The organism is Mycolicibacterium hodleri, assembly GCF_025822245.1.
Lineage (GTDB): Bacteria > Actinomycetota > Actinomycetes > Mycobacteriales > Mycobacteriaceae > Mycobacterium > Mycobacterium hodleri.
Genome location: NZ_JACKTL010000078.1, coordinates 1 through 57671, shown reverse-complemented (window position 1 = coordinate 57671; position 57671 = coordinate 1). Strand labels below are relative to the sequence as shown.

Annotated in this window: 47 protein-coding genes and 1 tRNA gene (1 of these 48 running past the window's edge); 17 read left to right on the top strand and 31 right to left on the bottom strand. The window is 69.9% G+C overall.

Features of this window, described 5'->3' with window-relative positions; all coding sequences use genetic code 11:
* The 5 genes in view from folK to ftsH are tightly spaced (at most 20 nt apart) and all read right to left on the bottom strand, a layout consistent with a single transcriptional unit that may run on beyond the window.
* Nucleotides 1-265, bottom strand: partial view of a 2-amino-4-hydroxy-6-hydroxymethyldihydropteridine diphosphokinase gene (gene folK, locus H7J06_RS31930; protein WP_264044034.1) — the 5' portion only. It extends 251 nt beyond the left edge of the window; the window shows 265 of its 516 coding nt (coding positions 1-265); the start codon lies at nt 263-265; its stop codon lies beyond the left edge, outside the window.
* Entirely contained in the window at nt 262-648 is a 387-nt protein-coding gene (folB, locus tag H7J06_RS31925; protein ID WP_264044032.1) for a dihydroneopterin aldolase, read from the bottom strand. The genes folK and folB overlap by 4 nt, the downstream gene beginning before the upstream one ends.
* Entirely contained in the window at nt 641-1468 is an 828-nt protein-coding gene (gene folP / locus H7J06_RS31920) for a dihydropteroate synthase (protein ID WP_275080170.1), read from the bottom strand. Before folP ends, folB begins: the two co-directional genes overlap by 8 nt.
* 20 nt (nt 1469-1488) lie before the next feature.
* Nucleotides 1489-2097, bottom strand: a complete 609-nt coding sequence (folE, locus tag H7J06_RS31915; protein ID WP_264044028.1) for a GTP cyclohydrolase I FolE — start codon at nt 2095-2097, stop codon at nt 1489-1491.
* A 15-nt stretch (nt 2098-2112) separates the two neighbouring features.
* Complete coding sequence (ftsH, locus tag H7J06_RS31910; RefSeq protein ID WP_264044026.1) at nt 2113-4461, bottom strand: ATP-dependent zinc metalloprotease FtsH; 2349 nt, start codon at nt 4459-4461, stop codon at nt 2113-2115.
* A 138-nt stretch (nt 4462-4599) separates the two neighbouring features.
* Between ftsH and H7J06_RS31905 the strand changes: the two genes are divergently transcribed.
* Together H7J06_RS31905 and H7J06_RS31900 are read left to right on the top strand one after the other, a co-directional pair.
* Entirely contained in the window at nt 4600-5559 is a 960-nt protein-coding gene (locus H7J06_RS31905; RefSeq protein ID WP_264044024.1) for an alpha/beta fold hydrolase, read from the top strand.
* A gap of 21 nt (nt 5560-5580) precedes the next feature.
* Nucleotides 5581-6306, top strand: a complete 726-nt coding sequence (locus tag H7J06_RS31900) for an SIMPL domain-containing protein (RefSeq protein ID WP_264044023.1) — start codon at nt 5581-5583, stop codon at nt 6304-6306.
* A gap of 4 nt (nt 6307-6310) precedes the next feature.
* On the opposite strand, the gene H7J06_RS31895 is transcribed toward H7J06_RS31900, so the two are convergent.
* The 5 genes from H7J06_RS31895 to dacB are packed head-to-tail and all read right to left on the bottom strand — an operon-like array spanning nt 6311 to nt 12654.
* Complete coding sequence (locus H7J06_RS31895; RefSeq protein WP_264044022.1) at nt 6311-8554, bottom strand: molybdopterin-dependent oxidoreductase; 2244 nt, start codon at nt 8552-8554, stop codon at nt 6311-6313.
* 40 nt (nt 8555-8594) lie between these two features.
* Nucleotides 8595-9182 (bottom strand): hypoxanthine phosphoribosyltransferase, encoded by a 588-nt coding sequence (gene hpt / locus H7J06_RS31890; RefSeq protein WP_264044021.1) that lies wholly within the window; start codon nt 9180-9182, stop codon nt 8595-8597.
* Between the two features lie 36 nt (nt 9183-9218).
* On the bottom strand, nt 9219-10202 hold the full coding sequence (tilS, locus tag H7J06_RS31885; RefSeq protein WP_264044019.1) for a tRNA lysidine(34) synthetase TilS: 984 nt from the start codon (nt 10200-10202) through the stop codon (nt 9219-9221).
* A gap of 2 nt (nt 10203-10204) precedes the next feature.
* Nucleotides 10205-11254 (bottom strand): Rv3626c family coenzyme F420 biosynthesis-associated protein, encoded by a 1050-nt coding sequence (locus H7J06_RS31880; protein ID WP_264044018.1) that lies wholly within the window; start codon nt 11252-11254, stop codon nt 10205-10207.
* Entirely contained in the window at nt 11251-12654 is a 1404-nt protein-coding gene (gene dacB, locus H7J06_RS31875) for a D-alanyl-D-alanine carboxypeptidase/D-alanyl-D-alanine endopeptidase (protein ID WP_264044016.1), read from the bottom strand. The genes H7J06_RS31880 and dacB overlap by 4 nt, the downstream gene beginning before the upstream one ends.
* 135 nt (nt 12655-12789) lie before the next feature.
* On the opposite strand from dacB, the gene H7J06_RS31870 reads away from it, so the two are divergent.
* The 3 genes from H7J06_RS31870 to alc all read left to right on the top strand — a co-directional run bounded on the left by H7J06_RS31870 (nt 12790) and on the right by alc (nt 14921).
* Nucleotides 12790-13272 (top strand): inorganic diphosphatase, encoded by a 483-nt coding sequence (locus tag H7J06_RS31870; RefSeq protein ID WP_264044014.1) that lies wholly within the window; start codon nt 12790-12792, stop codon nt 13270-13272.
* 67 nt (nt 13273-13339) lie between these two features.
* The gene (locus H7J06_RS31865; protein ID WP_264044012.1) at nt 13340-13861 is read left to right on the top strand and encodes a 2-oxo-4-hydroxy-4-carboxy-5-ureidoimidazoline decarboxylase; all 522 of its coding nucleotides are present in this window, start codon (nt 13340-13342) and stop codon (nt 13859-13861) included.
* Nucleotides 13862-13886: 25 nt separating this feature from the next.
* Nucleotides 13887-14921 (top strand): allantoicase, encoded by a 1035-nt coding sequence (gene alc, locus H7J06_RS31860; RefSeq protein ID WP_372515453.1) that lies wholly within the window; start codon nt 13887-13889, stop codon nt 14919-14921.
* A gap of 32 nt (nt 14922-14953) precedes the next feature.
* Here the strand turns inward: alc and lhgD are convergent, their stop codons facing one another.
* The 11 genes from lhgD to H7J06_RS31805 all read right to left on the bottom strand — a co-directional run bounded on the left by lhgD (nt 14954) and on the right by H7J06_RS31805 (nt 27332).
* Nucleotides 14954-16168 carry an L-2-hydroxyglutarate dehydrogenase gene (lhgD, locus tag H7J06_RS31855; protein WP_264044010.1) on the bottom strand — a complete coding sequence of 405 codons (1215 nt, stop codon included), beginning with the start codon at nt 16166-16168 and terminating at the stop codon, nt 14954-14956.
* 24 nt (nt 16169-16192) lie between these two features.
* Nucleotides 16193-17479 (bottom strand): acyltransferase family protein, encoded by a 1287-nt coding sequence (locus H7J06_RS31850; RefSeq protein WP_264044008.1) that lies wholly within the window; start codon nt 17477-17479, stop codon nt 16193-16195.
* Nucleotides 17480-17891: 412 nt separating this feature from the next.
* Nucleotides 17892-18869 (bottom strand): 2-hydroxyacid dehydrogenase, encoded by a 978-nt coding sequence (locus tag H7J06_RS31845; RefSeq protein ID WP_264044006.1) that lies wholly within the window; start codon nt 18867-18869, stop codon nt 17892-17894.
* 3 nt (nt 18870-18872) lie between these two features.
* Nucleotides 18873-20219, bottom strand: coding sequence for an enolase C-terminal domain-like protein (locus tag H7J06_RS31840; RefSeq protein WP_264044004.1), 1347 nt, complete (start codon nt 20217-20219; stop codon nt 18873-18875).
* An 82-nt stretch (nt 20220-20301) separates the two neighbouring features.
* Nucleotides 20302-21111 (bottom strand): IclR family transcriptional regulator, encoded by an 810-nt coding sequence (locus tag H7J06_RS31835; RefSeq protein WP_264044003.1) that lies wholly within the window; start codon nt 21109-21111, stop codon nt 20302-20304.
* Nucleotides 21108-21830 carry a sulfite exporter TauE/SafE family protein gene (locus H7J06_RS31830; protein ID WP_264044000.1) on the bottom strand — a complete coding sequence of 241 codons (723 nt, stop codon included), beginning with the start codon at nt 21828-21830 and terminating at the stop codon, nt 21108-21110. The genes H7J06_RS31835 and H7J06_RS31830 overlap by 4 nt, the downstream gene beginning before the upstream one ends.
* The gene (locus tag H7J06_RS31825; RefSeq protein WP_264043998.1) at nt 21827-22822 is read right to left on the bottom strand and encodes an ABC transporter ATP-binding protein; all 996 of its coding nucleotides are present in this window, start codon (nt 22820-22822) and stop codon (nt 21827-21829) included. The genes H7J06_RS31830 and H7J06_RS31825 overlap by 4 nt, the downstream gene beginning before the upstream one ends.
* Nucleotides 22815-23846 carry an ABC transporter ATP-binding protein gene (locus tag H7J06_RS31820; protein ID WP_372515452.1) on the bottom strand — a complete coding sequence of 344 codons (1032 nt, stop codon included), beginning with the start codon at nt 23844-23846 and terminating at the stop codon, nt 22815-22817. Before H7J06_RS31820 ends, H7J06_RS31825 begins: the two co-directional genes overlap by 8 nt.
* Nucleotides 23843-24826, bottom strand: coding sequence for an ABC transporter permease (locus H7J06_RS31815; RefSeq protein ID WP_264043996.1), 984 nt, complete (start codon nt 24824-24826; stop codon nt 23843-23845). Before H7J06_RS31815 ends, H7J06_RS31820 begins: the two co-directional genes overlap by 4 nt.
* Nucleotides 24827-24835: 9 nt before the next feature.
* Nucleotides 24836-25762 (bottom strand): ABC transporter permease, encoded by a 927-nt coding sequence (locus H7J06_RS31810; RefSeq protein WP_264043994.1) that lies wholly within the window; start codon nt 25760-25762, stop codon nt 24836-24838.
* 16 nt (nt 25763-25778) lie between these two features.
* Nucleotides 25779-27332: an ABC transporter substrate-binding protein gene (locus H7J06_RS31805; protein ID WP_264043992.1), complete on the bottom strand. Its 1554-nt coding sequence runs from the start codon at nt 27330-27332 to the stop codon at nt 25779-25781.
* 309 nt (nt 27333-27641) lie between these two features.
* On the opposite strand from H7J06_RS31805, the gene H7J06_RS31800 reads away from it, so the two are divergent.
* A complete protein-coding gene (locus H7J06_RS31800; protein WP_264043989.1) occupies nt 27642-28628 on the top strand; it encodes a 2-hydroxyacid dehydrogenase in 987 nt (328 codons plus the stop codon).
* Nucleotides 28629-28709: 81 nt separating this feature from the next.
* On the opposite strand, the gene H7J06_RS31795 is transcribed toward H7J06_RS31800, so the two are convergent.
* The 5 genes from H7J06_RS31795 to H7J06_RS31775 all read right to left on the bottom strand — a co-directional run bounded on the left by H7J06_RS31795 (nt 28710) and on the right by H7J06_RS31775 (nt 33983).
* Nucleotides 28710-29636, bottom strand: a complete 927-nt coding sequence (locus H7J06_RS31795) for a LysR family transcriptional regulator (protein WP_264043988.1) — start codon at nt 29634-29636, stop codon at nt 28710-28712.
* Between the two features lie 57 nt (nt 29637-29693).
* Nucleotides 29694-30947 (bottom strand): glucarate dehydratase family protein, encoded by a 1254-nt coding sequence (locus H7J06_RS31790; RefSeq protein ID WP_264043984.1) that lies wholly within the window; start codon nt 30945-30947, stop codon nt 29694-29696.
* The gene (locus H7J06_RS31785; protein ID WP_264043983.1) at nt 30947-31873 is read right to left on the bottom strand and encodes a 5-dehydro-4-deoxyglucarate dehydratase; all 927 of its coding nucleotides are present in this window, start codon (nt 31871-31873) and stop codon (nt 30947-30949) included. The genes H7J06_RS31790 and H7J06_RS31785 overlap by 1 nt, the downstream gene beginning before the upstream one ends.
* Before the next feature lie 33 nt (nt 31874-31906).
* Complete coding sequence (locus H7J06_RS31780; RefSeq protein ID WP_264044041.1) at nt 31907-33463, bottom strand: aldehyde dehydrogenase (NADP(+)); 1557 nt, start codon at nt 33461-33463, stop codon at nt 31907-31909.
* A 136-nt stretch (nt 33464-33599) separates the two neighbouring features.
* Nucleotides 33600-33983 carry a hypothetical protein gene (locus tag H7J06_RS31775; protein ID WP_264043981.1) on the bottom strand — a complete coding sequence of 128 codons (384 nt, stop codon included), beginning with the start codon at nt 33981-33983 and terminating at the stop codon, nt 33600-33602.
* A gap of 137 nt (nt 33984-34120) precedes the next feature.
* Between H7J06_RS31775 and H7J06_RS31770 the strand changes: the two genes are divergently transcribed.
* From H7J06_RS31770 to H7J06_RS31750, 5 genes are read left to right on the top strand one after another with little or no spacing between them, the layout of a single operon-like run.
* Nucleotides 34121-38035 (top strand): Pls/PosA family non-ribosomal peptide synthetase, encoded by a 3915-nt coding sequence (locus tag H7J06_RS31770; RefSeq protein WP_264043978.1) that lies wholly within the window; start codon nt 34121-34123, stop codon nt 38033-38035.
* The gene (locus tag H7J06_RS31765; RefSeq protein WP_264043976.1) at nt 38032-39366 is read left to right on the top strand and encodes a M1 family metallopeptidase; all 1335 of its coding nucleotides are present in this window, start codon (nt 38032-38034) and stop codon (nt 39364-39366) included. Before H7J06_RS31770 ends, H7J06_RS31765 begins: the two co-directional genes overlap by 4 nt.
* The gene (locus H7J06_RS31760) at nt 39363-40613 is read left to right on the top strand and encodes a hypothetical protein (RefSeq protein ID WP_264043974.1); all 1251 of its coding nucleotides are present in this window, start codon (nt 39363-39365) and stop codon (nt 40611-40613) included. The genes H7J06_RS31765 and H7J06_RS31760 overlap by 4 nt, the downstream gene beginning before the upstream one ends.
* A 22-nt stretch (nt 40614-40635) precedes the next feature.
* On the top strand, nt 40636-41334 hold the full coding sequence (gene ppgS, locus H7J06_RS31755) for a polyprenyl-phospho-N-acetylgalactosaminyl synthase PpgS (protein WP_264043973.1): 699 nt from the start codon (nt 40636-40638) through the stop codon (nt 41332-41334).
* Complete coding sequence (locus H7J06_RS31750) at nt 41331-41672, top strand: DUF2304 domain-containing protein (RefSeq protein WP_264043970.1); 342 nt, start codon at nt 41331-41333, stop codon at nt 41670-41672. The genes ppgS and H7J06_RS31750 overlap by 4 nt, the downstream gene beginning before the upstream one ends.
* Here the strand turns inward: H7J06_RS31750 and H7J06_RS31745 are convergent.
* Nucleotides 41669-42607 (bottom strand): NAD-dependent epimerase/dehydratase family protein, encoded by a 939-nt coding sequence (locus tag H7J06_RS31745; protein ID WP_264043968.1) that lies wholly within the window; start codon nt 42605-42607, stop codon nt 41669-41671. The genes H7J06_RS31750 and H7J06_RS31745 overlap by 4 nt on opposite strands.
* Nucleotides 42608-42724: 117 nt before the next feature.
* Between H7J06_RS31745 and H7J06_RS31740 the strand changes: the two genes are divergently transcribed.
* The 3 genes from H7J06_RS31740 (at nt 42725) to H7J06_RS31730 (ending at nt 47367) form a co-directional block, all read left to right on the top strand.
* Nucleotides 42725-44440, top strand: coding sequence for a hypothetical protein (locus H7J06_RS31740; protein WP_264044038.1), 1716 nt, complete (start codon nt 42725-42727; stop codon nt 44438-44440).
* A 90-nt stretch (nt 44441-44530) separates the two neighbouring features.
* Nucleotides 44531-45994, top strand: coding sequence for an APC family permease (locus H7J06_RS31735; protein WP_264043966.1), 1464 nt, complete (start codon nt 44531-44533; stop codon nt 45992-45994).
* Nucleotides 45994-47367 (top strand): FAD-binding oxidoreductase, encoded by a 1374-nt coding sequence (locus tag H7J06_RS31730; RefSeq protein ID WP_264043964.1) that lies wholly within the window; start codon nt 45994-45996, stop codon nt 47365-47367. The genes H7J06_RS31735 and H7J06_RS31730 overlap by 1 nt, the downstream gene beginning before the upstream one ends.
* A gap of 6 nt (nt 47368-47373) precedes the next feature.
* On the opposite strand, the gene H7J06_RS31725 is transcribed toward H7J06_RS31730, so the two are convergent.
* Nucleotides 47374-47449: transfer RNA gene (locus H7J06_RS31725), tRNA-Thr, on the bottom strand.
* Nucleotides 47450-47516: 67 nt separating this feature from the next.
* Entirely contained in the window at nt 47517-48737 is a 1221-nt protein-coding gene (locus H7J06_RS31720; RefSeq protein ID WP_264043962.1) for a DNA polymerase III subunit delta', read from the bottom strand.
* 93 nt (nt 48738-48830) lie between these two features.
* Between H7J06_RS31720 and H7J06_RS31715 the strand changes: the two genes are divergently transcribed.
* Nucleotides 48831-50420 (top strand): adenylate/guanylate cyclase domain-containing protein, encoded by a 1590-nt coding sequence (locus H7J06_RS31715; RefSeq protein ID WP_264043960.1) that lies wholly within the window; start codon nt 48831-48833, stop codon nt 50418-50420.
* Here H7J06_RS31715 and topA read toward each other — a convergent pair.
* Nucleotides 50417-53233: a type I DNA topoisomerase gene (topA, locus tag H7J06_RS31710; protein ID WP_264043958.1), complete on the bottom strand. Its 2817-nt coding sequence runs from the start codon at nt 53231-53233 to the stop codon at nt 50417-50419. The two genes, H7J06_RS31715 and topA, sit on opposite strands and share 4 nt — an antisense overlap.
* Before the next feature lie 129 nt (nt 53234-53362).
* Nucleotides 53363-53956, bottom strand: coding sequence for a hypothetical protein (locus tag H7J06_RS31705; RefSeq protein WP_264043956.1), 594 nt, complete (start codon nt 53954-53956; stop codon nt 53363-53365).
* A gap of 110 nt (nt 53957-54066) precedes the next feature.
* On the opposite strand from H7J06_RS31705, the gene sftH reads away from it, so the two are divergent.
* Complete coding sequence (sftH, locus tag H7J06_RS31700) at nt 54067-56394, top strand: DNA 3'-5' helicase SftH (RefSeq protein WP_372515455.1); 2328 nt, start codon at nt 54067-54069, stop codon at nt 56392-56394.
* A gap of 160 nt (nt 56395-56554) precedes the next feature.
* Complete coding sequence (locus tag H7J06_RS31695) at nt 56555-57610, top strand: PAS domain-containing protein (protein WP_264043952.1); 1056 nt, start codon at nt 56555-56557, stop codon at nt 57608-57610.
* Nucleotides 57611-57671: the final 61 nt, after the last annotated feature.

Below are 57671 nucleotides of genomic sequence, written 5' to 3'. Positions count from 1 at the left end.
TTGGGCCCCAATGGACTTCGCGGGTTCGGTCGGCCGCCCGTTCCAGTTCCTGGCCGCGACGCAGCCAGGCGCGGCAGTCCAGCGCCGGATCATCGGCGATCAGAACGGCGTTGAGGAACGGCCCCTGCTCGACGCCGCCCCACGCGTCGGTCTCGTACACCGGTGACACCGCGCGGACGGCGGACCCGAACCCGTCGACCACGGACTGCAGGTGCGCGAGGCGGTCACCGACGTTCGAGCCGATCGACACGACGACGCGGGTCACGGCGCCGAACCGGCCCGACCACCCCGTCGCGATCGCCGCGCCACCACCGCCACGTCGGCGAACGTCAACGGAATGGGCGCGTCGGGCTTGTGCACCACGACCTCGACGGCGTGCAGACGTTCGTCGGACATCACCGAGTCGGCGATCTCGGCGGCGACCGTCTCGATCAGGTTGCGGGGTGGCCCCGCCACGACGTCGGCGGCCAGCTGGGCCAGCGCCCCGTAGTCGACGGTGTCGGCCAGGTCGTCACTCGCCGCGGCGGCGGCGAGGTCGATCCACACGGTGACGTCGACGACGAAGTCCTGACCGTCGCGGCGCTCGTGGTCGAACACGCCGTGATGGCCGCGAACGGTCAAGCCGCGCAACTCGATTCGGTCAGCCACGGCCTACCTCACCCGCCCAGGTGGGTGCCGTCTCCCACGCCTCGACGACCTTCAGCGCGTCGACGGTCGCCGCGACGTCGTGGACGCGCACCCCCCAGGCGCCGTGCATCATCGCCAGCGCCGAGATCACCGCCGTCGCGGTCTCCCTGCCGTCGGGCGGCCGCAGTTCACCGTCGTCGTCGGCGAGCAGCGCACCGAGAAACCGCTTCCTGGAGGCGCCGACGAGCACGGGCAGGCCCAGGTCGACGATGTCCGGCAACGCCGCCAGCAACGTCCAGTTGTGCTCGGCGGACTTGGCGAAGCCCAGTCCCGGATCGATGATCAGCTTTCCGGGATCCACCCCGGCGGCGACCGCGGCGTCCACCGCGGCGGCCAGTTCGTCGCGCACCTCGGCCACCACGTCGCCGTAGGGCGGGACGTCGTGCGGGCGGGCGGCGTCCACCGCTCGCCAGTGCATCAGAATCCACGGCACGCCGGCCTCGGCGAGCAGCGGCGCCATGTGGGGATCGGCCCGCCCACCGGAGACGTCGTTGACGATGGTGGCGCCGTTCTCCAACGCCGCCCGCGCGACGGCCGCGTGCATCGTGTCGATGCTGACCGCGACGCCCTGGTCGCTGAGCGCCTTGATCACCGGAAGCACCCTGGCGTTCTCGACGGCCGCGTCGACTCGGGTCGCGCCCGGCCGGGTCGACTCACCGCCGACGTCGACGATCGCCGCACCCGCGGCGGCAAGAGCCAGGCCGTGTTCGACCGCGCGGTCCCGGTCGAGGTACAGACCGCCGTCGGAGAAGGAATCGTCGGTGACGTTGACGACGCCCATCACCTTCACACGGGTGGCAGTCACTTGCGAAGGATGAGATCCAGCGCCTCGGACCGCGACGCGCTGTCGGTCTTGAACTGCCCGCGGACCGCCGAGGTGGTGGTGGAGGCCCCCGGCTTGCGAATGCCGCGCATCGCCATGCAGAGGTGTTCGGCCTCGATCACGACGATGACGCCGCGCGGGTCGAGCTTGCGCATCAGTGCGTCGGCGACCTGCCCGGTCAGCCGCTCCTGGACCTGGGGCCGCTTCGCGTAGAGGTCTACCACCCTGGCCAGCTTGGACAGCCCCGTCACCCGGCCGTCGACGCCGGGGATGTAGCCGACGTGCGCGACGCCGTGGAAGGACACCAGGTGATGTTCACACGTCGAGTACATCGGGATGTCCTTGACCAGCACCAGCTCGTCGTGCTGCTCGTCGAACGTCGTGTTGAGCACGTCGTCCGGGTTCGAGTACAGCCCGTCGAACATCTCCCGGTAGGCGCGCGCCACCCGTGCCGGCGTGTCGATCAGACCGTGCCGTTCGGGGTCCTCACCGATCGCGTACAGCAGCTCGCGCACGGCGTTCTCGGCGCGCTCCTGGTCGAACGTCGCCGGCACGAAGGCAGGCGGGTTGGACGTGACTGCAGTCATCGACGCTCCGTTCGGTCAGCCGGCCGAAGGCTTCGCGGGTCCGCCGTCACCGTCGACGACGTCGTCCGGCTGGCGAGGACCAGGCGCACCTGGCGGGGGATACGGCTGATAGGGAGGATAGGGCTGCGGATACGGCTGTTGGTAACCACCCTGCTGCGGCGGCCCCCAGGCCGGCGGCGGAGGCGGCGGCGGGTACTGACCGGGACCCTGCGGCGGCCAACCCGGGGCATGCCAACCCGCGGGCGCACCGTAGTTGGGTTGCGTCGAGCCGGGTCCGCCGTTTCCGCCGGGACCGGACGAGCCGTTCTGTCCGCCGTGCGATCCGTTGCCGTTGGCCCCGTTGTTTCCGTTGCCATTCGTGCCATTTTGGGCGTCGGCCGCCCTGCTGGCGGCGGCGATCGCCGCCTTGAAGGCGGGTTCCTTCACCGGCGGCGGCCACGGCTCGCCGCGTTCGATCGCCAGCTCGCCCGGGGTCTTGATCGGGGGCTTCTCCGAGGGCACGCGACCGCCGAAGTCGTCGAACATGGTGAGGCGCGGACGCTTTTTCACGTCGGCGAAGATGGCGGCGAGCTCGGCGCGGTGCAGCGTCTCCTTCTCCAGGAGTTCGCCGGCCAGGACGTCGAGGACGTCGCGGTACTCGGTGAGGATCTCCCACGCCTCGGTGTGGGCCGCTTCGATCAGCTTGCGCACCTCGTCGTCGATGATCTGGGCCACCTCGTGGCTGTAGTCCGCCTGCGTACCCATCGAACGACCGAGGAACGGGTCGCCGTGTTCGGTGCCGTAGCGAACGGCACCCAGCTTGGAGCTCATGCCGTACTCGGTGACCATCGCGCGGGCGATCTTGGTGGCCTGTTCGATGTCGGACGAGGCGCCGGTGGTGGGCTCGCGGAAGATCAGCTCCTCGGCCGCGCGGCCACCCATCGCGAACACCAGGCGGGCGATCATCTCCGAGCGGGTCATCAGGCCCTTGTCGTCCTCGGGTACGGCGACGGCGTGACCGCCGGTGCGCCCGCGGGCCAGGATCGTGACCTTGTAGATCGGCTCGATGTCGGGCATCGCCCAGGCGGCGAGAGTGTGGCCGCCTTCGTGGTAGGCGGTGATCTTCTTCTCGTGCTCGCTGATGATGCGGCCCTTGCGACGCGGGCCGCCGACGACGCGGTCGACCGCTTCCTCCAGTGCGGCGGCGGCGATGACGGTGCCGTTCTCGCGCGCGGTCAGGAGGGCGGCCTCGTTGATGACGTTGGCGAGATCGGCGCCCGACATGCCGACCGTGCGCTTGGCCAACCCGTCCAGGTCGGCGTCCTCGGCGATCGGCTTGCCCGCCGAATGCACCCGCAGCACCGCGCGTCGGCCCGCGATGTCGGGGTTGGACACCGGGATCTGCCGGTCGAAGCGGCCGGGCCGCAGCAGCGCCGGGTCCAGGATGTCGGGGCGGTTGGTCGCGGCGATGAGGATGACCCCCTGACGCTCGCCGAAGCCGTCCATCTCGACCAGCAGCTGGTTGAGCGTCTGCTCGCGCTCGTCGTGTCCGCCGCCAAGTCCCGCGCCACGCTGACGGCCGACGGCGTCGATCTCGTCGACGAAGATGATGCAGGGGCTGTTCTGCTTGGCCTGCTCGAACATGTCCCGGACGCGGGAGGCGCCGACGCCGACGAACATCTCGACGAAGTCCGAACCGGAGATCGTGAAGAACGGCACCCCGGCCTCGCCGGCGACCGCGCGGGCCAGCAGCGTCTTCCCGGTTCCGGGCGGACCGTAGAGCAGCACGCCCTTGGGGATCTTGGCGCCGAGCGCCTGATACCGCGTCGGGTTCTGCAGGAAGTCCTTGATCTCGTAGAGCTCCTCGACCGCCTCGTCGACGCCGGCGACGTCGGCGAACGTGGTCTTGGGGAGGTCCTTGTTCAGCTGCTTGGCCTTGGACTTGCCGAAGCCGAAGCCCATCCGGCCGCCGCCGCCCTGCATGCGGGAGAACATCACGAACAAGCCGACGAGCAGCAGCAGGGGCAGCAGGTAGATCAGCAGCGAGCCGAGGATGCTGCCCTGGTTGACCATGGTGTTGGTCTTGGCGTTCTTCGCGTTGAGCGCGTTGAACAGGTCGACCCCGTACCCCGTGGGGTACTTGGTGATGATCTTGTCCTTGCCCTCGGTGTCGCCGTTGCCGCTCTTCAGGTCGAGGCGGACCTGCTGTTCGCGGTCGTCGATCTGGGCGGAGTTGACGTTGTCGCCGTTGATCTGGCTGATCGCCACCGACGTGTCGACCGGCGTGTAGCCACGCGTGTCGTCACTGAAGTAGTAGAAGGACCAACCGAGCAGCAGGACGACCGCTATGGCGGTCAGGGTGCGGATGACGTTCTTACGGTTCATTCGTTGTCTTAGGCCAGCGAGACTCTCGAGCCGAGTCGGGTCGGGCCACGTCCTTCCGATAAGCACAGGTTGGGTTCATCAAGGCTACCGCTTGACCAACGATCGACGGTTCCCGACGCCTCGTGCTTGGCTCAGCTGGTGATCACCCCGACCCAGCGGCTAGTGCAGACCAACGGCGTGACGTTGCGCGTGACCGAGGCCGGCGACCGCGGGGCCCCCGTCGTCGTGCTCGCGCACGGCTTCCCGGAACTGGCCTTCTCGTGGCGTCACCAGATCCCGGCACTGGCCGCCGCCGGGTACCACGTGCTGGCCCCGGATCAGCGCGGCTACGGCGGTTCGTCGGCTCCGCCGGCGGTCGAGGACTACGACGTGGTGCAGCTGACCGGCGACGTCGCCGGCTTGCTCGACGACGTGGGCGCCGAGACGGCCGTCGTCGTCGGGCACGACTGGGGTTCGGTGGTGGCGACCAACTTTCCGCTGCTCCACCCGGATCGGGTCTCGGCGTGCGTGGCCGTCAGCGTGCCGCCGATTCCCCGCCCGCACGTGCGGCCGACGGAGGCGTGGCGCAGCGCCTTCGGCGAGAACTTCTTCTACATCCTCTACTTCCAGGAGCCGGGGCCCGCCGACGCCGAACTGTCCGCCGACCCGGCCCGCACCATGCGCAGGCTGATGGGCGGCATGCGGTCGACCGACGACACGAACGTCTTCCTGCAGATGGCCACGCCCGGCCCGGCGGGCTTCATCGATCGGTTGCCGGAGCCCGACGGCCGGCCGGACTGGATCACCGCCGACGAGGTCGACCACTACGTCGCGGAATTCACCAGGACCGGATTCAGCGGACCGCTGAACTGGTACCGCAACTTCGACAGGAACTGGGAGCTGACGGAGACCACCCCGTCGCCGACGATCGACGTGCCCACGCTGTTCATCGGGGGCACCGCGGATCCGGCATTGGCGATGACGCCGCGCGACCGGGTGCGCGAGGTGGTGTCGGGACCGTACCGGGAGGTGCTCGTCGACGGCGCGGGTCATTGGCTGCAGCAGGAACGCCCGGCCGAGGTCAACGCCGCGCTTCTGGAGTTCCTGGCGACTGTCTGAGTGACCGGTAGGGTGCGTGCCATGCCGAAGCCGCTGACCCGACTGTTCCTGCTCGCCGGGGCGGCGCTGGCCGCCGTCGCCGTGGTGGGCTGCGACGCCACCGCGGCTCCGTCGGCCGTGCCGGGGACCGCGGCGCCGCGTCAGGTCACCGTCATCGGCGAGGGCAAGGTCGACGGCACGCCGGACACGCTGGTGATCAGCCTGTCGATCGCCGCGACCGCACCTGATGCGATCGGCGCCTCCAACCAGACCAGCAGCCGGGCCGGCGCGGTGACCGATGCGATCACCGGCCAGGGCGTCGACCGCAAGGACATAAGCACCACGACGGTGACGCTGCAGCCCCAGTACGGCGGCCCGGACAACACCACCATCGTCGGGTACCAGTCGAGCAACTCGATCGACGTCAAGGTCCGCAAGATCGAGACCGGGCCGCAGGTCCTCGGCGTCATCACCACCACCGGCGGGGACGCCACCCGGATCAACTCGGTGTCGTACTCGATCGAGGACGACTCCCAGCTGGTCAAGGACGCCCGCAGCCGGGCCTTCGACGACGCCAAGAACCGGGCGCAGCAGTATGCCCAGCTGTCCGGCATGGACCTCGGCAAGGTGCTGTCCATCTCGGAGACCGGCGGCGTGACTCCCCCGCCGCCGTCCCCGGTCCGCTACGACGTGGCGGCCGCGGCACCGATGTCGCCCGGCCAGCAGACCGTCGGCTTCGCCGTCACGGTCGTCTGGGAACTGGGCTGAGCCCTCAGACCACCGCCGCGATCTGGACGGGGATCCCGTTGAGCACCGCGGTGCCCGACAGCGGGTCGACGGTCCGCCCGTCGTTGAGCTGGTTGACGTTGACCCCGGGTTGCCCGGTCGCCACCGATTGCGCGGTGCCACCGACGTCGTGACCCCAGCCGTGCGGCAGCGACACCACCCCGCGGCGGATGCGATCGGTTAGCTCGACCGGCACCACCAGCTCGCCGCCGGGACCCTTGACCCGGGCGTCCGAGGTGAGCCCGAGGTCGGCGGCGTCGTCCGGGTGGATCTGCAGCGTGCAGCGGTTGGTGCCGCCGGCCAACGCGGGCAGGTTGTGCATCCAGCTGTTGTTGGAGCGCAGATGCCGTCGGCCGATCAACACGTACCCGCCCGAGGCGGCCGGGTCCGCCGACACCGACGCCCGTAGGCGGGCGGCGTCGGCCACCAGCAGCGCCGGGGCCAGATCCACCTTGCCCGACGGCGTACGCAGCACCTCGGAGAGGCGCGGACGCAGGGGCCCGAGGTCGACCCCGTGGGGCGCGTCCTTGAGCGCCTGCAGCGTCAGACCGTCGGGGGTGGCGCCGAAGCCGTCGCCGTACGGGCCCAGCCGCAACATCATGTCGAGCCGGCGCTCGTAGCCCGGTCCCGGCGGGAGCATCGCCGTCAGCTCCTCGACCGAGCGTCCCGCCACCGGTGAGGTGGGGTCGGCGACCTCCTTGCCCAGCGTCGCGGCGATCACCTGTTCGTCCACCAGGGCCGGGTCGGCGTCGGGGCCGACGCCGGCGATCGCCAACGCCAGCCGGGACAGGATCGTCGGCTCGTCGGGCTGGCCGTCGTCGAGCGGCAGCACCGGCGGCGAGTAGCGGGCGTTGTTGCGCACCGCGGCGTTGGCCAGGGCGATGTCGTAGTGCGCGCTGCGCGATGGGGGCGGCGGCGGCAAGATCACGTCGGCGTGCCGCGTCGTCTCGTTGAGGTACGGGTCGACGCTGAGCATGAAGTCCACCCCCTCGAGCGCCCGGCTCAGCCGGGCTCCGTCCGGAGCCGAGAGCACCGGGTTGCCCGCGACGGTGATCACGGCCTTGACCTGCCCCTCCCCCGGTGTCTCCAGCTCCTCCGACAGCGCCGTCACCGGCAGCTCGGAGAGCACCTCGGGGAATCCGGACACCCGGCTGTGCCACCGGCCCACCCGGAAGCCGCGACCAGGCCGCGGCGGTCGGGGCGCCGCGCCGACCGCGGACTGGGGGAACATCACCCCGCCGGGCCGGTCCAGGTTGCCCGTCAGCACGTTGAGCACGTCCACCAGCCAGCTTCCGACGGTGCCGAACTCCACGGTGGAGGTGCCCATCCGGCCGTAGACGGCGGCCACCGGCGCCGCGGCGATCTCCCTGGCGACCGCTCGAATCTCCTCCGCGGCGACACCGCAGTGGTCGGCGACGTGCTCGGGCGCGAATTCCCGTGCCAGCGCGTGCACCTCGTCGACGCCGTCGACGAGCCCGTCGAGGTGACCGAGGTCGACGAGGTCTTCGTCGAACAGCGTGTGCACCATGGCGAACAGGAGCACGGCGTCGGTCCCGGGCCGCGGTGCGAGGTGGCGGTCGGCCAGCTCGGCGGTGCGCGTGCGGGCCGGGTCGACCACGGTCAGACGGCCGCCGCGCTTCTTCAGCGCCTTGAGCTTGCCGCCGAAGTCGGCGGCCGTGGCGAGGCTGCCGTTGGACACCAGTGGGTTGGCGCCGATGACGACGAGGTGCTCGGCGCGGTCGAGGTCGGGCACGGTGAACGCCATCGGATTGCCGAACAGCAGACCGAGCGCGACGTGCTTGGGCATCTGGTCGAGGGTGCTGGCCGAGTAGACCTGCCGGGTGCCGAGACCACGGATGATCAACGGCACGTAGAGCGCCCCGGCGATGGTGTGGGCGTTCGGATTGCCCGCGTACACCGCGACCGACGACCCGCCGTGCTCGGCCAGCACGGCGCCCAGCCCCGCCGCGGCCGCCGCGAAGGCCTCGTCCCAGCCGACCTCCACCAAGTCGCCGCCGCGGCGGACCAGCGGACGCGTCAGCCGGTCGGGGTCGCCGTCGAGTTCGCCGAAGCTCGCACCCTTGGGGCAGACGTAGCCGGCGCTGAACACGTCGTCGCGGTCACCGCGCGCGCCGACGACCGTTCCGGCGACGTCGTCGACTTCCAGGGTCAGCCCACAGGTGGCCTCGCAGAACGGGCAGATCCTCAACGCGGTGCGGGTGTCGACCATGCCTGCATTGTGCGCCGGACGGGTGCTCCCGCGTCAACGGTCAGGGGTTCTCGTAGACCTTGGGGTCCAGGAGGCCGATGTAGGGCAGGTCGCGGTAGCGCTCCGCGTAGTCCAGGCCGTAGCCGACGACGAACTCGTTGGGAATGTCGAAGCCACACCAGGAGATGTCGACGTCGGTGCGGACCGCGTCGGGCTTGCGCAGCAGCGTGCACACCCGCAGTGACCGCGGGTGGCGGGTCGCGAGATTTCGCAACAGCCAGGACAGCGTCAGTCCCGAGTCGACGATGTCCTCGACGATGAGCACGTCGCGGTCGTGGATGTCGCGGTCGAGGTCCTTGAGGATGCGGACCACGCCCGAGGACGAGGTGGACGAGCCGTACGAGCTGACCGCCATGAACTCCAGCTGCGTGGGCAGGGGGATCGCGCGGGCCAGGTCTGTGACGAACATGACGGCGCCCTTGAGGACCGTCACGAGCAGCAGGTCCTGGCCGCCCTCGCCGATGGTCTCGCGGTAGTGCGCGCCCACCGTCGCGCCCAGTTCGGTCACCCGCGCCTGAACTTCGGCCTCGGACAGGAGAACCGACTCGATGTCGCCTGGATACGGGTCCGCGGCAGTTGGCTCGGGCACGGCAACAGCGTGCCACGTCACGGCAGCGACGACCAACTAGGCGCCGTAGACCGGCTCGGTACGCAGCAGCAGCGCGCCGCCGGCCCGGTCGGCGAACAGCCGCTGCCGGCGCAGCGACGATCCCACCGCAACGCCGCCGCGGCCGCGCCAGTCGACGACGAGGCGGTCCACGCCTCGGATCTGAGCATCGGTGAGGCCACTGCCACCGCCGTCGAGGAGCCACCGCCGGATGACGCGGCGGCGCAGCGCGGCCGGCAGCGCCGACAGCCGACCGACGTGCAGCCGGGAGTCGACGCCCTCCCCCGAGCCGACGGTCGCCAGTGCGTCGGCGGCCAGCTCGTCCAGGGTCTCGGTGTCCTCGCGGAGGCTGGTGGCGGTGCGCGCCAACGCCTCGGCCACGCCGCCACCGAGAACCTGCTCCAGCAGCGGCAGCACCTCGTTGCGCAGGCGGACTCGGGTGAACCTGGGGTCGTCGTTGTGCGGGTCGTGCCAGGGGGCGAGCCCCAGCTCCTCGCAGGCGCCGTGGGTGACCGAACGCCGGACTCCCAACAGCGGCCGGCCCCACGGTGGGTCGTACGGGAGCATGCCGGCGATCGACCGCGCACCCGAACCCCTGCCGAGCCCGAGCAACACGGTCTCGGCCTGGTCGTCCAGCGTGTGGGCGATCAGCACGGGCGCGCCGTCGCGGGCCTCCTCGAGTGCGGCGTAGCGCGCCGCGCGGGCCGCCGACTCCGGCCCACCGGCACTGCCGACGTCGACTCGAATCACCTGGGCGTCAACGCATTCCAGGCCGAGCGCCTGGTCTCGGGCCGCGTTGGCCACGGCGTCGGAGCCGGCCTGCAGGCCGTGGTCGACGATCAGCGCGACCGTCGGGCGCACCCGGGCGGCGACGGCGGCCAGCGCCAGCGAGTCGGCGCCCCCAGACAGCGCCACGCACCATCGCTCGTCGGTGGCGCAGTGCGCTCGGGCGAAGTCGTCGACCGCCCTGCGAACCGTCGCCAGAGGACTACGGTGATCCATCCCTACAGGACTCTGGCGATCCATCGCTGCGGTTCGTCGACTTCCGTTGGCAGCGGCAGTGTCTCGGGGCTCGTCCAGACGGTGTTGAAGGCCGCCATGCCGACCTCGCCGACCACGTGGTCGACGAAGGCCTTGCCGCGGGTGTACTGGTTCATCTTCGCGTCGAATCCCATGAGCGTGCGCAGGATGCGTTGCAGCGGAGGCTGTTTGCGTTGACGCCGTTCGTTGAAGCGCCGCCGGATGACCGTCACCGAGGGCACCACCTTGGGCCCGACGGCGTCCATCACGTGGTCGGCGTGGCCCTCCAGCAGCGTGCCGAGGACCAGCAGCTGGTCGAGCGCCTTGCGCTGCGGCTCGGACTGGATCGCACGCAGGAAGCCGACCATTCCCTCCGAATTGGGTTCCGCCGCTTGCCCTTCGGCGGCTCGCTTGCTCCTGACGAACTCGCCGAGCCGGCCGACGACCTGCGTCAGCTCCTGACCGCTTTCGTCGGTGATGACCGCCAGCGACGCCGACATGTGTTCGGCCAGCCACGGATTGGCGCGGAACTGGACCCGGTGGGTGACCTCGTGCAGACACACCCACAGCCGGAAGTCCGCGGGCGACACCCGAAGCTGACGCTCGACGGCGATCACGTTCGGATACACGAGCAGCAGCTCACCGCCGTCGGAGGCGAAGGGGTCGTACTGTCCCAGGATCCCCGACGACACGAATGCCAGGACCGCGCCCGTCTGCGCACCGGTGATCCGGCGGGCCAGCATCCCGCCGGACTTTCCGCCCTGTGCGCCGCCGGTCATGACGCGCATGGACTCCGTTGCGGCGCGGACCCATTCGGCCCTGTCGACGATGCGGGCGTCGGTGACGGCGGCGCCTTCGTTGAGTCCCGTCACGTCGCGCACGGGACCCTCCGCTGCCCGCGCGGAGGCCGAGAGCTGCTCGATCGCCTGACCCTTGGTGTAGTCGGTGACCGGGGGCGCGGGCCTGACCAGCTTGGCACCGACGGTGGCGGCGAACTCCCAGTCGACGGTGTGGCCGACGTTGACCGCGCTCATCGGTCGCACCCGCAGGTCCGCAGTGCGGAGGCCACGGCGTCGATGGCGGTACGCCCCGTCGGGCCGGCATCGTTGGAGAGCAGCGAGAACGTCAACACCCTGCCACTGTCGTCGGTCACGAAGCCCGCCAACGCATTGGTGCCGGTCAGGGATCCCGTCTTGGCTCGCAGAAGTCCCAGCGCGTCCCTGCCCGCATCGGTGTCGGTGAAGCGGTTGGACAGCGTGCCGCTGCCGCCGGCGATGGGGAGCAAGTCGACCAGGGGGCGAAGGTCGTGGTCGTCGAGGGTCGCATTCTTCGCCGCCGCGGTGACCACCTCGTCGAGCGTCTCGGCGGTCAGCCGGTCCTCGACCGACAGCCCGCTCGAGTCCCTCAGCGTCGCACCGCCGGTGTCGACGCCCGCCTTGGCGAGCTGGCCGAGCACCGCCGCCACGCCACCGTCGAAGCTCTGCGGCTTGCCGACCGCGGCGGCGACCTCACGGCCGGTCGACTCGGCCATCACGTTGTCGGACTCGAGCATCATCTGGCGCAACCGTTCGATCAGCGGCGGGGACTGCACGGAGGCGACCTGGGTCCCCGTGACCGGGGTCGGGCGCATCGTGACCGCCGCCGGGTTCAGGCCGAGGGCGACCGCGAGGGCGCGGCCGGCGTCGAGCGCCGGGGTGGTCGAGCGGGCCGAGTCGACGCTCACCGGTTGAGTGCGACCGCCGTCGAGCATGACCGCCTCCATCGGGGCGATGTCGCCACCGTCGATGTCGAGCGGGTCCCAGCCCGGCGCCAGCGTCGGCCCGGAGTAGGCGGTCGCGTCGACCTGAACGGCCTTCGGCACGATGCCGGAACTGCGGATCTGGTCGGCAAGGTCGACGATGCGCGCCGCGCCGCGGTACCACGGGTCGACGTTCTTCGGGGCGGCCGACAGCGTCGGGTCACCGCCGCCCTTGAGCACGACCAGTCCGGGGGACGTGGTCTGGTCGGGGGCGATCACCTCCGTCGTCAAGCGGGCGTCCCTGTCCAGCGTCAGCAGGGCCGCTGCCACCGTCAGCACCTTGTTGGTCGACGCGGGTTGCATCGGCACGCCCGCACCCCGGGCCCACAGCTCCCGACCGGTCGCCGCGTCGGTGACGCGGCCGGTGAACGCGCCGAGGTCGGGGTTGGCGACGAACGGGGCCAGGAGGGCGGCGAGACCCGCGGGCGTCGGGACGGGAGCCGCGTCGGCGAGGGCGGTGACGGCGGGTGTGGCGGTCACGAGTGCGGGCCGGGGGGCCACGGCGACCTTCGGCTCGGCGGGTGCACTGCCGCTGGAGGTGGCCACCGCGGCGACGGCCGCCACCACGGCGACCACGAGCAGCACCAAGACGCCGACCCACACGTGGGTGGATCGTCGCCACCGCGTGGGCGCCATGAGTCCGATGATCGCTCTCCTGATCGGTGGGGCTGCCGCGCAGACCCCGCAAGTGCAGGGTATCGCTCGTCTATGGTTGACCCGCGTCGTCACCTGACGACCCCATGACGCTTTGCAGACGAGAAGGAGCCGGCGGTGCAGTTCGACGTCGTCATCGAGATCCCGAAGGGGTCGCGCAACAAGTACGAGGTGGACCACGAGACCGGCCGGGTCAAGCTCGACCGCTACCTCTACACGGCGTTCGGCTACCCCGCCGACTACGGGTTCTTCGAGAACACCCTCGGCGAGGACGGCGATCCGCTGGACGCGCTCGTCCTGCTGCCCGAGTCCGTCTTCCCCGGCTGCGTCGTCGAGGCGCGACCGGTGGCCATGTTCAAGATGACCGACGAGGCCGGCGGCGACGACAAGCTGCTGTGCGTGCCCGCGGGCGACCCGCGGTGGGACCACATCCAAGACTTGGCCGACGTGCCGCCGTTCGAACTCGAGGCCATCAAGCACTTCTTCGTGCACTACAAGGACCTCGAGCCGGGCAAGTTCGTCAAGGCCGCCGACTGGGCGGGCCGCGACGAGGCCGAGGCCGAGCTGCAGCGTTCGGTGGAGCGGTTCAAGGCTCACTAGACCGTGAATTAGCACTGCCGTAACACTCGGTAACGCGCCCGTGTCTTGAGGCTCCCATCCTGGTGGGGTGCTGCTACACCAGGGAATCGGCCTCGACGCGTTCAACGCGTTGCCCGAGCGCAAGGCCGTCCACGCGCTCTACGAGTGCTGTAACAGCATGACCATGGCCCGGCACCTGACCTACGGTCGGCCCTACTCGAACCACGACGGTCTCTTCCGGCGGGCCGACGCCCTGTTGTTCGCCCTGCCGGAGTCGGCGGTCGACCAGATCCTCGACGCGTGTCCCGAGCTGGGCCGTCGACCGCGCAGCGAGAAGAGCCAGGCCGAGCAGTGCGCCCTCTGGCACGACGACGCCGCCGTGATGGCCGAACTGGCGGAATCGGCGCGGGCATATGCGTCGAGGTTCGGGTTCGGGTTCGTGATGTACGTCGGTGGCCTCGATGCGCAGGCGGTCCTGTCCGCCATGACCGACCGGTTGCACAACGAGGCCGACACCGAACGCAAGGTCGTCCGCAACGAGCTGGCGAAGATCAACCGGTCGCGGCTGGAGCGCATGCTCGGGCCAGAGGGCGGCTACCAGAACTGGTAGCGACGGCGCTCATTAGGGTTGTCCCGTGAGCACCCCGCCTGAGAACACCCGGACGCATTCGCACTTCCTGTCCCTGCCGGATCTCGCCGCCCGCCCAGCAGGCGGTGCCGTGCTGTGGGCCAACGACGACCTGTTCGCCGAGAAGGAGAACCTGATCAAGCCGAAGGCGGCCGACTTCCGGGCCGCCACGTTCGGGCACAAGGGCCAGGTCTACGACGGCTGGGAGACGCGCAGACGTCGTGACCTGCAACCGGATTCGCACGACGCGGCGATCGTGCGACTGGGGGTCCCCGGAATCGTCCGGGGCGTGGTCGTCGACACCTCCTGGTTCACCGGTAACTACCCACCGCAGATTTCGGTCGAGGGCGCGTACGTGACGGGGTACCCGTCGGTCGACGAGCTGGTCGAGCAGACCGAGTGGACGACGCTGGTCGACCGCGCAGACGTCAACGGCGACACCAGGAACCCCTTCGAAATCCGGTCGTCTCGACGCTGGTCGCACGTGCGGCTCTCGATCTACCCCGACGGGGGCGTCGCCCGGTTCCGGGTGCACGGCGAGGGCCTGCTGAACCCCGACTTCGCCGAGAACATGACGTTCGACCTGGCGGCGCTGGAAAACGGAGGGCGAATCACGGCCTGCTCCAACATGTTCTACGGCTCACCCAACAACCTCCTGCTTCCCGGCACCGCCCGGACGATGGGCGACGGCTGGGAGACCTCCCGCCGCAGGGATTCCGGAAACGACTGGGTGCAGGTGCGGCTGGCCGGCCGCGGCACGATCAACGCCGCCGAACTCGACACGTCGTATTTCCTCGGCAACGCCCCGGGGGTGGGCAGGTTGTCCGGGCGCGACGGGGACGGCGACTGGTTCGAGATCCTGCCGGCCACCGACCTGCGGCCCGACACCCGGCACCGCTTCCTGATCGCCGACGACCGGCCCGTCACCGAGGCCCGGCTGGACGTCTACCCCGACGGCGGCATGGCCCGGCTGCGCCTGTTCGGCGCCCTGACCGCCGACGGTCTGCAGCGGATTCGGCAGGGCTGGGAGGCCAGCGCCTGAGCTTCGGGGCTCAGAACGCCCAGGCGCCCAGGTCAGGAGTGGCGAGCCGCGTCGTCGAGCCCGGAGGCCATCTCCGCGAGATGCCGGCCGATCGGTAGCGCGGCGGTGGCCGCAGGCGACGGCGAGTTCAGCACGTGGATCATCCGGTCGGTCCGCTCGACGACGAAGTCGTGAACCAACGCGCCGCTGCGCCGCACGGCCTGGGCGCGGATGCCCGCCTCGTGCGGCAGCAGATCGGTGACCGCCAAACTCGGTGCGTACTTCCGGCATTCGCGGAGATACCTCCGCTTGAACATCGAGTTGCCGACCTCCCTGACCCCTAGGCGTGCGTTGGCCTTGGCCACGCGCCACAGGCCGGGGAACGCCGCCATCCGGGCGACGTCGCGCAGGTCGACCGAGAACTTCGGATACCGCTCACGGGCCAGCCCGAGGACGGCACTAGGCCCGACGGTGATGTCGCCGGAGATGGTGGGGCTGAGGTGCACGCCGAGAAACGGCAGATCCGGGTCGGGCACCGGGTAGATCAGCCGGCGCACGAAACCCGCTCGCGTCGACGGCAATTGGAAGTACTCGCCGCGGAAGGGCACGATCTGCACGTCGACCGCCACCCCGGCCAACTCGGCCAGCCGATCGGCTTGCAGACCCGCGCACACCACCAGCCGGTCACAGGTCACCGTCGTCGACCGCGTCGAAACCGTCACCCCCCGAGCGTCTTCGGCGATCGCGACGACGCGCTGGTCGGTGAGCACGGCGCCACCCGCACCGCGGACCAGCTCGGCCAGGGTCGTCGACACCCGCCGATAGTCGACGATCCCGGTCCGCGGCAGATGCAGGGCGCCGAGACCGGTGACGTTGGGCTCGAGTTCGGTCAGCTCGTCACGGCCGATCCGCCGGCAGGTGATGCCGTTGACCTCGGCCCGGTCCTGCAGGGCCGTCATGCGCGCGAGTTCGGCGTCGGTGGTCGCGACGATCAGCTTTCCGCATTCGTCGAACGGGATGCCGTGCTCGGCGCAGAACTCCTTGGTCGCCCGCTCCCCCGCCTTGCAGAATCTGGCCTTCAAGCTGCCGGGTTCGTAGTAGATGCCCGAGTGGATGACCCCGCTGTTGTGACCGGTCTGATGGGCGGCCACCGACGGCGCGGCCTCGAGCACGACGACGGTGGCGTCGGGCTCGGCCTCGAGGAGGTGATGCGCAGTCGACAGGCCGACGATGCCGGCACCGACGACGCAGTAGCGGAACCGTTGCATTGCCGAACCGTACTCGACGGCCCGTCAGGCGAGCGCGGGCTTCTTCTTCGCTCGAATGCGCTTGGCGTAGTTCATCGCCGGCTTCTCGATCAGGTAGTAGGTGACCGAGCCGGCGAGGATGGTGACGGCCAGCGCAAGGACGATGTTGAGCAGCATCCCCGGCAGCGTGTCACCGGACATCCACCCAATACGGCCCAGCATCAGCAGCACCGGGAAGTGCCACAGGTAGGCCGACAGCGAGATCTCACCGACGAAGCGGATCGGCCGGAAGTCCAATGCCGTTGCCAATCGCGACTTCTGGTGACGCGCCAGCGGCGCCACGATGATGAGGATCATCAGGGCGGCGACGATGCCGACGCCGGCCGTCACGAACTCGCTGGCGAACACCAGCAGCACCCCGCACCCGAGCAGCACCGGCAGGATGGCGACGGTGCTGAGCATCCGGACCCGGCGACTCAGCCGCTCGGGCAGCTCGCCACGCTCCATGGCGACGAAGACGATGGCGGCCAGCATGCCCAGGGCGAAGTTGTCGGCGTTGGTCAGGAAGCTCTTGGTGAACACCGCAGCCCAGTTGGGCCCCCAGTTCAGCAGCATCAAGTCGGTGGTGCCGGAATGGGCGAAGACCACCGGGATGAACGCCCGTCCGACCAGCCCGAGCACGAGCAGGAACGCGGGCACCGCGGTGGCCAGCACCAGCGGGTTGACCGAGAGCCGCTTGCGGAGTCTGAAGACGACCAAGAACAGCACGGGCAGCGATGCGTAGAACGCGTACTCCAGGGTCAGCGACCACGACGGGTTGATGCCGGTCTGGATGTAGGCCGGGAAGTAGGACTGCGTCAGGGTCAGATTCGCGATGAGCATGCCGGGATCGGTGATCATCCCGGTCCCGTCGTCGGTGCCCAGTGGCTGCAGCGCCGGATTCGCCACGTAGGACACCTGCAGCACGAAGTTCACGAACAGGAAGATCAGCACGTACGCGGGCATGATCCTGGCCAGCCGGTGCACCGTGTAGTCGGTGACGTTCGGCAGGGTCGCCGCGGCGCGGTCCTTGATGAGGTTGCGCACGAACGGCAGCGACAGCAGGAAACCGCTGAGGACGAAGAAGTAGACCAACGAGAACCCGAAGACGTTGGTCTGCCAGGTGGCGGCGGTCTTCGGCGAGTAGTGACCGGTGATGTGGGTGACCGCGATGCTCAGGCACAGCAGCCCCCGGACGCCGTCGAGGCCGATGATGCGGGCGCGCCGGGGTCGGGTCGACGCTGGCTCCGGGGAGCCTGAAGTCGGCGTGGCGCTGGTCACGTCCTGCGACATTCGATCTCCAAACCTCACCGCTCGGTCCCGCTTGGTCCCGCCATTGTCTACCGTCGGGACTGCCGTGGCGCCGCCCATAATGGGAACCGTCGCGAGATGGCGTCCTCGACGGCTCCCATTCGATAGCTGGGACGACCCGGAAAGGATAGCTTGCGACTGCCGATCGTGCACATTACGTGCCGTTACGCAACGAACGAGGATTGCTGGCAACGCACGAGTCGGGCGAGCCGTCGCGGACTGGCTACCGAGGTCGGGTCGCCGAATTCCGCGCGGAGCACTGCAATCGCCAGATCGCCGCGCACGAGGGCTACCGTTGCCGCGCCCGCGGCGCCGTCGGTCGCGAATTAGTCGGGCCCGGGGTCAATACGACCCGTGGCGAACGCCGCGACCGTCGGTGAACGTTTGCCGGCGGCTACCGTTCGACGACGTTGGCCAGCGGCTCGCCGCGAGCCAGCCTCCCGACGTTGGCGGCGACGTCGTCCGCCCGCCCCCGGAACGTGTCCGCCGTGACACCGGAGGAGTGCGGCGTCATCAGCACGTTGGCCAACTCGTGGAAGGGCAGTGCGCTCGGCGCCGACTGACCACCTGGCGACGGGTAGCGGTACCAGACGTCCACGGCGGCCGCGCGGAGAACGCCGTTGCGCAAGGCCTCGTAGAGGGCCCGCTCGTCGACCAGGGGGCCGCGGCCGACGTTGACGAGCACGCCGTCGGAACCGATCAGCTGCAACTCGCGACCGCCGATCATGCCCTCGGTGGCCGGCGTCAGCGGCGCGGAGAGCACCACGACGTCGGACTCGGCGAGCAGCGTGTCGAGAGTCGAGGTGTCGCCCACCCAGGACAGCCCGTGGGCGGCGGCGTCCACGCGACCGGATCCCGTGACGGCTGCACCCGTGGCTCCGAGCCCGCGGAAGGCCTCCCAGGCGCGCTGCCCGATGTGTCCGAAGCCGACGAATCCGATCCGGGTGTCACGCAGCGTCGGCAGTTGGCGGATCGAGTCGTCGTACACCGACGTCGCCCACACGCCGCGGCGCAGCGCGCGATCCTGGGCGAGGAAGTCGCGGCGCAACATGATCGCCGCGGACAGCACGTACTCCGCGATCGACCGCTCGTGATGAAAGGTGTTGGCCACCAGCACACCCGGGGGCAGCGCGTCGAACTCGACCTTGTCGACGCCCGCGCCCGCGACGTGAATGAGCCGCAGCTTCTCGGTCATGTCGGCCATCGCCGCGGTGAACCTGCTGCCGACGTAGACCTCGGCGTCTCGCAGCTCGTCCCGCAGCGTCAGGGGGTCGCGCCCGGCGCGCCACACGACCTCGACACCCGCCGGCAGTGCGGACTCGAACCGGCCCCGGTGGGGGGCCAGGTTGGCGTCGGCCAGCAGTATCTTCATCCCTCAGCTCCGCTGCAACGCCGGTCGTTTCGGGTCGAACGTCCACCCGGGAATCAAGTACTGCATCGCCACCGCGTCGTCCCGCGCGCCCAGCCCCTCGGTGAGATACAGCTCGTGCGCCGCGGCCACTGCGTCCTCGTCGAGCTCGACTCCGAGTCCCGGCGCGTCGGGCACGTCGAGGTAACCGTCCACGATCTGATAGGGGCGCTTGGTGATTCGTTGGCCGTCCTGCCAGATCCAGTGGGTGTCGATCGCCGTGACCTCACCGGGCGCCGCAGCGGCGACGTGGGTGAACATCGCCAGTGACACGTCGAAGTGGTTGTTGGAGTGCGATCCCCACGTCAAACCCCACGCGTCGCAGAGCTGCGCGACGCGCACCGAGCCGGCCATCGTCCAGAAGTGCGGGTCGGCCAGCGGAACGTCGACGGCGCCGGCCCGGATCGCGTGCCCGAGCTCGCGCCAGTCGGTCGCGATCATGTTGGTGGCGGTGCGCAGTCCCGTCGCACGCTTGAACTCGGCCATCACCTCGCGGCCGGAGAAGACGCCCTCGGGACCGACCGGATCCTCGGCGTAGGCGAGCACCCCGTCGAGTTCCCGGCAGGTCCGCACGGCGTCGTCGAGCAGCCATCCACCGTTGGGGTCCAACGTTATTCGCGCATCCGGAAAGCGATCGGCCAACGCGATCACGGCCTTGGCCTCGTCCGGTGCGGGGAGCACCCCGCCCTTGAGCTTGAAGTCGCGGAAGCCGTATCGCTCCCGCGCCGCCTCGGCCAGCCGGACGACCGCATCCGGCGTCATCGCCTCGTCGTGACGGATGCGCTGCCACTCGTCGGCGCCGTCAAATTCGTCGGCGGCAGACCGGTAGGGCAGGTCCGTCTTGGTGCGATCGCCCACGAAGAACAGGTAGCCCAGTGCCTGCACGCGCCGACGCTGCTGCCCCTCCCCCAGGAGCGCCGCTACGGGCACCTCGAGATGCCGGCCCAGGAGGTCGAGCAGCGCCGACTCGACGGCCGTCACCGCGTGCACGGTGACCCGCAGGTCGAAGGTTTGCTTGCCGCGGCCGGCGGCGTCACGGTCGGCAAACGTGCTGCGGATGTCGGCCAGGATCGCGTGGTGGTCGCCGATGCCGCGGCCCTCGACGATGCGGCGGGCCTCCTCGAGCGTGCGCCGGATGGGTTCGCCGCCGGGTACCTCGCCCACCCCGACGTTGCCGTCGGAGTCGTTGAGGATCACCAGGTTTCGGGTGAAGAACGGTCCGTGCGCGCCGCTGAGGTTCAGCAGCATGCCGTCGTGGCCGGCGATGGGCACCACCCTCATGGTGGTGACGACGGGGGTACGGGACGGCGTCATGCCGTCAGCCTACAAACGCTCTTTGATGCTCGTCCAACACTCTTATCGCATGAATTCATGCCCGGATTGCATGCCGATGCCGTTACTGCGCGAACCACTTGTCTCCGTTCGCCACGGGTCGCAACACCCGCGTCACCTTGTCGCCGACGGCGCGCAACGCCTCGACGATCACCCGTTCGCGGTCCGGCGTCAACCGGGCCAGCGGCACCGACGCGCTGATTGCGTCCTGCGCGGGCCGCGTGTAGCCCAGCGCTACCGCGAAACACCGCACCCCCTCGGTGTTCTCCTCGTCGTCGGTGGCGTAACCCCGAATCCTGGCCGTCTCCAACTGCTCCTCGAGCAGCCCGCGATCGGTGGTGGTGTGGGGAGTGATCGCCGTCAGCCGGTCCGGCACGTGCCGGTCCCGCTCGACGCCGAATCGATCCGCCAGCAACGCCTTTCCCAGTGCGGTGGCGTGCGCGGGCAACCGTCGTCCCACCCGGCTCGCCGTCCGGCGGTACTGCCGGGACTCCCTGGTGGCGAGGTAGACGACGTCGAGTCCGTCCAGCCGACCGAGATGGAACGTCTCGTCGAGTTCCTGGCGCAGGTCGTCGAGGTAGGGGGCGATCGTCGGCAAGTACGGGTCGCCGTCCAGATAGCTGGTGCCGACGAGCAGCGCGCGGACTCCGATGCCGTAGAGCGTGCCGGACTCGTCGGACCGCACCCAACCCTGCGCCATCAAGGTCCGAAGCAGGGCGTGCGCGCTGCTTCGCGGCATGCCAAGGTCCTCACTGATCTCGCGGATGCGGGCCGGCTGATCCGGCCTGGCGGCGAGGTACTCGAGCAGCTCGACGGTGCGGACCGCCGACTTCACCTTGCGCACGGCGACGTCGGATTCTTCGCTGTTGGTCACAACACTCCTACCTCGTGGGCGATCAGCGCGGCGGCACCGGCAAGCGACATCGCGATCGCCGTCCACCTCTGGCGTACGGGATTCAGCCAGCCGTTGACGTACCTGGACAGGAGGTAGCCGCCGACGACCGCGGGCATCAGCGAACCGAACGTCCGGAACGTGTCGGCGTGGACGGCACCGGTCGCGGCGAGCACGCCGATCGACAGTGTCGACCCGACGAGGAAGAACCCGCTCATCGTGCCTCGCAAGGTGGGACCCGAATTGCCCTGCCAGACAAGCGCCATCGGCGGCCCGCCGATCGCGGTGGCCGTCCCGAGCACGCCCGACGTCGCGCCCGCGAGCATCAGGTTGCGTGGTCGCGGCACCGGTACCCACCCGACGCTGGTCAGCGCGACGCCGGACAACACCACGCAGCCGATCAGGATCGCCAGTGCGCGTTCGGGTATCGCCAGCAGCAGCAGGCCACCCAGGACGGTGCCCGGCACCCGGCCCACCAGCGCCCACCCGGTGCCGGAGAAGTCGATCGCGGCGCGCTCCCGCACCGCGACGGCCAGCGTCACCGCGGCGGCGAGCATGATCAGCGTGCCCGGGATCAGACTCGGGTCGACGATGGCGACGATCGGTGCGGCCAGCATTCCCATGCCGAAGCCGATCGACGCCTGCAGACACGACGCGAACATGATCGCGACGGTCACGACCGCGAAGCCGGCACCACTCACGCGCTGGCCGACAGCGCGGGTTCACCCACCAACGGATGGTGGCACTCGGCGCCGTGGGCCGCCGTGTGCGGGTCGAGGGCCAGCGGCGGCCGCTCCGTCGCGCACACGTCGGTTGCCTTCCAACAACGGGTTCGGAAGCGGCAGCCCGACGGCGGGTTCAGCGGCGAGGGCACTTCGCCCTTCAACAGGATCCGCTCGCCGCGATGGGCCGCGTCGAGCTTGGGCGCCGCCGACATCAGGGCCGCGGTGTACGGATGACTCGGCGAGTCGAACACCGCTTCGGTGGGACCGGATTCGACGATGCGCCCCAGGTACATCACGGCGACGCGGTCGGCCACGTGGCGGACCACCGAAAGGTCGTGGGAGATGAAGACGTAGGCGATGCCCAGTTCCTTCTGCAGATCGTTGAGCAGGTTGAGCACCTGCGCCTGCACCGAGAGGTCGAGCGCCGAGACCGGCTCGTCACAGATGACGACGTCGGGACCGAGCGCCAGTGCGCGAGCGATGCCGATGCGCTGACGCTGCCCACCGGAGAACTCCTGCGGATACTTGTCCGCGGCCTTGGCGCCCAGCCCGACGAGCTCGAGCAGCTCACGCACCCTGGCGTCGCGCTCGGCCCTGGTCGCGAACATCGACTTGTGGGTGCGCCACGGCTCGGAGACGATGTCGCCAGCGCTCATCCGCGAGTTCAGCGACGCGTACGGGTCCTGGAACACCATCTGCACGCGGCGCCGGAACTTCAGCAGGTCCTTGCCGCGGAGGGTGAACGGGTCGGTGCCGTCGAACGAGACACTGCCCGAGTCGGGCCGTTCGAGCATCATCAGCGTCCTGGCCAACGTCGACTTGCCGCAACCGGATTCGCCGACCAGACCGAGTGTCTCGCCCCGCTCGAGGTCCAGGGTGATGCCGTCCAGCGCCGTCAGCCCCGTCTTGCTGCCCGGCACCCGAAAGGACTTGCGGAGGTCACGAACCCGAAGCAGTTGACTAGACATTGACGACCTCCTGGGGAAAGTGGCACGCGGACCCGTGCCGTGCGCCGACGGGGTTCAACGTGGGCCGGCTGGTCCGGCAGACGTCCGCGACGAGCGGGCAGCGGGCCTGGTAGGCGCAGCCCTGCGGGATGGAGTGCAGATCGGGTGGGGAGCCGCCGATCGACCTGAGCTCGTCGCCGCGCACCGCGTTGACCGGCACCGAGTCCAGCAGACCCTTGGTGTAGGGGTGCCGGGGGTTGGCGAACACCTCTGAGACCAGGCCGGTTTCGACGATGTTGCCGGCATACATGACCGCGACGCGGTCGGCTTCCTCGGCCACCAGCGCAAGGTCGTGGGTGATCAACACGACCGCCATGTCGAACTCGCTGCGCAGGCTGCGCAGCAACGCCATGATCTGTGCCTGCACCGTCACGTCGAGCGCCGTGGTGGGTTCGTCGGCGATCAGCACCCGCGGATTCAGCGCCACCGCCATCGCGATCAGCAGACGCTGCCGCATGCCGCCGGAGAACTGGTGCGGGTAGGAGTTCAGCCGCGTCTCGGGCTGCGGAATACCCACGCGCGCCATGAGTTCCACGGCCTTGGCCTTGGCCTCCTTGGACTTCATCCCGCGGTGAATCCGAAACGGCTCGGCGAGTTGGGTGCCGACGGTGTACAGCGGGTTGAGTGCGGTCAGCGCGTCCTGGAACACGATCGCCAACTCGGTGCCCGCCAACTTGCGGCGCACCTTGCGGTCGACGGACAACAGGTCGGCGACGCCGTCGCGGCCGGTCAGCGTGGCCGTTCCCGCGGTCACCTCGGCGACGGGTTCGAGGAGGCCCACCAACGCCGTGGCCGTCATCGACTTGCCGCATCCGGATTCGCCGAGCAGTGCCAGCGTCTCGCCGCGACGGGCGTCGAAGGTCACCTCGTTGACGGCCCGCACGGTGCCGGTGATGGTGCGGATGTCGACGGTGAGTCCCTCGACCCGAAGGGCGGGATCGGCGTCGACGACGTCGGCATGCGGGTGTTCTGCGATTGCGGTCACGAGAGTGCCTTCGTGGTCTTGGCGAAGCGGGACAGGCGTTTCTGCGGAACGGTGAGCCGCCACCGCTGGCCCGGGTCGGTGGCGATTCGGGCCCAAGCGGCGAGGATCGTGGCCGACACCGTGGTGATCACGATGGCCAGACCGGGGAAGAACGACAGCCACCACGCCGTGTTCAGATAGGTGCGGCCCTGGGCGACCATCAGGCCCCAACTCACGTCGGGCGGTTGGATGCCGATGCCGAGGAAGCTCAGGGAGCTCTCCGCCAGCATGACGTAACAGAAGTCCAGGGTCGCAACGGTCAACAGCGTCGGGAGGACGATCGGCAGCACGTGCCGGGTGATGATCGACGTGGCGCTGGCGCCGAACGTGCGGGCCGCGTCGACGAACAGCCGGCTCTGCAGCTCGGCGGATTCGGCGCGGGCGGTGCGCAGGTACACCGGGATCCGAGTGAGGGCAAGGACGGCGACGATGTTCGCCGCACTCGGGGAGAACACGTAGAGCACGACGACGGCGAGAAGCAGCGACGGGAAGCTCATGATGACGTCGGCGACGCGCATCGCGACGGTCTCCCGCCAGCCGCGGTAGAAGCCGGCCCACATCCCGACCAGGGAACCGATCACCGCCGAGATCACCACGGCGGGGATGGCGACCGACAGGGTGGTCCGACTGGCCACGATCAGCCGGGCGAGCATGCTGCGGCCCAGCGGGTCGGTACCGAGCACGTTGGCCCAGCCGTGCGCCAGCGTGAACGGCGCCTGATTGGAGTTGTCCAGGTCGATGCTGGTGGCGACGTGCCCCAACAGCATCGGGCCGAACAGCGCGGTCAGCAGCACCAGCGCGAGCACGGCCGCCGCGCACGCGGCGACCCGGTCGTTGACCAGCAGCCGAAACCACATGGCGCGGCTGGACTTTCGCGTGCTGGCCTCTCCGACGATCGCCGTGGTCGGCTTGACGGGGACGAGATCGAGTTGAGTACTCATGTGCTTCTCCTAGACCCGGGCCGGTTCCCGCACGCGCGCGTCGAGCAGCGCGTAACAGGCGTCGATGGCGATGTTGAGGACGAAGATGCTGACCGCGGTGAGGAGAACCGCCGCCTGCAGGACCGCGAAGTCGCGTTGCAGGATCGCGTCGATCATGAGCTTGCCGATGCCGGGCCATCCGAAGATCGCCTCGACCACGACGGCGCCGTTGATCAGACCGACCGCGAGGTCGCCCGCCACCGTCAGCGCCGGGGCGGCCGCGTTGCGCAGGGCGTGGTGGGTGACCACCCTCAGATCACCCGCGCCCTTGCTGCGGGCCAACCGGACGTACGGGGCCGACAGCGCGGAAACCATTGCGCCGCGGACCACTTGGGTCAACACCCCGAGCGGCCGGATCATCAGCGTCGCGATGGGGAGGATCCAGGCGAGCAGTCCGTCGGTGCCGGAAGTCGGCAGCACACCCAGCAGCACCGCGAAGAGCCAGACGCCGGTGATGGCGAACCAGAAATCCGGGATGCTGGCCGCGGTCATCGACAGCAGGCTGGAGAAGCGGTCGGCCAGGGAGTTGGGCCGGTAGGCCGCCCAGCATCCGATCACGATGGCGCCGACGATCGCGAGCAGCATCGTCGTGACGGCCAGTTGCAGCGTCGCGGGGAAGGCCCGAAACGCCATCGCGGAGGCCGATTCCCCGGTGCGCAGTGACGTTCCGAAGTCGAGGTGCAACACCCCGGTGAAGTAGTCGCCGAGTTGGGTGGTGATCGGCTGGTCGAAGCCGTTCTTCTGGGCGAACGCCTCGCGCTGCGCCTCGGTGGCCGACTCGGGCAGGTAGAGGCTGGTGGGATCGCCGGTGAGCCGCGCGAGGAGGAACACGCCGAGCAGGACGATGATCAACGGCAGTGCACTGGTGTACATCCGGCGCCGTACGAATGAAAACACTTGGTGGCCTTCCTGACTACTGGGCGTCGGTGCGGTCGGAGCCGGCAGCCGTCATCTCTGACAGCCGCATCTCGTCACCGGTCGCCGAATTCGGGGTGTAGTCGACGCGTGGGGACTTTCCGAGGATGCCCTTCATGTGCGCGAGGTAGGCCATCTGCATGATCTCCTGCGGTTCCTCGGCGAACAGCTTCGCGAATGCGTCTTGGCGGGCCTGGCCGGTGAGGGCTTCCGCGGCACGAATCTTCTCGTCGAATTCCTTGGTGCCGTAGGCGGCCTGGGGACCGTCGCTCAGCATGTACTGATCCATGGTGAAGGCCGCGTCACCGGCTTGATTACCGTGCTGGATCATCAACAGGTACGGCCCGGTATTTGCGGGGAACGGACGCAGCTGGTACTGCAATTGTCCTGCGGTGTCCATCATCTCGATCTTGACGTTGAGGCCGATCTCCGCGAGCTCGCTTTGGATGACCTCGATGGTCTCGGCGATCTTGGGGAATTGGGCCGTGCGACCGATCAACCGGATCTGCGTGTCGACCGGAACGCCGTCGGCCTTGGCCTCGGCGACGAGTGCCTTCGCCTTGTCGGTGTCGTGCGGCCACAGCGCCAGTTGGTCGTTGTAACCCACGACGCCCGAGGGGATCAGCTGTGACGCGGGGTCCCCAAGCCCACGGAACAGCGCCTTGACGATGCCGGTCCGGTTGATTGCGTAGTTGATCGCCTGCCGAACGCGCATGTCGTTCAGTGGCGCTTCGGTGGCCTGCATGCGCAGGGCGGTGGTCTCGTTGTTCTGGAAGGGGACGCCCAAAGCTCCGGCCCCATCTTCGGGACCCAGGCTCGTGGCGATGTCGGTCTCGTCGTTCGTGATCATCGCAGCGCGGACGCTGCCCTCGCTGCGCCACTGGTACTCGGCGCGGGCGAAGGCGGGCGCCGTGCCCCAGTAGCGGGGGTTGCGGGCGAGGGTGAGCTTCTGACCGAAGTCCCAGTTCTCGATGGCGTAGGGCCCGGTGCCGATGGGCTCGCGCACCTTCTCGGTCGTGCTGGTCGACCGCGGTACGATCTCGACGAACGAAATACGTAGCGGCAGAATGGGATCCGGCTTCTCGGTGGTGACCGTCAGGGTGGTGTCGTCCGGCGCCGCAAGCTTGAGCTTCTCGTCGCCGAACACGTACCCGTCGACGTTGCACTGCAGATCCGAGTTCACGGCGCGGTCGACGGCGAACGCTGCGTCGGCGGCAGTGAAGGGGGCGCCGTTGGAGAACGTCACGCCAGTGCGGATGTCGAACGTCCACTCGGTGGGCGAGGTCTGGCGCCACCCGGTGGACAGCAGCGGCTGGAGGTCGCCGGAGTTCGGGTCACGCTCGACCAGCGGCTCGGTGATGTTGGAGCGCACGACGATTCCAGTGGAGGTCAGCGAGCTCTCGCACGGCTCCAGCGTCGGAGGCTCCTGCGAGAGGACGATGCGCAGGGTGTTGGGGTCGTAGCCGCCGCGGCCGGAGTTGGCGACGGTGCAGCCGCTCGCGGCGACGGTGAGCACCGCGACGCCGGCGGCAAGAACCGCTCTCGAACTCATGTGTCCTCCAGGGGCTGCTGGTGTGACGTCCACGTATGTGGATGCGATCTGTGATCGCAGACACACCGTAGGGACGGGGTTTCAACAGCGTCAACCCCGGTCGACGGCCTCGAATCGGCCCCTGACGGCCCCGTTCGGCCGCCTGTCAGGCGGGCCAAAAGCACCCCTGAGGTGCGTCGACGGCCTGCCCGCGGGCTGGGCGATACCGTGACGGTGCAGCCAAACGCCCGATCATGCCGGTTGGGCATTAGTCCATGCTATTTCGGGGTTGGACGGGTATCCGCAGGTAGTCGTACCGTTGTTCTCAACATGAGCACACCACTCCCCACGCCCTCCCACCGCACCGTGCTGCAGGTCGGCCCGCTGAAAGCCTCGCTGGAGCAGACCCTGTCCGAGACCTACGGCGCGTACGTGCTCCCGGACGAGGCCTCCGGACGCAGCGAGTTCCTCTCCTCGCACGGCGGCGAGATCACCGCGGTGGTCACCTCGGGTCGCTCCGGCGTCGACGCGGACTTGATGCGAGCGCTTCCCAAGCTCGGCGCGATCGTCAACTTCGGCGTCGGATACGACACCACCGACGTCGACGCCGCCGCCGAGCGGGGTGTCGGCGTGAGCAACACCCCCGACGTCCTCACCGATTGCGTCGCCGACACCGCCGTCGGCCTGATGATCGACGTGATGCGGCAGTTCTCGGCCGCAGACCGCTACGTGCGTGCCGGGAAGTGGCCGGCCACGGGCAACTTCCCGCTGACCCACCAGGTCAGCAACCGGCGCGTCGGCATCATCGGCCTCGGCCGCATCGGATCGGCAATTGCCAAGCGCCTCAGCGCATTCGGGTGCACGATCTCCTACCACAACCGCAACCCGAAGGCGGACTCGCCGTACGCCTACGTCGACTCACCCGTCGCCCTCGCGGCCGGCGTCGACGTGCTCGTCGTGGCCGCCGCCGGGGGCAGCGGCACCCGGAAGCTGGTCGACTCGGACGTCATCGACGCCCTCGGCTCCGCCGGCTACCTGGTCAACATCGCGCGCGGCAGCGTCGTCGACGAGGGTGCGCTCGTCGACGCCCTGACCACCGGCCGCCTCGCGGGCGCGGGCCTCGACGTCTTCGCCGACGAGCCCAACGTTCCCACCGAACTCCTGGCCCTGGACAACGTGGTGCTGCTGCCACACGTCGGAAGCGGCACCGTCGAGACCCGGGCGGCAATGGAACAGCTCACCCTCGACAACCTGGACGAATTCCTGCGCAGCGGTCGCCTGGTGACGCCCGTCGTCGAGCCTGCGATGGCGGTCTAGTAATGCGTCGTGGCGTCAGCGGCTGGTTCGCGGGAGCGAGGACCCACCCGCTCTGAAAGTGGATCCGAGCCGGGACGTCAGCTAGCCGACGAACTCGTCCGCCAGATCGTCGGTGGTCCACTCCCGCTGCGGCAGCACGTCGCGCAGCAGGCGTAGGAGCGCGGGGTTGGTGCTGTCGCTGCGCCACGCGGCGTCCAGTTCGACCGGTCGCTCGCGGAACGCCCCGATCGACCGGAACACCACCCCCTCGGGATGCAGCGTCGCCGCGGAGGCGGGTACCAGCGCAATGCCGATGCCCGAGCGCACCAGCACCAGCATCGTGTGCACCTGGGTCACGTACTGGACATACCGCGGCGTGGCGCCGGCGATGGTGAAGGTGCTGATCAGCAGGTCGTTGAAGTACCGCGCCTGCACCGGCGAGTACATGATGACGTCCTGGCCGTCGAGATCGTTGAGGGTCAGCTGCCGGGGCAGGCTCGCCAGCGGGTGCCCGCCGGGCAGGGCCGCGACGAGCTGTTCGTGCAGCAGCGGCCGTGACACGATGCCCGGCCGCTTCACCGGCGGCCGGACCATCCCCAGATCGATCTCTCCCGACATCAGACCCTCGAGCTGGACGGCCGAGACCATCTCGCGGAGTTCCAGTTTGACGTCGGGCAGCTCCGCGCGGGCACGCTCGAGCAGACGCGGCAGCACGGCGTGCGCCGAGGCGGCGGTGAAGCCGACGACCACCGTGCCGAGATCCCCGGCGGGAACCCGCCGGACGGTCATCGCCGCACCCTCGGCCAGTTGCAGGATCCGCCGCGCGTCCGGGAGGAACGCCACTCCGGCCGGGGTGAGGGTCACCGACCGGGTGGTGCGGTCGATCAGCTGCACGCCCAGCTCGGATTCGAGCTGCTGGATCTGCCTACTCAGCGGCGGCTGCGTCATGTGCAGGCGTTCGGCGGCACGCCCGAAATGGAGCTCCTCGGCGACGGCGATGAAGCAGGACAGCCTCGCCAGTGAGAACATCGATGCATACTCCGTATCGACCGACACCGCGGATGGGCCGATCGGGCATGAGTGTAGCTACCAGCGCGGGCTGGCGGTCTCGAATTCGGGGTGGATGCTCCGCATGTACCCGGTGTCGTCGCGGTCGCGGATCCCGCACCGCAGGTACTGCTCGTGCAGGGCACCGAGGGCGTCGTCGTCGATCTCGACGCCAAGGCCCGGCGACGTCGGCACTGCCACCGCACCGTCGCGGATCTCGAGCACGCCGGCCTTCACGACCTCCTCGGTCTTCCACGGCCAGTGGGTGTCGCAGGCGTAGCTCAGGTTCGGCGTGGCACCCGCGAGGTGCACCATCGCCGCAAGGCTGATGCCCAGATGCGAGTTGGAGTGCATCGACAAACCGAGGCCGAAGGTGTCGCAGATGCCGGCCAGCAGCCGGGACCGCTGCAGACCACCCCAGTAGTGGTGGTCCGAGAGCACCACCTTGACGGAGTCCTTCGCGACGGCGGGGGCGAGCTGGTCGAACGCGACCACGCACATGTTGGTGGCCAACGGCATTGGCGATTGTGCCGCGACCTCGGCCATGCCGTCGAGGCCCGGCGTCGGGTCCTCGAGGTACTCCAGGATGCCCGCGAGCCCGGCGGCCACCTTGACCGACGTCTGTGGCGTCCACGCCGCGTTGGGATCAAGCCGCAGCGGGTGCTCGGGGAATGCCTCGCGCAGCGCCTCGATCGCCTTCATCTCCTCGTCGGGTGGAAACACCCCGCCCTTGAGTTTGATTGCCGTGAAGCCGTATTCGTCGATCATGCGCTTCGCTTGCGCGACGATCCCGGCGGGGTCGAGCGCCTCGCCCCAGGCGTCGGGTTCACCGCCGGGGTGCGCCGCCCACTTGTAGAAGAGGTATGCGCTGAACGGAACCTCGTCGCGGACCTTGCCGCCCAGCAGATCGGACACCGGCCTGCCGGTGACGTGGCCCTGCACGTCGAGGCAGGCCACCTCGAACGGGGAGAACACCTGGTCGACGGCACTCGCCGAGGTGATCATGCCCGCCGTGCCGACGGCGGCGTCGTCGCCCGCCAACCGGCGAGCGATGCACGCCCGAATCGCGTTGAGCGCGAACACGTCCAACCCGGTGATCGCGTCGGCCGCGGCTTCGAGCCGGGCCAGGTGCCGGGTGTCGGCGTAGGTTTCCCCCAACCCGACCACGCCGGCGTCGGTGTCCAGCTGGATGATGGCACGCAGGGCGAACGGCTGGTGGACCCCGACGGTGTTGAGCAGGGGCGGGTCGACGAACGCGACCGGCGTGATGCGGGCACCGGTGATGCGGATCATCAGACGGCCGCGAGCTCGTCGGCGATCACCGCGCGTCCCGCGGCGATGATGCCCGCCAACGCGTCCACGTCCTCTGCCGACGGCATGATCAGCGGCGGCCGAACCGGTCCTGCCGCAATGCCTTCCATGCTGACGCCCGCCTTGATCAGCGACACCGCATACCCGGGGACGGTGTCGCGCAGCCGGACCAGGGGGTGGAAGAAGTCCCGCAGCAGCGCGGCGACCAGGGCCTCGTCACCGCGCTCCAGCGCCTGGTAGAACGCCAGCGCGAGTTCGGGGGCGAAGGCAAAGGTGGCCGACGAGTACAGCGTGACGCCGATGGCGCGGTACGCCTGCTGCGACACCTCGGCGGTCGGCAGACCGTTGAAGAACTGGAACGGCTTCCGCGACGGCGCCAACGCGTCGGTGACGGCGCGCACGATGCGGGCGACCAGGTCGACGTCACCCGTTCCGTCCTTGAAGCCGACCACGTTCGGGAATTGCGCGACCTCGATCGCGGACGCCTCCGTGTAGCGGGCGTTGCCGCGGTTGTAGACGATCAACGGGAGGTCGGTGGCGCCGGCGACCTCGCGGGTGTACTCGACGAGGCCTCGCTGGGGCATGGTGACGAGGTAGGGCGGCAACAGCAACAGCCCGTCGGCGCCGGCGTCGGCGGCCGTGCGCGCGAAGATCTTGGCGTGGGCCACCGAACCGCCCGTGCCGGCGTAGACCGGCACGCGCCCACCGGCCGCCTCGACCGCGGTGCGGACGATGCCGGCGAACTCGACGGGTTCGAGGGCGTGGAATTCTCCTGTGCCGCAGGCGATGAACACGCCTCCCGGGCCCGCGTCCACGCCCTTGGCGACGTGTTCGGCGAGCCGGCCGAGGTCGACGTCACCGCTCTCGGTGAAGGGGGTGACGGGAAAGAACAGTACGCCGTCCAGCATGGCGTGACTCCTAGGTCGCAGTGAGGGGTTCAGTCAGTCTTGGGTGAGTTGGCCGTCGACGCGGCGCCACAGTCCGTCGGGGTTGCCGTCGGCAATGGCACTGGGCAGCAACGACTTCGGTACGTTCTGGTAGCACACGGGCCGAAGGAACCGCTCGATCGCCCGACCACCGACGGAGGTCGTACGGGAGTCGGAGGTGGCGGGAGAGGGCCCACCGTGGATCATGGCGTGGCACACCTCCACACCCGTCGGCCAGCCGTTGAACAGAATGCGCCCGACCTTCAGCTCCAGCAGCGGCAGCAGTTCGGCGGCCTGCTCGTGGTCGGAGTCGTCGACGTGCAGGGTCGCCGTCAGCTGACCCTCGAGATCGGTGATGACCGAGGCCATCTCGGCGGCGTCGGCGCACCGGACGACGACGCTGGAGGCGCCGAAGACCTCCGCCTGCAGCGCTTCGGAGTCCCGGAAGGTGGCGGCGTCGGTGCTGAACAGGGCGGCCCGGCAGGTGGTGCGGTCGTCGCCGGGTACTCCGCGCACGACGAGGTCGGCATCGGAGTCGAGTGCGGCGACGCCGCGGGCGTAGTTCGTGGCGATGTTCGGCGTCAGCATCGGGGTGGCCGGTGCCTGCTCCACGGCGTCCTTGGCGGCGGCGAGGAACGTGTCCAGGTGGGGGCCGTCGACGGCGATGACCAGACCCGGGTTGGTGCAGAACTGCCCCGACCCCATCGTCAGAGACGCGACGAAGGCGCGGCCGAGATCGGCGGCGCGACTGGCCAACGCACCGTCGAGGAGGAACACCGGGTTGACGGAGCTCATCTCGGCGTAGACGGGGATGGGCTCCCGGCGGCCGGCCGCGGCGGCGACGAGAGCCATTCCCGCCGAACGTGATCCGGTAAAGCCGACTGCCTTGATCCGCGGATCGGTGACGAGCGCCGTCCCGAGCCCCGGTCCGGAACCGAACAGCATCGAGAAGGTGCCCGCGGGCAGCCCGGACTGAGCGACGGCGTCGGTGATGGCGCGGCCGACGAGTTCGGAGGTACCCGGGTGGGCGTCGTGCGCCTTGACCACGACGGGGCACCCGGCGGCCAAGGCCGACGCGGTGTCGCCGCCGGCGACGGAGAAGGCGAGCGGGAAGTTGCTGGCGCCGAACACCGCGACGGGACCGAGCGGGACGGCACGCTGGCGGATGTCGGGGCGTGGCAACGGGGCGCGATCCGGCTGGGCGGGATCGATGCGGGCGCCGTTCCAGCTGCCCTCGCGCAGCACGTCGGCGAACAGCCGGAGTTGTCCGGTGGTGCGGCCGACCTCGCCGGTGATGCGCGCCTGGGGCAGGCCCGTCTCGGCCGACGCCCTGGCGACCAGGGTGTCGCGCAGCGCCTCGACGTTGTCGGCGACGAGCTCGAGGAACGCCGCCCGACGCTCGGAGGTGGTGGCACGGTACTCGCCGAAGGCCGCGGCCGCCGCCGCACAGGCCCGCTCGACGTCGACGTCGTCGCCGTAGCGGTAGGCCGGCGGCAGCTCGGCGCTCGCGACGGGGTCGAAGCCGCGGATCTCGGTGCCGTCGCCCTGGACGAGCTCGCCGGCGATGATCATGCGTCCGGTCAGGGTGCTGGTGGTCGGTGCGGTGTCGAAGGTCGTCACGCGTCCCACGCTAAGTCCCGGATCAATACATGTCCAAGACCGATATGACACCGACTAATGCAGTACCTGCATCAGCGGTGGCCTGGCCTCAGGCGGACTTGCGGCCCCGCAGCGCCAGCCGCTGCAGCACGTCCCGGCCCAACTCCCGCAGGTCGACGCGCGGCGAGGCGGCGATGAGGGTGACCCCGTCGGCGACGCCGGCCACCTCGATGTCGGCGATCAACCCGGCCAGCCCGTCGACCGTGCCGGCGTACCGCAGCGTTCCGTCGTCGACGACCGCCAGGTCACGGACCGAGCGGAAGTCGGACGCCACCGCGACCGTGAGGTCGAGGATCACCTCCACGTCACCGCGGTCGGATTGGATCCGCGCGCGACCGCGCTGAGCCCGCTGCAGGTCAGGGGCAGCCAACCGCACGGTGGGCTCACCGCCGGCCGTCAATTCGCTCCAGTCGTCGCCCGCTCCGTCTACCACGAATAGCCGCACCTCCGCGAGGGTAGACGCGCCGCCGACGTCGGGCGATGGTTGCAATCACGCGGAATCCATCGGTATGACCTCGCGATGGCGCGGCGTGGCGCGAACCACGCGGGTGGGCTTAGTAGTTTGTAGTCGTGACAACGGAGGCTCGGCCGGACATCCCCGCGCAATACCTGTTGTCGGACGCAGCGCCGCAGTCCCGGACGCTGATCGACATCCTGCATGCGACCGCCGAGCGCCACCCCGACGCGCCCGCGCTCGACGACGGCGACGTGCAGCTGACGTACGCCGAGCTGATCGCCGACGTCGAGGAGAGCGTGGCGTGGCTGGCTGCGCGCGGAATCGGTCGCGGCGACCGCATCGGCATCCGGATGCCCTCGGGCAGCTACGCGCTCTACGTCGCGATCCTGTCGGCCCTGGCCGCCGGCGCGGCCTACGTGCCGGTCGACGCCGACGACCCGCAGGAGCGGGCCGACCTGGTGTTCGGCGAGGCCGGGGTCGTCGCCATCATCACCGACCTCGGACTGGTGCGCGGCCCCGGTTCGTCCCGCGGGTGGCGGGCCGGACCCCCCATGCCCCGCGACGACGCCTGGATCATCTTCACCTCGGGTTCCACCGGAACGCCCAAGGGCGTGGCGGTCACGCACCGCAACGCCGCCGCGTTCGTCGACGCCGAGGCGCAAGTCTTCCTCGCGGACAACCCGATCGGGCCGGGCGACCGGGTGCTGGCCGGTCTGTCCGTGGCGTTCGACGCGTCGTGCGAGGAGATGTGGCTGGCGTGGCGGTACGGCGCGTGCCTGGTGCCGGCCCCTCGCTCGCTAGTGCGAAGCGGCATGGACCTGGGCCCGTGGCTGGTGTCGCGGGACATCACCGTGGTCTCGACGGTGCCGACGCTGGCCGCACTGTGGCCCGCCGAGGCGCTGGAGGCGGTGCGGCTGCTGATCTTCGGCGGCGAGGCCTGCCCTCCCGAACTCGCCGACCGGCTCGCCGTCGAGGGCCGCGAGGTGTGGAACACCTACGGCCCCACCGAGGCGACGGTGGTGGCGTGCCTGGCCAAGCTCGAGGGCACCGGTCCCGTCAGCATCGGCCTGCCGCTGCCGGGCTGGGACCTGGCGGTCGTCGACTCCGAAGGCAACCCGGTCCCCCTCGGCGCGGTCGGCGAGCTGGTGATCGGCGGCGTCGGCCTGGCCCGTTACCTCGACCCCGACAAGGACGCCGAGAAGTACGCCCCGATGCCCACCCTGGGGTGGTCGCGCGCCTACCGCAGCGGCGACCTGGTTCGGCTGGAGTCCGACGGGCTGTACTTCCAGGGCCGCGCCGACGACCAGGTCAAGGTCGGCGGCCGGCGCATCGAGCTCGGCGAGGTCGACACCGCCCTGGTGAACCTGCCCGGCGTCAGCGGCGGCGCCGCCGCCGTCCGGCGCACCGCCAGTGGCACTCCCCTGCTGGTCGGCTACGTCGCGAGCGCCGACCCCGACTTCGACCTGGCCGCCGCCCGGGTGGCGCTGGCCGAGTCGCTGCCCGCGGCCCTGGTGCCCAGACTCGTTCTGCTCGACGAGCTTCCGACGCGGACGTCGGGCAAGGTCGACCGCAATGCCCTCCCCTGGCCGGTCGGCGACGCAGGCGACGACGCCGACAACCCCGACCTCGGCGGCACCACCGGCTGGCTGGCGGGGCTGTGGCGCGACGTGCTCGCCGCCCCGGTCGCCGGGCCGGAGGAGGACTTCTTCGCCCTGGGCGGCGGTTCGCTGTCGGCGGCCCAACTGGTGGCCGCGTTGCGCGCCAAGTATCCGGAGGTGACGGTCGCCGACCTGTACGACCATCCCCGCCTCGGCTCACTCGCCGGGTACCTCGACGAGCTCGACCCCGCGGCCGCCGTCGAAACCCGGGTCGTCGCACCGGTTTCCCGCGTCACCGAGCTGGCGCAGCTCGCGGCGTCGGTGCCGCTGTCCACGCTGGCGGGCATGCAGTGGGTGGTGTGGCTGGCGCTGCTGAACGACATTGCCGCCAGGTGGCAGCTGCTGCCGTGGGCCGTCACCGTGAACTGGTGGCTGCTGCTGATCGGCTTCGTCGTCTTCGTCACCCCGGTGGGCCGGATGACCATCGCGGTCCTCGGCGCGCGCATCCTGATCGGCAGCCTGGAGCCCGGCACCTACCGCCGGGGCGGCTCGGTGCACCTGCGGGTCTGGCTCGCCGAACGGCTCGGTGAGGCCAGCGGTGCCGAAAACCTCGCGGGCGCACCGTGGTTGACGTACTACGCCCGCGCGCTCGGCAACAGGGTGGGCAAGGGCGTCGACCTGCACTCCGCTCCGCCGGTCACCGGCATGCTGAGCTTGGGCCACCGGTGCTCCATCGAGCCCGAGGTGGACCTCACCGGACACTGGATCGACGGCGACCTGTTCCACGTCGGGGAGATCGTCGTCGGCAACGACGCGACCGTCGGCGCCAGGACCACGCTGCTGCCGGGCGCCGTGGTCGGCAAGAACGCCGACGTCGCACCCGGATCCGGCGTGGTCGGCAAGGTCAAGGCCGGCCAGTACTGGAAGGGCTCGCCTGCCATGAAGTCCGGCAAGGCACGCCATCCGTGGCCCGACGAACGACCCCCGCGCGCACCGCTCTGGGTGGCGATGTTCGGCCTGACGTCGATCCTGCTCGGCGCCGTCCCGCTGCTCGCCCTCGGCGCCGGTCTCGCGGTGGTGGGCTGGGCGATTCGCGACACCGCGTCACTGGGTGAGGCGATCTGGCCCGCCCTGGCGTGGACGCCCGTCGCGACCGCCGTCGCGGTGTTCCTCTACGCCCTGCTGACGGTGCTCGGCGTGCGCCTGATGTCGCTCGGTCTGCGCGAGGGCTACCACCCCGTGCGCAGCCGGGTGGGCTGGCAGCTGTGGACCACCGAGCGGCTGATGGACGCCGCGCGCAACTACCTGTTCCCCGTCTACGCGAGCCTGCTGACACCGGCCTGGATGCGGTTGCTCGGCGCGAAGATCGGCACGGGCACCGAGATCTCGACCACGCTGATGACGCCGAAGTTCACCGTCGTGGAGGACGGTGCCTTCCTCGCCGACGACACCATGGTCGCGTCCTACGAACTCGGCGGCGGGTGGATCCACGTCGCCACCGCGACCATCGGCAAGCGCGCGTTCCTTGGCAACTCCGGCATCACCCAACCGGGCCGGCGGGTGCCCGACGACGGGCTCGTCGCCGTCCTCAGCGCCACGCCCCACAAGGCCAAGGCGGGGTCGTCGTGGCTCGGCAGTCCCCCCGTCCGGTTGCGCAGGCAAACCACCGCAGCCGATGCGCTCCGCACGTTCCATCCGTCGCGCAAGCTGAAGGTCATGCGCGGCATGGTCGAGACCTGCCGGTTGCTGCCGATGATCGTCACGTTCGCGATCGGCGTCGGCATGCTCGCCGCGCTGCAAGCCCTGGCCGTCGAGTTCGGCTGGGTGTGGGCGTCGCTCGCGTGCGGGTTGGTCCTCATCGTCACCGGTGCCGTGGCGGGCGCGATCGCCGTGCTGGCCAAGTGGCTGTGGGTGGGACGGATCGAAGCCAAGGAACACCCGCTGTGGTCGTCGTTCGTGTGGCGCAACGAGGTGTCGGACACGTTCGTCGAAACCGTTGCCGCGCCGTGGTTCGCCAGGGCCGCCAGCGGAACGCCGGTGATGAACGTGTGGCTGCGGGGCCTGGGCGCCACGATCGGTCGGGGTGTCTGGTGTGAGACGTACTGGCTGCCGGAGGCCGACCTCGTCACCGTCGGCGACGGGGCGACGGTGAGCCGCGGCTGCGTCGTGCAGACCCATCTCTTCCACGATCGGATCATGCGGTTGGACACCGTCGTCCTCGAGGCGGGTGCGACGCTCGGCCCGCACTGCGTGGCCCTGCCCGCCGCGAAGATCGGGGCCGGCGCCACGGTCGGTCCCGCCTCGCTGGTCATGCGCGGCGACGAGGTGCCGCCGTCGACGCGGTGGCAGGGCAACCCGATCGCACCGTGGGGCCAGAAGCGCAAGAAGCGGGGCGGCTCGGCCACGAAGTCCCCGAAGAGCGCCGCGTGACACGGGGATTCAAGAAGGGCGCCAAGGGAACTCCACCCGTCATCGACCCCTATCTGCCCGGCAACGGCAACTTCGGCTACCGGGTGTCCCGGTACGAACTCGACGTCGAGTACAAGGTCAACATCAACCGGCTTGCCGGTACCGCGACCATCACCGCGGTGACGCTGGCCTCCCTGCGAACCTTCAGCCTGGACCTGTCCGACGCGCTCGCGGTGTCGAAGGTGTCGGTGAACGGCCGCCGGCCCGCGAACTTCTCGCGTTCGCGCAACAAACTCGACGTCACGCTCGCCACCCCCCTGGCCGCCGGTGCGGCACTGTCGGTCACCGTGCGCTACTCCGGCACGCCCAAGCCCATCCGATCCCTGTGGGGCGACGTGGGATTCGAGGAACTCACCAGCGGCGCGCTGGTCGCCGGCCAACCCAACGGCGCGGCGTCCTGGTTCCCGTGCGACGACCACCCGAGCAGCAAGGCGAGCTACCGCATCGCGATCTCGTGCGAGAACCCGTACTACGCGTTGGCCAACGGCAAGTTGGAGTCGCGAAAGACGCGGGCCGCCATGACGACGTGGACCTACGAGCAGCCGGAGCCGACGTCGACCTACCTCGTCACGCTGCAGATCGGCCAGTACGAACACCACCGCCTCACCAAGCAGCCGGTCGCGATGAATGCCGTTCGGCCGCAACGGTTGCACGCGGAGTTCAACCACGACTTCGGGCGCCAGCCGCAGATGATGAAGCTCTTCGTCAAGCTGTTCGGTCCGTATCCCCTGTCGAACGGTTACACCGTCGTGGTCACCGACGACGATCTCGAGATTCCACTTGAGGCACAGGGCATTTCCATCTTCGGAGCCAATCATTGCGACGGCAAGCGCGGGGCCGAACGCCTGATCGCCCACGAAATGGCCCACCAGTGGTTCGGCAACTCCGTGACCGCGCGGCGCTGGCGCGACATCTGGCTGCACGAGGGCTTCGCCTGTTACGCCGAGTGGCTCTGGTCGGAGGAGTCCGGCGGCCGCACCGCCGACGAGCTGGCCCGTCACTACCATCATCGGCTGCGCCACTCGCCGCAGAACCTGCTGCTCTCCGACCCCGGTCCGCGCGACATGTTCGACGACCGGGTCTACAAGCGCGGCGCCCTCGTGCTGCACGCGCTGCGGGGCGCGATCGGCGACCAGAACTTCTTCACGCTGTTGCAGGACTGGACGACTCGGCACCGTCACGGCACCGCCGTCACCGACGACTTCACCGGTCTGGCCGCCAACTACGCGGACGAGTCGCTGCGTCCGCTGTGGCAGGCGTGGCTCTACTCGACGGACGTCCCCGACCTGTGACCGACGGCGCGGCCGTCCCCACTCAGGGGCCCGTCACCAGGAGCAGCGTCGTCCGCGTCGGGGCGGCCACCGTCGTCAGCGCGCTGTGCGGGTACGCGGTGCTCTACCTCGCCGCCCGCGACCTCGAACCGGCCGGCTTCTCGGTGTTCGCCGTGTTCTGGGGTGCGTTCGGGCTCTTCGCGGGCGCCGCCAACGGCCTGCTGCAGGAATCCACCCGCGAGGTGCGCCAGGCCAGGACGCTGACGCACGTGCCGGAGCCGCGGTCGAGCCCCATGCGGGTGGCAGCGGTCGTCGGCGTGGTGTCGGCGGCGGCGATCGCAGGCACGTCGCCGCTGTGGTCTTGGCACGTGTTCACCGAGTCGCAGGCGTTGAGCGTCGTCCTGCTGGCGGCGGGCGTGGCCGGGTTCTGCGTACACGCCACGCTGCTCGGCATGCTGGCCGGGGTGGACCGATGGTCGCAGTACGGGGCGCTCATCGTCGGCGACGCCGCCATGCGCGTGACGGTCGCGGCAACGGCGTTCCTCATCGGCTGGGGTCTCGTCGGCTACCTCTGGGCGACGGTGGCCGGCGCGATCGCGTGGCTCGTGCTGCTGCTTGCCTCGCCGTCGGCCCGCGCCGCCGCCCGACTCGTCACCCCCGGCACCACGGCGGTGTTCCTGCGCGGCGCCTCGCACTCCATCGCGGCGGCCGGCGCCAGCGCAATCCTGATCATGGGCTTCCCCGTCCTGCTGAAGGCGACCTCGGCGGACCTCGGCGCCGCGGGCGGCGTCGTCATCCTCGCGGTGACGCTGACCCGAGCTCCACTGCTGGTGCCCCTGACCGCGATGCAGGGAAACCTGATCGCGCATTTCGTCGACCAGCGCGACCGACGCCTGCGGTCGTTGATCGCGCCGGTGGCGGCGCTGGCGGTGCTCGGCGGTGCCGCCGTCCTGGTCGCCGGGCTGCTGGGGCCCTGGCTGCTGCGCACCGCGTTCGGCCCGGACTACCAGTTGGGCGGCGCACTGCTGGCCTGGTTCACCGCGGCGGCGGTGATGATCGCGGCACTGACTCTGACCGGGGCGGCGACCGTCGCGGCGGCGCTGCACCGGGCCTATGCCGTCGGATGGATCAGCGCGACGTTGACGTCGACTCTGCTGCTGCTGGTGCCGTGGCCACTGGAGACCCGCACCGTGGTGGCGCTGCTGTGCGGCCCCCTGGCTGGAATCGCGGTGCACCTGATCGCGCTTGCCAGAGTTCCGCCACCGTGAGCGTGTAATTTGATGCACTGACATGCGAGGCAACCCCCATGGCGACACCTGGATCGTCATACCCGCGTTCAACGAGGCGACCGTGATCTCCGAGGTCGTCACCGACGTTCGCTCGGTCTTCGACAACGTGGTCTGCGTCGACGACGGCAGCCGCGACGACACCGCCGAGCAGGCCTGGCGGGCCGGGGCCCACGTCGTGCGCCACCCCGTCAACCTCGGTCAGGGCGCCGCCATCCAGACCGGCGTCGAATACGCCCGCAGCCGGCCGGGGGCCGCCGTCTTCGCGACGTTCGACGCCGACGGCCAGCACCGCATCGCCGACGTCGTCCGGATGATCGACCGCCTCCGCACCGAGGACCTCGACATCGTGGTGGGAACGCGCTTCGCCGACGGCACGCCGAACAACATGCCCCTGCTGCGGCGTCTGGTCTTCCCCGTGATCGCCAAGGTCAGCCCCACCAGTCGCAAGCTCGGGCTGACCGACGCACACAACGGGCTGCGGGTCTTCGACAAGACCGTCGCCGACGGGTTGAACCTGACGATGAGCGGCATGGCGCACGCCAGTGAGATCGTCGCCCTGATCGTCGAAAACGGTTGGCGGGTGGCCGAGGAGCCCGTCGAAATCCTGTACACCGACTATTCGATGTCGAAGGGTCAGCCGTTGGTCAACGGCGTCAACATCGTCTTCGACGGGTTGCTGCGAAAGAGGATGCGCCGATGAACTGGATTCAGGTTCTGCTGATCGCGGCCGTGCTCGTGCTGCTGGTCTACCTGCTGCGCTCCCGGCGCAGCGCGCAGGCCAAGGCGTGGGTGAAGATCGGCTACGTGCTGTTCGTCCTCGCGGGGGTGTACGCGATCGTCCGCCCCGACGACACCACCGTGGTGGCGAACTGGCTCGGCGTCGCCCGGGGCGCCGACCTGCTGGAGTACGCGCTGATCGTCGCGTTCCTGTTCACCACCATCAGCACCTACCTGCGCTTCAAGGACCTGGAGCTGCGGTACGCCCAACTGGCGCGGGCCGTCGCGCTGGAGGGCGCGCGCGCCCCCGATCCCCGCTAGGCCTGGTCGCGGAAGAACGCGACCGTGCGGTCGATGCCCTCGGCCAGCGGCACCTTGGGCGTCCAGCCGAGCACGTCGACGGCCCGGCCGATGTCCAGACAGGACCTCCGCAGATCCCCAAGCCGGGGCGGATGCAGCTCCGGCTCGTCGGGCGCGCCCGCGGCGGCGGCGACCGCGCTGTGCAGCGCGCGCGTCGAGGTCTCGACTCCCGTGCCCGCGTTGAACCGCTGCCCGCTGCCTGCCTGGCCGCTGGCCCGGACGAACGCGTCGACGACGTCGTCGACGAACACGTAGTCCCGGGTGTCGGAGCCGTCACCGAAGATCTTGGTGGTCTTGCCGGCCAGGAGCGCCTTGGCGAAGATCGCGACGACGCCGGCCTCGCCGTGCGGGTCCTGGCGCGGCCCGTAGACGTTGGCCGGCGCGATGTGCGAGCAGTCCAGGTCGTACAGGTTGCGGAACATGTTGAGGTAGACCTCGCCGCACACCTTGCTGGCGGCGTAGGGCGACGACGGGTTGACCGGCACGGTCTCGTCGGTCGGGTAGACCGGCGGCGTCCCGTAGATGGAGCCGCCGGAGGAGGTGTGGACGATCTTGCGGACGCCCGCCTTGCGGGCGGCCTCCGCGAGGCGCACCGTGCCGACCACGTTGACGCTGGAGTCGAACTGGGCGTCGTCGACGGAACGACTCACCGAGATCTGGGCCGCCAGGTGGAAGATCACCTCCGGCTGGGTGTCGGCGACCAGTCCCAGCAGATCGGCGTCCACGATGTCGGCCTTGGCGAACTCGTAGGCGTCGTGCCGCTCCGCCTCGACGATGTTCACGGGGTTGCCCGAGCTCAGGTCGTCGACGCCGACGACGGCGTGACCGTCCGCCAGCAGTCGCTCTACCAGCGTTGATCCGATGAAGCCAGCTGCTCCGGTGACGAGTGTCCGCACCGGGTCACCATACCGACACGTACAGTCGCACCGGTGATTCGGCGGCTGGGAGCGTGGCGACCTGGGGCGCGTTGGGTCCTGTATGCCGCCGCGGCGCTGATCGTCGTCCAACTGGTCATGCGCGCGGTGCTCGCCTTCCAGGGCTACTTCTACTGGGACGACCTGATCCTCGTCGCCCGCGCCGGCACCCACGAGCTCTGGTCCCCGGCGTATCTGTTCGACGACCACGACGGGCACGTCATGCCCGCGGCGTTCCTCGTCGCGGGCGCGATCGCCAAGCTCGCGCCGTTCAGCTGGATCGGCCCGGCCGTCAGCCTGGTGCTGCTGCAGCTGGTGGCGTCGCTGGCGATCCTGCGGGCCCTGCACGTGATCCTGGGGTGGCGGCCGCTGCTGCTGATCCCGCTGACCTTCGCGCTGTTCTCTCCGCTGTCCCTGCCCGCCTTCGCGTGGTGGGCGGCGGCGCTCAACGCGCTGCCGATGACGGCCGCCATGGCCTGGGTGTGTGCCGACGCGATCCTGTTGGTGCGCACCGGCAATCAGCGGTACGCACTCACCGGAGCCCTGGTGTTCTTCGTCGGGCTGACGTTCTTCGAGAAGGCCGCGGTCATTCCGTTCGCGGCGTTCGCCGTCGCGGCCCTGCTCGCCTACGTCCAAGGCGACCGGTCCGCGCTGACCACCGTGTGGCGCGGCGGGCTTCGGCTCTGGACCGCCACCGGCGCCCTGACGGCGGCGTGGGTCGCGATCTACCTGCTCGTCGTCGACCAGCGGCGGTGGACGCTGGACTTCGCCATGACCGGTGACCTGCTGGTGCGGTCCGTCACCCACGGCATCGTGCCCGCGCTGATCGGCGGCCCGTGGCAGTGGGAGCGCTGGGCGCCGTCGTCGCCGTGGGCCCTGCCGCAGTGGCCGGTCATGGTGGTGGGGTGGCTGGTACTGGGGGCGGTGATCGCGCTGTCGGTGGCCCGCAAGGAACACGCTCGCGTGCTGTGGTTCGCCGCGGCGGGATACGTCGTGGCCTGCCAGCTGCCGATCTACCTGATGCGCTCGTCGCGCTTCACCGCCATCGAATTGGCGCAGACCCTGCGCTACCTCCCCGACCTGGCGGTGATGCTCACGCTGCTGGCGGCCGTCGGGTTCCTCGCACCGAATCGGGCGAGTTCCGCGCGGCTGGACGCCTCCCGGGTGCGCACGGCGGTCGTCGTGGGGTGCGCCGCCCTGTTCGTCGTCAGTTGCGGCTACTCCACCGCCACGTTCACGGCGCGATGGCGTGACAACCCGACGCGGGCCTACGTCGCCAACGTGTTGAGCAGTCTCGCCGCGGCCAACGCCACCACCACGGCGCCCCTGCTGGAACAGGAGGTCGACCCGCTGATCCTGCAACGCTTCGCGTGGCCAGACAATCTGTTCGGTCACGTGTTCGCCCTCGTGCGCGATCGACCCGAATTCAGCACCAGCACAACCGATCTGCGCACCTTCGACCGCAAGGGCCGACTGGTCGACGCCCAGGTGACGTGGGTTCGGCACACCCTTCCCGGGCCAAAGCCCCAGTGCGGCTATCTCGTTCAGCCAGACGCCCCGGTCAGGATGCCGTTGGACGGTCCGATGCTGCCGACGGAGTGGACCGCCGAGATCAACTACCTGGCCAACAACGACGGTTCGATGACCTTCGCGCTGTCCGACGGCGACGCCACCCGCGTGCCGGTCCATCCCGGGCTCAACCGCGTCTTCGTGCGGCTGTCGGGGGCGGGCAACGCGGTCATCGCCGTCGCGAACACCTCGGCGCTGTCGGTGTGTCTGGCGTCGGGACCCGTCGGCTACGTGGCGCCTCCCTGACGACATGCAGTAGTCCCGCCTCGGTCGCCACGAAAAGTGCAGTAGTCCAACCCCCATCCGTGTGGTGCCACCGACCCCCATACTCAGCCCATGACGGCAGAGCACACGGCAGATCCCGCGGCGGCGGGCCAGGCAGACGGGGACGGCGGCTACGAGCCGGAGCTCAAGCGGACACTCGGATCGTTCCAAGTGTTCGCCATTTCCTTCGCGTTCATCTCGGTGGCCGTCGGCATCTTCGGCACCTACGACGACCTCCTGCGCAACTCCGGTCCGGTGGGCATCTGGACCTGGATCGTCGCGGCACTCGGACAGCTTCTGATAGCACTGGTGATCGCCCAATTCGCCGCCAGGATCGCGCTGTCCGGCTCGTCGTACCAATGGGCGTCACGACTGGCCAACCCGAAGATCGGCTGGTTCTTCGGCTGGCTCACCTTCTGCTATCTGATCACCGGCCTGATGGCCATCAACAGCGCGATGGCCAGCCAGTGCCTCATGCCCCTGTTCGACATGGCGCCCGACGAGACCACCGCGCGGGTCATCACCGTCGTGCTGATGGTGATCCAGGCCGTGTTGGCGATCGCCTCGACGAAGATCGTCGCGCTGCTGAACTCGGTGGCCGTCGGCGTCGAGCTGACCATCGTGGTGGTGTTGGTGGTCGCGCTGCTGGTCGCAGTGGCGGTGACCGGCCACGGTTCGGTCGACAACCTCACCTCGCGCGGCACCACCACGGGGGCGACCGACTACTTCGCGATGGGCGGTGGGCTGGCGGCCGTCATGATCGTCGGCCTGGCCACCCTGGTGGGCTTCGACGCGGCGGCCAACATGGCCGAGGAGGCCAAGGATCCCTTCCGCACCGTCCCCCGGGCCATCGTGGGATCGGTTGTCGCGGCTGGTGTTCTGGGCATGCTGTTCCTGATCGCCCTGACCGTCGCCATCACCGACATCCCCGCGGTGACCGCCGCCGAGTCGCCGGTCGCCACGATCATGGGCGACCAGCTCGGCACCGTCACCGAACGCGTGTTCCTGGTCGCGATCGCCATCGCCTTCTTCGGCGGCGGGATGGTCACCCTGACCAGCTGCTCGCGCATGATCTTCGCGATGGCGCGCGACGACCGCTTCCCGGCGCCACGCCTGATGAAGCGAGTGGACGGCCACACCAAGACGCCGATCCCGGCGACGATCCTGCCCGTCGTCCTCGGCACCGCCATACTGGTCGCACTGCCCGGTGACGCCCTGCTGGAGCTGATCACCTCGGGCACCGTGCTGATCGCGTTGACCTACGGCGGGATCGTGGTGCTCTACCTGTCGGTGCGAAAGCGACTGGAGCACAAGGAGGGCGGCTTCACCCTCGGCCGCTTCGAGATGCCGGTCGCCGTCGCGGCGCTGATCTGGTCGGTGTGCGTGCTCGTCATCCTGCTGTCCCCGGCCAGCGCGGGCACGGCGGTCGTGATCGTCGCCGGCCTCCTCGCGGTGGGTGGGCTGTACTTCGCGTACCTGATGATCTTCCGTCGACGGGTTCTCGAGTCCGAGCCCGGCGAGCCGATGGCGATCTGATGACGTCGACCGCCGAGGGGCTGGCCGGCCTGACCGGACGCGTCGTCCTACCCGACGACGACGAGTACCCGACCGCCCGCGCCGGCTGGAACCTGTTGTTCGACCACCGACCGCTGGCGATCGTATTCGCCAGGGAGACAAGCGACGTCGTCACCGCGCTGACATGGGCGCGGCGCCACCACGTGCCCGTGCGGGTACGCAGCGGCGGGCACTGCCTGGAGGGTTGGAACACCGTCGACGACGGCATCGTGATCGACGTCAGCGAGATGACCTCCGCCGCGGTCGACGTGGCGGCCGGGACGGCGACGGTCGGGGCCGGGCTCAACCAGTTGCAGGCCGTGACCGCGCTCGGCGCGGCCGGGGTCGCCGCGCCGACCGGCACGGAGGGCTCCGTCGGCCTGGTCGGAGCCACGCTCGGCGGTGGGTTCGGCTTGCTGACACGGGCCTTCGGGATGGCGTCGGACAACCTGCTCGCCGCCGAGATCGTCGTTGCCTCCGGGGTCGACCGTGCCGAAGCGATCACCGTCGACGAACACCACCACGCCGAGCTGCTGTGGGCGCTGCGGGGCGCGGGCAACGGCAACTTCGGCGTCGTCACGTCGCTGACCTACCAGGTGCGTCCGGTGCGGCAGACCGTCTACGTCACCGCGACCTGGCCGGGTCTGACCCACCTTCGCGAGGTCTTCCGCGCGTGGCAGGATTGCGCGCCGTTCGTCGACGAGCGGATGACCAGCCAGCTGGAGATGGGCCCGGCCGAAATCCGGCTGATCGCCGTACTCGTCGACGGATCCGCCGCCGAGGCCGCCGACCTCCTCGCGCCCATCCTGGCCGTCGGCGACCCGGCGGTCTCCACGCTCGACGGCAACTGGGCCGAGATCTACGCAGGCTTTCAGATCCCGGAGTGCGACGAGCCGGCGAATTGGAAGTTCCTCTCCCAGTTCATTTCCCGGCCCCTTCCCGACGAGGCTGTCGAACTGATCGCCTCGTTCCTGGCGGCGGCCCCGACACCGGGCTGCAACTACTTCACCAACGCGTTCGGCGGCGCGGTCACCCGCAGCGAGCCGGCCGGCGGCTCCGCGTTCGCCCATCGCCACTCGCTGTTCTACGCCGAGCCGGGCGCCGGCTGGGGAACTCGCGGCGGACCGGCGCCGGACGAGGCGCTCACCGCGCGGTGCATTCAGTGGACCACCGACTTCGCGACGGCGTTGGCGCCCTTCGTCGACGGGGCCTACGTCAACGTGCCCAACGCCGGCGACCCCGACTTCGCGACCGCCTACTGGGGCGCCAACGTCGAGCGGTTGCGCGCGGTCAAGGCGACCTACGACCCGCACGCGGTGTTCCGATTCGAACAGAGCGTCGACGCGACGGGGTGAAAAAAATGGGGCCGCCTTGGGGAATCGAACCCCAGACCTTCTCATTACGAGTGAGATGCTCTACCGACTGAGCTAAGGCGGCGACGCCTGGTCAGCCAGGCGGGACGAGTCTACGGCAGGCACCGTCGCCAACCCAAAACGATCGGCCCTCAACCGCGAAGGGCCTGCCCAACGGTGGCCACCAGCGCGTCGACGGCGAACTTGGGCTTGACGTTCATCGCCAGCGCGTCGCGGCACTCGAGCACCGCCTCGATGCAGCGCAGCAGCCGGTCGGGTGGGACGTGTGCGGCCATCGCCGCGGCCTTGTCCGCCATGTCGGGATGGTTGGCCTGAAGGCCGCCCGCCCCGGACGACACCAGCATGGCGTCGCGAAAATAGGTGGCCAGGTCGATCAGCGCCCGGTCCAGCGCGTCGCGCGAGGCCCGCGTCTGCCGCGACTTCTGGCGTTTCTCCAGGTCCTTGAGGGCTCCGGCGGCGCCCCGCAGCGCACCCGCGGCACCCTTGCCGGTGCCGCCACCACCGAGCGCCGTCCGCAGTTCCTCGGTCTCGGCCTCGTTGCGGTCGCCGGTGAGCGCCTTGGCCTCGTCCTCCGCGGTGGCCACCAGCTCCTCGGCGGCGGCGTAGGCCCGCGCCGGCGTCGCCGCGTCGCGCGCCAGCCCCAGCGCGCGTTCCCGGCGGCTCCTGGCCTGCTCGTCGGTGGCCAGCCGGCGGGCCCGCCCGACGTGGCCGCCGCTGACCGACGCCGCCCACGTGGCGTTCTTCTCGTCCATGCCGTCGACGTCGACCAACACTCGGGCGATCGCGTCCAGCCGCGGGGTCACCAGGGCGACGTGCCGGCAGCGCGACCGCAGGGTGATCGCGATGTCCTCCGGGTCGACCGACGGCGCGCACAGCAGGAACACCGTCGACGCGGGCGGCTCCTCGACCACCTTGAGCAGGGCGTTCGCCGCGCCCTCGGTGAGCCGGTCGGCATCCTCGACCACCACGACCTGCCACCGCCCGGTGCCCGGCCGCCGCGACGCGATCTGGACGATGTCGCGCATCTCCTTGACGCCGATCGACAGACCCTCGGGAATGATCCGGCGCACGTCGGCGTGGGTGCCCGCCATCGTCGTGGTGCAGGCGCGACACTCCCCGCATCCCGGCACGCCGTCGGACGTGCACTGCAAGGCCGCGGCGAAGCACACCGCCGCGATGGACCGACCGGACCCGGGAGGCCCCGTGATCAGCCACGCGTGCGTCATCCGGCCACCCATGGCGCCGGTGCCCAGCGGGTTGTGAGCCGAATCACCGCGGGCCGCGCGCGCGGCGGCGACCAGTTCCGCTTCGACGGCGTCCTGACCCACCAGACGCGAGAAAACACCGCTCATCAGGCGCCACCCTAGTGGTCGCGGCCGACACCTACACCGACGACCTCGACGGCAGCGCCCGTGCCGACGGCCGTGGACCGATACGGTTGACGGATGACCGGGCCGACACCACCGATGGGGCGTATCACCGCCTTCGTTCGGTGGGTCGCGCGTACGCCGTGGCCGGTGTTCACCCTCGGCATGCTGCAGGCCGACATCATCGGCGCCCTGTTCGTGCTCGGCTTCCTGCGGTTCGGGCTGCCCGCGGAGGACCGCATCCAGCTCCAGGACCTCCCCACCCTCAACCTGGCCGTCTTCCTGGGCTACCTGTTCGTGTCGTTCACGATCCTGTCCTGGCTGACCCTGCGACTGCTGATTCCGGTGATCCGCTGGCAGCGCCGCGACAGCCTGCTCGGGGGTGGTGACCCAGCGGTGACCGACCTGGCCCGCGTGCGGGCCCTGAGGATGCCCTTCTACCGGTCCGTGATCAACGTCTCGAACTGGTTCCTCGGCTCGATCGTGTTCATCGTCGCCAGCTGGCCCGTCGCCAGCCGGTCGGCGCCCGTGGTCGCCGTGGCCGCCGCCCTCGGCGCCACCGCGACCGCCATCATCGGGTACCTGCAGTCCGAGCGCGTGCTGCGGCCCGTCGCCGTCGCCGCGTTGCGGGGCGGGGTCCCCGAGAGCTTCAAGGCGCCCGGGGTGATCCAGCGGCAGGTGCTCACCTGGGTGCTGTCGACCGGCGTGCCGATCCTCGCCATCGTGCTGGCGCTGGTGGCCAGCAAGTTCGAGATACTGACCGCACCCGCGCAGCGCCTCAACACCCCGATCCTGCTGCTGGCCGTCGCCGCTCTGGTCATCGGGCTGGCCGGCACGGTGCTGGTGGCCATGTCGATCGCCGACCCCCTGCGTCAACTGCGCTGGGCCCTCGGCGAGGTGCAGCGCGGCAACTACAACGCCCACATGCAGATCTACGACGCCAGCGAATTGGGCCTGCTGCAAGCCGGATTCAACGACATGGTCCGCGACCTCGCCGAACGACAACGCCTCCGGGACCTCTTCGGCCGCTACGTCGGCGAGGACGTCGCCCGTCGCGCGCTCGAACGCGGCACCGAGCTGGGCGGCCAGGAACGCGACGTCGCCGTCCTGTTCGTCGACCTGGTGGGGTCCACCCAGCTCGCCTCGACCCGACCCGCGGCCGAGGTCGTCAGCCTCCTCAACGAGTTCTTCCGCGTCATCGTCGACAGCGTCAACCGGCACGGCGGATTCGTCAACAAGTTCCAGGGTGACGCCGCACTCGCCATCTTCGGCGCCCCGATCGAGCACCCCGACGCCTCCGGTGCGGCGCTGGCCGCTTCCCGGGAACTGCACGACGAACTCATCGAGGTGTTGGGCCAGACCGACTTTGGCATCGGGGTGTCCGCGGGCCGGGCCATCGCCGGTCACATCGGCGCCCAGGCCCGATTCGAGTACACCGTCATCGGCGACCCGGTCAACGAGGCCGCCCGGCTCACCGAGCTGGCGAAGCTCGAAGAAGGCCACGTACTGGCGTCGGCCATCGCGGTGAGCGGCGCCCTCGACGCCGAGGCGTTGCGCTGGGACGTCGGCGAGATCGTCGAACTGCGTGGCCGTGGTGCACCCACCCAGTTGGCCAGGCCACTCAATCTGGCGGCGTCCCGGCGGGTTTCGAGCCAGGCGCAGAACTAGCCCTTCTTGGCCGCGGCCTTCTTGGCGGGCGCCTTCTTCGCGGGCGTCTTCTTGACGGCCTTCTTGGCGGGCGCCTTCTTCTTGACGGGTCCACGCGCACGACGGTCGGCCAGCAGTTCAGAGGCCCGGCCGTCGGTGATCGACATGACGTCGTCGCCCTTGCGGAGGCTGGCATTGGTCTCGCCGTCGGTGACGTACGGACCGAAACGGCCGTCCTTGATCACCATCGGCTTCTCCGACACCGGGTCGTTGCCCAACTCGCGCAGCGGAGGCGTCGCGGCGCCCTGCCGGCCGCGCCGCTTGGGCTCCGAGTAGATCTTCAGCGCTTCCTCGAGGGTGATGGTGAACATCTGCTCCTCGTTGGCCAACGAACGAGAGTCGGTGCCGCGCTTCAGGTATGGGCCGTAGCGGCCGTTCTGCGCGGTGATCTCCTCGTTGTTCGAGGGGTCGACGCCGACGACGCGGGGCAGCGACAGCAGCTTCAGCGCGTCGTCGAGAGTGATCGTCTCCAGATCCATCGACTGCAGCAGGGAACCCGTCCGCGGCTTGGGACCCACCGGCGGCTTCTTGCCCTTCTTCGCAGGCGCACCGTCGTCGGGCTCCTCCGGCGGCGCGGGCAGCACCTCGGTGACGTACGGCCCGTATCGCCCGTCCTTGGCCACGATTTCGTGGCCGGACTCGGGGTCGACGCCGAGTGAACGCCCCTCCTGCGGGGTGGAGAACAGCTTCTCGGCGAGCTCGAGGGTCAGCTCGTCGGGGGTCAGCTCGTCCTTGAGGTTGGCCCGCTGCGGCTTGAGCTCACCCGGGTTGTCCGGATCGGGGATCATCCGCTCCAGGTACGGCCCGTTGCGGCCGACGCGGACGTTGATCGCCCGGCCTTGGTCGTCGTCGAACAGCTTGATGGAGTTGACGACTCGCGCGTCGATCTCCTCGAGGTTGCCGCCGACCAGCTTCTTCAGCCCACCGGCGCGGGCGATCGAGCCGTCCACGCCGTGGTCGCCGCCGAAGTAGAAGTTGTTGAGCCAGTTGGTTCGTCGCTCGTTGCCCGAGGCGATCTCGTCGAGCTCGTCCTCCATGGCCGCGGTGAAGTCGTAGTCCACCAGGCGACCGAAGTGCTGCTCGAGCAACCCGATGACGGCGAACGCCACCCACGACGGGACCAGCGCGCTGCCCTTCTTGTGGACGTAGCCGCGATCCTGGATCGTCTTGATGATCGACGAGTAGGTCGACGGACGGCCGATGCCCAGCTCTTCGAGGGACTTGATCAGCGACGCCTCGGTGTAGCGCGCGGGCGGACTGGTGGTGTGCCCGTCGGCGGTCAGGTCGGATGCGTCGACCCGCTGCCCCTGCGTCAGGTTGGGCAGGCGGCTCTCGGCGTCGTCGGCCTCGCCGCCGGCCTGCTCGTCGAGACTCTCGACGTAGGCCTTCAGGAAGCCGGCGAAGGTGATGGTGCGACCGCTGGCGCTGAACACGACCTGCTCGCCCGAACTGGCGGCGCCGGCGATGCGCAGGCTCAGCGTCGTCCCCCGCGCGTCGGCCATCTGCGAGGCCACGGTGCGCTGCCAGATCAGCTCGTAGAGCCGGAACTCGTCGTTGTCCAGCGCGGAGTGCAGCTGCCCGGGGGTCTGGAACACGTCGCCCGACGGCCTGATGGCCTCGTGGGCCTCCTGCGCGTTCTTCACCTTGCGGGTGTACTGGCGGGCCGTCGGGTGGACGTACTCCTCGCCGTAGAGCTGCCTGGCCTGGTTGCGGGCCGCGTTGATCGCCGTCTCCGACAGCGTCGTCGAGTCGGTACGCATGTAGGTGATGTAGCCGTTCTCGTACAACCGCTGCGCGATGCTCATCGTGCGCTCCGAGGAGAAGCGCAGCTTGCGGCCGGCCTCCTGCTGCAGCGTCGACGTCATGAACGGCGGGTAAGGCCGGCGGGTGTACGGCTTCTGTTCGACCGACGCGACGCTGAGCTGCGCGCCGCGCAGGTTGCCGGCCAACGCCGACGCCGCCTGCTCGGTGAGCACCAGCACCTCGTCGGGCTTGCGCAGACCGCCGAGGGAGTCGAAGTCGCGACCGCTGGCCACGCGCTTGCCGTCGACCGAGTTGAGCTTGGCGGTGAACTTCGGCGGTGACGCCTCCGCGTCGGAGACCGACGCGTCGAGTTCGGCGGTGACGTCCCAGTACCCGGCGCTGCGGAACGCCATGCGCTCGCGTTCGCGCTGCACGATGATCCGCGTGGCCACCGACTGGACCCGGCCGGCCGACAGCTTCGGCGCGACCTTCTTCCAGAGCACGGGGCTGACCTCGTAGCCGTAGAGGCGGTCGAGGATGCGGCGGGTCTCCTGCGCGTCGACCAGGTCGATGTCGAGGTCGCGGGGGTCGTCGGCGGCGGCCCGGATGGCCGACTCGGTGATCTCGTGGAACACCATCCGCTTGACGGGGATGCGCGGCTTGAGGGTTTCCAGCAGGTGCCAGGCGATCGCCTCGCCCTCCCGGTCACCGTCCGTCGCAAGGTACAGCTCGTCGACGTCCTTGAGCAGCGCCTTCAGTTCGGCGACGGTGCTCTTCTTCTCGGGGCTGATGATGTAGAGCGGTTCGAAGTCGGCGTCGACGTTGACCCCGAGGCGCGCCCACGGCTCGGTCTTGTACTTCGCGGGCACGTCGGCGGCCGCTCGTGGCAGGTCGCGGATGTGTCCACGCGACGATTCCACGATGTAGTTCGATCCCAGATAGCCTGCGATCTTGCGCGCCTTGGTGGGCGACTCGACTATGACGAGTCGCCGAACCCTGCCGTTGCCGCTGCCACCGTCCTGGTCAGCCAACTGTGTTTACGCTCCACTTCTATGTTGCCGAAAGCGCGGGACCACTGAATCAGTCGTCCCACCAGCCCGCGGCAACTGACAATTTGGCACTACGGACGAGCCTACGCAAACTGGCTCCGTCCATGGAGCTCACCGCGAGTGCGGCCAGCTGTGAAACGCCTCAGGGTCCTCCGGTGGTTCCCCCACGTTCTCTACCAGGCGCGATAGGCGTCTGCGGCCGCTGATCCGCAGCGCCGGGTGCGCCCCGCGAGTACCAATCAAGGTTGGTGCTATTCCTACCCTCATCATCGCCGCCGCGAGTGCGGTATGCGTATCCGGGGCGTGCGGGTCCAGTCCGAGGAGGTACCGGTCCGCCTCGGGCACTCCGGCGGCCAGGGTCCACGCCCGCAGCTCGCGCGGGCCGGGCAACCACTGGGGCGGGACGGTCTTCACCGCGCCGCGCGTCCAGTTCTTCGCAATGGCCGACAGCCGGGGGTCGGGCGCCGTCCGCACCAGCGGGGTGTTCTCGTCCGTCCGCCCGATCTCCGGCACCAATCCCGCGTCGGCGATCATCTCGGCCAGCGCCTCCGCGCGCCACTCCGCGTCGACCACGACCGACAGGCGGGCGGCCCGGTCGTCACCCTGGCCGACGACCACCACCTGACCCGGCGCAGCCAGGATCCCGGTCAGGTCGGCGACCGCAGGCGGCACCGCCTCTGCCGAGAAGAAGGACAGCTGGCTCACGATCCCGACAGTAGGCCAGCGAGGCTTTCCCGCCGCGACACCGGGCCGCGCGGCCATGGACGATCATGGAGTGGTCGACGACGTCGAGAGGGGGGAGCGTGGCTGAGGGGGTGTCGGACTTCGGCCGCGAGCTGCTCGCCCGCGCCGTCGAGGGCACCGAGTTCGACGAGCATCCGCTGCGCCACGTGGCCGATCTGGCGCCCCGGCGGGCCCGGACCCAACCCTGGCCGCCATGGGCCGACCCGGACGTCGTCGCGGCATTCGTCGACCGCGGCGTCACGCAGCCCTGGTCCCACCAGGCGGCCGCGGCCGACCTCGCCCACTCCGGCCGGCACGTGGTGCTCAGCACCGGTACCGCGTCGGGCAAGTCGCTGGCCTATCAGTTGCCGATCCTGACGACACTCGCGGCGGACCCGCGGGCCCGGGCGCTGTACCTTTCGCCGACCAAGGCCCTCGGCCACGACCAGTTGCGGGCCGCGCAGGCGCTGACCAACGCGGTCCCCCGGTTGCGTGACGTGGCGCCGAGTCCGTATGACGGGGACAGCTCCAACGACGCGCGACGGCTGGCCCGCGAACGGTCGCGGTGGATCTTCTCCAACCCCGACATGATCCACCTGTCGCTGCTGCGCAACCATCCCCGTTGGGCGGTGTTCCTGCGCAACCTGAAGTACGTGGTGGTCGACGAATGCCATTACTACCGTGGCATCTTCGGCTCCAACGTGGCGATGGTGCTGCGCCGCCTGGTGCGCCTGTGCGAGCGGTACTCCCCCGACGGCGGCGGCCCGACCGTCGTCTTCGCCAGCGCGACCACGTCCGCACCCGCCGCCACCGCGTCGGAGTTGTTGGGCCACACCGTCGCCGAGGTGACAGACGACGGCTCACCGCAGGGCGGCCGGACCGTGGCGCTGTGGGAACCCGCTCTGCGCGACGACATCACGGGCGAGAACGGCGCTCCGGTACGACGTTCCGCGGGATCGGAGGCGTCACGGGTGATGGCCGATCTGATCGCCGAGGGCGCGAGGACGTTGACCTTCGTCAGGTCCCGACGCGGCGCGGAGCTCACCGCCCTGGGGGCGCGGGCGCGACTGGAGGACGTCGCACCCGACCTCGCCCACCTGGTGGCGTCCTATCGCGCCGGATATCTCGCCGAGGACCGGCGTGCCCTGGAGCGCGCCCTGTCCGACGGCGAGCTACGCGGTCTGGCCACCACCAACGCCCTCGAGTTGGGGGTCGACATCGCAGGCCTCGACGCGGTGGTGCTGGCCGGGTTCCCCGGCACGGTGGCGTCGTTCTGGCAGCAGGCGGGGCGGGCGGGACGACGTGGGCAGAGCGCCCTGATCGTGTTGATCGCCAGGGACGATCCGCTGGACACCTACCTGGTGCACCACCCCGCGGCGTTGTTGGACAAGCCCATCGAACGCGTGGTGATCGATCCGACCAACCCCTACGTCCTGGGTCCCCAGTTGCTGTGCGCGGCAACCGAATTGCCTCTCACCGAGGCCGAGGTGCGGACCTGGAACGCCGAGGCGGTGGCCGACGCCCTGGTCGACGACAGCCTGCTCCGGCGTCGTGCCGCCGGCTACTATCCCGCGCCCGGGTTGGATCCCCACCCCGCCGTGGACATCCGCGGGTCCACCGGCGGGCAGATCGCCATCGTCGAGACCGGCACGGGTCGAATGCTGGGCAGCACCGGCGCGGGCCAGGCACCGTCGTCGATCCATCCCGGTGCGGTCTACCTGCACCAGGGCGAGACCTACGTGGTCGACTCGCTCGACTTCGAGGACGGCATCGCCTTCGTCCACGCCGACGACCCCGGCTACTCCACCTCGGCTCGGGAGTTGACCGACGTGGCCGTGACCGGTCCCGGGGAGCGGCACACGAGAGGTCCGATCACCGTCGGCATCGTGCCGGTCTCGGTGAGCCACACCGTGATCGGCTTCCTGCGCCGGCGGATGAACGGCGAGGTAATCGACTTCGTCGACCTCGACATGCCCACCCAGACGCTGGAGACCATGGCGGTCATGTGCACGATCGAGCCGGAGGCGTTGGCGGACAGCGGCGTCGACGACGTCCGGGTGCCGGGGTCGCTGCACGCCGCCGAGCATGCGGCGATCGGGTTGCTCCCCCTGGTCGCGAGCTGCGACCGCGGTGACATCGGCGGCGTGTCGACGGCGGTGGGCCCGGAGTCGGGGACGCCGACGATCTTCGTCTACGACGGCCATCCGGGCGGCGCGGGCTTCGCCGACCGCGGGTACCGGCAGATCAACACCTGGTGGGAGGCCACGGCGTCGGCGATCGAATCGTGCGAGTGTCCCTCGGGCTGCCCGTCGTGCGTGCAGTCGCCGAAGTGCGGCAACGGCAACGATCCCCTCGACAAGGCCGGTGCGATCACGGTGCTGAGGCTGGTGCTCGACGAATTGGCCAAGCACCCGGGGTGAGACGACCGCCAACACCGCGCCCGGCTCGGGGCGGCGCAACCAACTTCACCCCGTCGCACATTGTCTGCGACCCTGCCCACGCTGCACGAATGCCGTCGGATTCTGGTTGTGGGCGCGCGCTCCGGCTAAGCCCCCTGGCGCCGGCGCCTAGGATGAGGGCATGACGCAGGACTGGCTTCTGGTGGAGACACTTGGCGCCGAACCAGCCGTCGTCGCCGAGGGGCAGCACACGAGGAACCTCGTGCCGGTCAGCGCCTTTCTGCGGAGGAATCCGAACCTGATGGCGGTGCAGACGGCCATCAACGAGACCGTGCGGGCGGGCAAGCCGCTGAGCAGCCTGACCCCCAAGAGCGACCGGGTGATCCGCACCGAGGTCGTGCAGATGACCGACGGTCGGATTCACGGCGTTCACGTGTGGGTCGGCCCACTGGACGAGGATCCCCCGGACCGCGTGCTGCCCGGTCCCCTGAAGTGGGACCTGACGAACGGCATTGCAACCGACACCCCCGAGTCGCTGATGAACAGCGGGCTGGACCCCACCACCGAGGCCACCCAGGGTCGAGCCTTCGCCGAGGACCTGCCCTCGCGGAACCTCAACCCGGACGAGGCCCGGGTGCTGGCGGTGGCCATCAAGCCGGAGGCGGGCCGGACGTTCTGCAGCACCTGGGACATCGAGGACTACAAGGGCAAGCAGATCACGGTCGGATTCGCGGCCAGGGTGCTCGAGGAAGCCGACGAGGCCGGTCGGGAGCGGTTGATCTGCCGCGCGATGAACTGGCGCGCCGCAAGCGACGAGCCCGGGCAACGGACCGACGACCTCGCCCAACGGATCCTCAGCGGCCTGGCTCAACCCGGCGTGCACCGTGCGCTGGTCGACCTGAACACGTGGAAGCTGCTGAAGTGGCTCGACGAGCCCTGCCCGTTCTTCGATTGGCACGCGCGGGAGGGCGACGACCCCATCGTCCACCCCGACGACGCGCCGGAAATGGCCGCGATGGCAGTCGAATTCGACTCGGGGGAAGCCGCGCACGTCTTGCGGCTCCGGGCGCTCGACGGCGGGTGGACGCCGGTTCACGTCACGGTCCGCCGCGTCGAGGTCGCCGCCGACACCTACGCCGGTCTGCTGTCGATGCGATTGCCGACGGCCGACGAACTGGCTCCGTCGCGCAAGTCGGTTCGGCGGGCCAAGTCCGCAGCGCGCCGCGCACGCACCTAGCCCCCCCCCCCCCCCCCCCCCCCCCCCCCCCCCCCCCCCCCCCCCCCCCCCCCCCCCCCCC

Bases quoted from the DNA above. Each gene is read 5' to 3' on its own strand.
- H7J06_RS31790 (WP_264043984.1), bottom strand. From the start codon at position 30,947: ATGATCCGCATCACCGGTGCCCGCATCACGCCGGTCGCGTTCGTCGAC.
- H7J06_RS31795 (WP_264043988.1), bottom strand. From the start codon at position 29,636: ATGTTCTCACTGGCGAGGCTGTCCTGCTTCATCGCCGTCGCCGAGGAG.
- H7J06_RS31800 (WP_264043989.1), top strand. From the start codon at position 27,642: ATGAGCACACCACTCCCCACGCCCTCCCACCGCACCGTGCTGCAGGTC.
- ftsH (WP_264044026.1), bottom strand. From the start codon at position 4,461: ATGAACCGTAAGAACGTCATCCGCACCCTGACCGCCATAGCGGTCGTC.
- H7J06_RS31815 (WP_264043996.1), bottom strand. From the start codon at position 24,826: ATGAGTACTCAACTCGATCTCGTCCCCGTCAAGCCGACCACGGCGATC.
- H7J06_RS31750 (WP_264043970.1), top strand. From the start codon at position 41,331: ATGAACTGGATTCAGGTTCTGCTGATCGCGGCCGTGCTCGTGCTGCTG.
- H7J06_RS31780 (WP_264044041.1), bottom strand. From the start codon at position 33,463: ATGATCATCGCCGGCGAGCTCGTCCAGGGCGACGGCACCGAGATCCGC.
- H7J06_RS31785 (WP_264043983.1), bottom strand. From the start codon at position 31,873: ATGCTGGACGGCGTACTGTTCTTTCCCGTCACCCCCTTCACCGAGAGC.
- folP (WP_275080170.1), bottom strand. From the start codon at position 1,468: ATGGGCGTCGTCAACGTCACCGACGATTCCTTCTCCGACGGCGGTCTG.
- H7J06_RS31740 (WP_264044038.1), top strand. From the start codon at position 42,725: ATGCGCGCGGTGCTCGCCTTCCAGGGCTACTTCTACTGGGACGACCTG.
- H7J06_RS31845 (WP_264044006.1), bottom strand. From the start codon at position 18,869: ATGAAGATACTGCTGGCCGACGCCAACCTGGCCCCCCACCGGGGCCGG.
- H7J06_RS31720 (WP_264043962.1), bottom strand. From the start codon at position 48,737: ATGAGCGGTGTTTTCTCGCGTCTGGTGGGTCAGGACGCCGTCGAAGCG.
- tilS (WP_264044019.1), bottom strand. From the start codon at position 10,202: ATGGATCACCGTAGTCCTCTGGCGACGGTTCGCAGGGCGGTCGACGAC.
- H7J06_RS31715 (WP_264043960.1), top strand. From the start codon at position 48,831: ATGACCGGGCCGACACCACCGATGGGGCGTATCACCGCCTTCGTTCGG.
- H7J06_RS31900 (WP_264044023.1), top strand. From the start codon at position 5,581: ATGCCGAAGCCGCTGACCCGACTGTTCCTGCTCGCCGGGGCGGCGCTG.
- H7J06_RS31895 (WP_264044022.1), bottom strand. From the start codon at position 8,554: ATGGTCGACACCCGCACCGCGTTGAGGATCTGCCCGTTCTGCGAGGCC.
- ppgS (WP_264043973.1), top strand. From the start codon at position 40,636: ATGCGAGGCAACCCCCATGGCGACACCTGGATCGTCATACCCGCGTTC.
- lhgD (WP_264044010.1), bottom strand. From the start codon at position 16,168: ATGCAACGGTTCCGCTACTGCGTCGTCGGTGCCGGCATCGTCGGCCTG.
- H7J06_RS31850 (WP_264044008.1), bottom strand. From the start codon at position 17,479: ATGTCGCAGGACGTGACCAGCGCCACGCCGACTTCAGGCTCCCCGGAG.
- folE (WP_264044028.1), bottom strand. From the start codon at position 2,097: ATGACTGCAGTCACGTCCAACCCGCCTGCCTTCGTGCCGGCGACGTTC.
- H7J06_RS31840 (WP_264044004.1), bottom strand. From the start codon at position 20,219: ATGACGCCGTCCCGTACCCCCGTCGTCACCACCATGAGGGTGGTGCCC.
- H7J06_RS31695 (WP_264043952.1), top strand. From the start codon at position 56,555: ATGACGCAGGACTGGCTTCTGGTGGAGACACTTGGCGCCGAACCAGCC.
- H7J06_RS31880 (WP_264044018.1), bottom strand. From the start codon at position 11,254: ATGAGCGCGGTCAACGTCGGCCACACCGTCGACTGGGAGTTCGCCGCC.
- H7J06_RS31730 (WP_264043964.1), top strand. From the start codon at position 45,994: ATGACGTCGACCGCCGAGGGGCTGGCCGGCCTGACCGGACGCGTCGTC.
- H7J06_RS31825 (WP_264043998.1), bottom strand. From the start codon at position 22,822: ATGTCTAGTCAACTGCTTCGGGTTCGTGACCTCCGCAAGTCCTTTCGG.
- dacB (WP_264044016.1), bottom strand. From the start codon at position 12,654: ATGGCGCCCACGCGGTGGCGACGATCCACCCACGTGTGGGTCGGCGTC.
- H7J06_RS31735 (WP_264043966.1), top strand. From the start codon at position 44,531: ATGACGGCAGAGCACACGGCAGATCCCGCGGCGGCGGGCCAGGCAGAC.
- H7J06_RS31805 (WP_264043992.1), bottom strand. From the start codon at position 27,332: ATGAGTTCGAGAGCGGTTCTTGCCGCCGGCGTCGCGGTGCTCACCGTC.